47 protein-coding genes, 1 other RNA gene and 1 pseudogene (1 of these 49 running past the window's edge) are annotated in these 47,213 nt (G+C 30.7%); 21 read left to right on the top strand and 28 right to left on the bottom strand.

Going from position 1 to position 47,213, the window contains the following annotated elements:
- Positions 1–5,302, bottom strand: a pseudogene (locus ASC41_RS14725) (SprB repeat-containing protein); the annotation flags it as partial.
- Positions 5,303–5,311: 9 nt separating this feature from the next.
- Positions 5,312–5,794 carry a hypothetical protein gene (locus ASC41_RS14720; RefSeq protein WP_055437405.1) on the bottom strand — a complete coding sequence of 161 codons (483 nt, stop codon included), beginning with the start codon at positions 5,792–5,794 and terminating at the stop codon, positions 5,312–5,314.
- Positions 5,795–6,016: 222 nt separating this feature from the next.
- Between ASC41_RS14720 and ASC41_RS14715 the strand changes: the two genes are divergently transcribed.
- The 4 genes from ASC41_RS14715 (at position 6,017) to ASC41_RS14700 (ending at position 10,173) form a co-directional block, all read left to right on the top strand.
- The gene (locus tag ASC41_RS14715; protein ID WP_055437404.1) at positions 6,017–6,526 is read left to right on the top strand and encodes a SixA phosphatase family protein; all 510 of its coding nucleotides are present in this window, start codon (positions 6,017–6,019) and stop codon (positions 6,524–6,526) included.
- Between the two features lie 40 nt (positions 6,527–6,566).
- Positions 6,567–8,627 carry a polyphosphate kinase 1 gene (ppk1, locus tag ASC41_RS14710; RefSeq protein WP_055437403.1) on the top strand — a complete coding sequence of 687 codons (2,061 nt, stop codon included), beginning with the start codon at positions 6,567–6,569 and terminating at the stop codon, positions 8,625–8,627.
- A complete protein-coding gene (locus tag ASC41_RS14705; protein ID WP_055437402.1) occupies positions 8,627–9,538 on the top strand; it encodes a Ppx/GppA phosphatase family protein in 912 nt (303 codons plus the stop codon). The genes ppk1 and ASC41_RS14705 overlap by 1 nt, the downstream gene beginning before the upstream one ends.
- A gap of 101 nt (positions 9,539–9,639) precedes the next feature.
- Complete coding sequence (locus ASC41_RS14700; protein WP_055437401.1) at positions 9,640–10,173, top strand: porin family protein; 534 nt, start codon at positions 9,640–9,642, stop codon at positions 10,171–10,173.
- A 79-nt stretch (positions 10,174–10,252) separates the two neighbouring features.
- Here the strand turns inward: ASC41_RS14700 and ASC41_RS14695 are convergent, their stop codons facing one another.
- Genes ASC41_RS14695 through dnaX form a run of 3 tightly spaced genes read right to left on the bottom strand, consistent with a single transcriptional unit; the run spans position 10,253 to position 13,178 of the window.
- Positions 10,253–10,834, bottom strand: a complete 582-nt coding sequence (locus ASC41_RS14695; RefSeq protein ID WP_055437400.1) for a MiaE family protein — start codon at positions 10,832–10,834, stop codon at positions 10,253–10,255.
- Between the two features lie 3 nt (positions 10,835–10,837).
- A complete protein-coding gene (locus ASC41_RS14690) occupies positions 10,838–11,413 on the bottom strand; it encodes a DUF4738 domain-containing protein (RefSeq protein WP_055437399.1) in 576 nt (191 codons plus the stop codon).
- A gap of 34 nt (positions 11,414–11,447) precedes the next feature.
- Positions 11,448–13,178 (bottom strand): DNA polymerase III subunit gamma/tau, encoded by a 1,731-nt coding sequence (gene dnaX, locus ASC41_RS14685; RefSeq protein ID WP_055437398.1) that lies wholly within the window; start codon positions 13,176–13,178, stop codon positions 11,448–11,450.
- A gap of 283 nt (positions 13,179–13,461) precedes the next feature.
- On the opposite strand from dnaX, the gene ASC41_RS14680 reads away from it, so the two are divergent.
- The 5 genes from ASC41_RS14680 to rnpB all read left to right on the top strand — a co-directional run bounded on the left by ASC41_RS14680 (position 13,462) and on the right by rnpB (position 16,495).
- The gene (locus tag ASC41_RS14680; protein ID WP_055437397.1) at positions 13,462–13,791 is read left to right on the top strand and encodes an ArsR/SmtB family transcription factor; all 330 of its coding nucleotides are present in this window, start codon (positions 13,462–13,464) and stop codon (positions 13,789–13,791) included.
- Between the two features lie 47 nt (positions 13,792–13,838).
- On the top strand, positions 13,839–14,306 hold the full coding sequence (locus tag ASC41_RS14675; RefSeq protein ID WP_055437396.1) for a DUF6428 family protein: 468 nt from the start codon (positions 13,839–13,841) through the stop codon (positions 14,304–14,306).
- Positions 14,307–14,349: 43 nt separating this feature from the next.
- Positions 14,350–14,961, top strand: coding sequence for an arsenate-mycothiol transferase ArsC (locus ASC41_RS14670; RefSeq protein ID WP_055437395.1), 612 nt, complete (start codon positions 14,350–14,352; stop codon positions 14,959–14,961).
- A 1-nt stretch (position 14,962) separates the two neighbouring features.
- Complete coding sequence (arsB, locus tag ASC41_RS14665) at positions 14,963–16,009, top strand: ACR3 family arsenite efflux transporter (protein WP_055437394.1); 1,047 nt, start codon at positions 14,963–14,965, stop codon at positions 16,007–16,009.
- Positions 16,010–16,193: 184 nt separating this feature from the next.
- An RNA gene (gene rnpB, locus ASC41_RS14730) (RNase P RNA component class A) lies at positions 16,194–16,495 on the top strand.
- Positions 16,496–16,554: 59 nt separating this feature from the next.
- Here rnpB and ASC41_RS14660 read toward each other — a convergent pair.
- From ASC41_RS14660 to ASC41_RS14650, 3 genes are read right to left on the bottom strand one after another with little or no spacing between them, the layout of a single operon-like run.
- On the bottom strand, positions 16,555–17,112 hold the full coding sequence (locus ASC41_RS14660; protein WP_055437393.1) for an RsmD family RNA methyltransferase: 558 nt from the start codon (positions 17,110–17,112) through the stop codon (positions 16,555–16,557).
- On the bottom strand, positions 17,113–17,937 hold the full coding sequence (locus tag ASC41_RS14655) for a DUF3822 family protein (protein WP_055437392.1): 825 nt from the start codon (positions 17,935–17,937) through the stop codon (positions 17,113–17,115).
- Positions 17,918–18,655 (bottom strand): hypothetical protein, encoded by a 738-nt coding sequence (locus tag ASC41_RS14650; protein WP_338034483.1) that lies wholly within the window; start codon positions 18,653–18,655, stop codon positions 17,918–17,920. Before ASC41_RS14650 ends, ASC41_RS14655 begins: the two co-directional genes overlap by 20 nt.
- Before the next feature lie 124 nt (positions 18,656–18,779).
- Here ASC41_RS14650 and ASC41_RS14645 point away from each other — a divergent pair, with 124 nt between their 5' ends.
- The 10 genes from ASC41_RS14645 to ASC41_RS17195 all read left to right on the top strand — a co-directional run bounded on the left by ASC41_RS14645 (position 18,780) and on the right by ASC41_RS17195 (position 26,350).
- A complete protein-coding gene (locus ASC41_RS14645) occupies positions 18,780–20,207 on the top strand; it encodes an ATP-dependent DNA helicase (RefSeq protein WP_055437391.1) in 1,428 nt (475 codons plus the stop codon).
- Positions 20,208–20,339: 132 nt separating this feature from the next.
- Positions 20,340–20,552, top strand: a complete 213-nt coding sequence (locus tag ASC41_RS14640) for a hypothetical protein (protein ID WP_055437390.1) — start codon at positions 20,340–20,342, stop codon at positions 20,550–20,552.
- Positions 20,542–21,108, top strand: a complete 567-nt coding sequence (locus ASC41_RS14635; protein ID WP_055437389.1) for a DUF4126 domain-containing protein — start codon at positions 20,542–20,544, stop codon at positions 21,106–21,108. Before ASC41_RS14640 ends, ASC41_RS14635 begins: the two co-directional genes overlap by 11 nt.
- 62 nt (positions 21,109–21,170) lie before the next feature.
- Positions 21,171–21,899, top strand: coding sequence for a 3-deoxy-manno-octulosonate cytidylyltransferase (kdsB, locus tag ASC41_RS14630; RefSeq protein WP_055437388.1), 729 nt, complete (start codon positions 21,171–21,173; stop codon positions 21,897–21,899).
- 59 nt (positions 21,900–21,958) lie between these two features.
- A complete protein-coding gene (locus tag ASC41_RS14625; RefSeq protein ID WP_055437387.1) occupies positions 21,959–22,663 on the top strand; it encodes an HAD family hydrolase in 705 nt (234 codons plus the stop codon).
- A 2-nt stretch (positions 22,664–22,665) separates the two neighbouring features.
- The gene (locus tag ASC41_RS14620) at positions 22,666–23,283 is read left to right on the top strand and encodes a CatA-like O-acetyltransferase (RefSeq protein ID WP_055437386.1); all 618 of its coding nucleotides are present in this window, start codon (positions 22,666–22,668) and stop codon (positions 23,281–23,283) included.
- Positions 23,284–23,311: 28 nt separating this feature from the next.
- Entirely contained in the window at positions 23,312–24,394 is a 1,083-nt protein-coding gene (locus tag ASC41_RS14615; RefSeq protein WP_055437385.1) for an iron-containing alcohol dehydrogenase family protein, read from the top strand.
- A 1-nt stretch (position 24,395) separates the two neighbouring features.
- The gene (locus tag ASC41_RS14610) at positions 24,396–24,944 is read left to right on the top strand and encodes a 1-acyl-sn-glycerol-3-phosphate acyltransferase (RefSeq protein ID WP_055437384.1); all 549 of its coding nucleotides are present in this window, start codon (positions 24,396–24,398) and stop codon (positions 24,942–24,944) included.
- Positions 24,945–25,364: 420 nt separating this feature from the next.
- Positions 25,365–25,988, top strand: a complete 624-nt coding sequence (locus ASC41_RS17200) for a hypothetical protein (RefSeq protein WP_241489680.1) — start codon at positions 25,365–25,367, stop codon at positions 25,986–25,988.
- 149 nt (positions 25,989–26,137) lie between these two features.
- Complete coding sequence (locus ASC41_RS17195; RefSeq protein WP_241489679.1) at positions 26,138–26,350, top strand: hypothetical protein; 213 nt, start codon at positions 26,138–26,140, stop codon at positions 26,348–26,350.
- A gap of 73 nt (positions 26,351–26,423) precedes the next feature.
- Here ASC41_RS17195 and ASC41_RS14600 read toward each other — a convergent pair whose 3' ends face one another.
- From ASC41_RS14600 to ASC41_RS14525, 15 genes are all read right to left on the bottom strand, one after another.
- Positions 26,424–27,146, bottom strand: a complete 723-nt coding sequence (locus ASC41_RS14600; protein WP_055437383.1) for a YebC/PmpR family DNA-binding transcriptional regulator — start codon at positions 27,144–27,146, stop codon at positions 26,424–26,426.
- Between the two features lie 169 nt (positions 27,147–27,315).
- The gene (locus ASC41_RS14595; protein ID WP_055437382.1) at positions 27,316–28,350 is read right to left on the bottom strand and encodes a hypothetical protein; all 1,035 of its coding nucleotides are present in this window, start codon (positions 28,348–28,350) and stop codon (positions 27,316–27,318) included.
- Positions 28,350–30,404 carry a carboxy terminal-processing peptidase gene (locus ASC41_RS14590; RefSeq protein ID WP_055437381.1) on the bottom strand — a complete coding sequence of 685 codons (2,055 nt, stop codon included), beginning with the start codon at positions 30,402–30,404 and terminating at the stop codon, positions 28,350–28,352. The genes ASC41_RS14595 and ASC41_RS14590 overlap by 1 nt, the downstream gene beginning before the upstream one ends.
- 69 nt (positions 30,405–30,473) lie before the next feature.
- Positions 30,474–30,764 carry a 4a-hydroxytetrahydrobiopterin dehydratase gene (locus ASC41_RS14585; protein WP_055437380.1) on the bottom strand — a complete coding sequence of 97 codons (291 nt, stop codon included), beginning with the start codon at positions 30,762–30,764 and terminating at the stop codon, positions 30,474–30,476.
- 15 nt (positions 30,765–30,779) lie between these two features.
- Positions 30,780–31,175 carry an HflX-like GTP-binding protein gene (locus ASC41_RS14580; protein ID WP_055437379.1) on the bottom strand — a complete coding sequence of 132 codons (396 nt, stop codon included), beginning with the start codon at positions 31,173–31,175 and terminating at the stop codon, positions 30,780–30,782.
- An 87-nt stretch (positions 31,176–31,262) separates the two neighbouring features.
- Complete coding sequence (locus tag ASC41_RS14575; RefSeq protein WP_055437378.1) at positions 31,263–32,096, bottom strand: sugar nucleotide-binding protein; 834 nt, start codon at positions 32,094–32,096, stop codon at positions 31,263–31,265.
- A 16-nt stretch (positions 32,097–32,112) separates the two neighbouring features.
- On the bottom strand, positions 32,113–33,027 hold the full coding sequence (locus tag ASC41_RS14570) for a glutaminase (RefSeq protein ID WP_055437377.1): 915 nt from the start codon (positions 33,025–33,027) through the stop codon (positions 32,113–32,115).
- A gap of 8 nt (positions 33,028–33,035) precedes the next feature.
- Positions 33,036–34,106: a glycine cleavage system aminomethyltransferase GcvT gene (gene gcvT / locus ASC41_RS14565; protein WP_055437376.1), complete on the bottom strand. Its 1,071-nt coding sequence runs from the start codon at positions 34,104–34,106 to the stop codon at positions 33,036–33,038.
- 514 nt (positions 34,107–34,620) lie between these two features.
- Entirely contained in the window at positions 34,621–35,082 is a 462-nt protein-coding gene (locus ASC41_RS14555) for a hypothetical protein (protein ID WP_160318813.1), read from the bottom strand.
- A 4-nt stretch (positions 35,083–35,086) separates the two neighbouring features.
- Complete coding sequence (locus ASC41_RS14550) at positions 35,087–35,314, bottom strand: hypothetical protein (RefSeq protein WP_055437373.1); 228 nt, start codon at positions 35,312–35,314, stop codon at positions 35,087–35,089.
- 112 nt (positions 35,315–35,426) lie between these two features.
- Positions 35,427–35,984 carry a hypothetical protein gene (locus ASC41_RS14545; RefSeq protein WP_055437372.1) on the bottom strand — a complete coding sequence of 186 codons (558 nt, stop codon included), beginning with the start codon at positions 35,982–35,984 and terminating at the stop codon, positions 35,427–35,429.
- A 265-nt stretch (positions 35,985–36,249) separates the two neighbouring features.
- Positions 36,250–37,230: an alpha/beta fold hydrolase gene (locus tag ASC41_RS14540; protein ID WP_055437371.1), complete on the bottom strand. Its 981-nt coding sequence runs from the start codon at positions 37,228–37,230 to the stop codon at positions 36,250–36,252.
- Positions 37,231–37,287: 57 nt separating this feature from the next.
- Complete coding sequence (locus ASC41_RS14535; protein ID WP_055437370.1) at positions 37,288–38,268, bottom strand: alpha/beta fold hydrolase; 981 nt, start codon at positions 38,266–38,268, stop codon at positions 37,288–37,290.
- A 90-nt stretch (positions 38,269–38,358) separates the two neighbouring features.
- Entirely contained in the window at positions 38,359–39,105 is a 747-nt protein-coding gene (locus ASC41_RS14530) for an SDR family NAD(P)-dependent oxidoreductase (protein ID WP_055437369.1), read from the bottom strand.
- A 64-nt stretch (positions 39,106–39,169) separates the two neighbouring features.
- The gene (locus ASC41_RS14525) at positions 39,170–39,733 is read right to left on the bottom strand and encodes a TetR/AcrR family transcriptional regulator (RefSeq protein ID WP_055437368.1); all 564 of its coding nucleotides are present in this window, start codon (positions 39,731–39,733) and stop codon (positions 39,170–39,172) included.
- Between the two features lie 214 nt (positions 39,734–39,947).
- Here ASC41_RS14525 and ASC41_RS14520 point away from each other — a divergent pair, with 214 nt between their 5' ends.
- A complete protein-coding gene (locus tag ASC41_RS14520) occupies positions 39,948–40,598 on the top strand; it encodes an SDR family oxidoreductase (protein ID WP_055437425.1) in 651 nt (216 codons plus the stop codon).
- Between the two features lie 98 nt (positions 40,599–40,696).
- On the opposite strand, the gene ASC41_RS14515 is transcribed toward ASC41_RS14520, so the two are convergent.
- The 5 genes from ASC41_RS14515 to thrA all read right to left on the bottom strand — a co-directional run bounded on the left by ASC41_RS14515 (position 40,697) and on the right by thrA (position 46,468).
- Positions 40,697–41,086: a gamma-glutamylcyclotransferase family protein gene (locus ASC41_RS14515; RefSeq protein WP_206542930.1), complete on the bottom strand. Its 390-nt coding sequence runs from the start codon at positions 41,084–41,086 to the stop codon at positions 40,697–40,699.
- Positions 41,073–41,459 (bottom strand): VOC family protein, encoded by a 387-nt coding sequence (locus tag ASC41_RS14510; protein ID WP_055437367.1) that lies wholly within the window; start codon positions 41,457–41,459, stop codon positions 41,073–41,075. The genes ASC41_RS14515 and ASC41_RS14510 overlap by 14 nt, the downstream gene beginning before the upstream one ends.
- Before the next feature lie 45 nt (positions 41,460–41,504).
- The gene (gene thrC / locus ASC41_RS14505; protein ID WP_055437366.1) at positions 41,505–42,797 is read right to left on the bottom strand and encodes a threonine synthase; all 1,293 of its coding nucleotides are present in this window, start codon (positions 42,795–42,797) and stop codon (positions 41,505–41,507) included.
- Positions 42,798–42,931: 134 nt separating this feature from the next.
- Positions 42,932–43,852 carry a homoserine kinase gene (locus ASC41_RS14500; protein WP_055437365.1) on the bottom strand — a complete coding sequence of 307 codons (921 nt, stop codon included), beginning with the start codon at positions 43,850–43,852 and terminating at the stop codon, positions 42,932–42,934.
- A gap of 171 nt (positions 43,853–44,023) precedes the next feature.
- Positions 44,024–46,468 (bottom strand): bifunctional aspartate kinase/homoserine dehydrogenase I, encoded by a 2,445-nt coding sequence (thrA, locus tag ASC41_RS14495; protein ID WP_055437364.1) that lies wholly within the window; start codon positions 46,466–46,468, stop codon positions 44,024–44,026.
- A 189-nt stretch (positions 46,469–46,657) separates the two neighbouring features.
- On the opposite strand from thrA, the gene ASC41_RS14490 reads away from it, so the two are divergent.
- A protein-coding gene (locus ASC41_RS14490) for a bifunctional ADP-dependent NAD(P)H-hydrate dehydratase/NAD(P)H-hydrate epimerase (protein WP_055437363.1) crosses the window boundary here: on the top strand, positions 46,658–47,213 show its beginning. Its footprint extends 1,007 nt past the window's final position; 556 of the gene's 1,563 nt are visible here — the first part of the coding sequence; its start codon is at positions 46,658–46,660; its stop codon lies off the right edge, out of view.

The raw sequence follows: 47,213 nt of genomic DNA, 5'->3' as shown, positions 1-47,213 counted from the left end.
TAATTTCGCTATTCGCATTTAAACAAGTACCACCATTTGCAATAGTTGATTTTTTAACAACATTGAAACATGAGTTAGTAATGAATATAGATTGGTTAAATGTACATCCATTGGCATCCAATACAATTATTGTATAATTTCCTTCAGTTAAATCAGTAAAAACACCGTTAGTCTGATAGTTCGTTCCTCCATTTATAGAATAGGTAAGAGGTTCAATACCACCAGAGCCTAACACAGTTACTGAACCTAAACTATCACATAATATATTTGTTTGCTCAGTAATAGAAGCAGATACATTAGTATCAGGTTGAATAATAGTTGCAGAATTTGAAGTTGCACATCCATTAGCATCAGTAATAGTTACAGAGTATGTTCCAGCAATAACATTAATTAGGTCTTCAGTAACACTACCATTATTCCAAGAAAAAGTATAAGGTCCAGTGCCACCATTAACAGCTAAGTCTAGAGATCCGGTAGCATCATCTTTACATAAAATATTAGAGACAGCAATTGCAGAGCTTAGTATATTAGGTTCATTAATAGTTATTGTTGTACTTGTAGTACATTGTGTTGTAGTATCTGTTACTATAATAGTATAATTGCCTGCAGGTAAATTATTAACAGATGTTGTTGTATCAGCTATGGTATCCCAAGCGTAAGTAAAGTTTCCAGATCCACCAGTAACAGTAGCGGTTATACTTCCATTACTATTTCCAAAGCAGACAGCAGGAGTAGAGGTGCCTGTTACAGAAAGGTTGTTACATGTACCAGGATTTACAGTCACTGTAGTAGTATCTGTACATCCATTGTGATCTGTAACAGTTATAGTATATGAGCCAGCACTAAGTCCACTAATAGTATCTGTAGTTTCTCCATTTGGTGTCCAAGAATATGTATAAGGAGACACACCTCCAGTTACTACAGCAGTAGCAGTACCATCACCAGTTGTTGGGCCCGATTCATCTGTTGTTGTAGCAGTAACATCAAGAGCATTACTAGGTTCTGTAATAGCTATAGTTTCTTCAACAGCTAGACAAACAGTACCATCAATTGTAACGTTTACTGAGTATACGCCAGCTGTTAAACTAGCAAGTGTACTTGTTGTTACACCAGCATCTACTTGACCAGAAGACCAAGTGAATGTAAATGTAGCACTAGGATTAGCATTAGAATTAGCCGTTACAGTTGCAGTACCAGTAGAATCACCAGTACAAAGTACATCAGTAATATTAGTTATAACAACTTTAGCATCACAAGTATTTACACATTCTATGACAATACTTTGAGTAATTTCACAATTATTGGCGTCTGTAATAGTTACATTATGAATTCCATTTGATAAACCAGTAGCAGTGGCAGTTGTTTGATTTCCAGCAGAAGTACTCCATTGGTATGTGTAATTTGTTGTTCCACCAGATACTATAGCAGTAGCTTCACCATTAGTACATCCTTGTGAAGAAGTAGCATCAATCTTAGTTATGTTTAAGCTAAGTGGACTATTAGGTTCAGAAATTCTAGCACCAATAGATGTTGTGCATCCATTCGCATCGGTTACTGTTACATTATATGCACCAGCGATAACATTAGATAAATCTTCAGTAGTTGTATTGTTAGTATCATTCCATACAAACGTGTAAGGCATTGTTCCTCCAGTTACTGTAATATCAATATTTCCCGTAGCTTCACTATTACATAAAACATTAGTTTGAGATGTTACTGTTGCACTAAGAATAGGTTGGATTACTGTTAGAGTTTGTATGTGCTCTGTTGTTAAATCACATATATCTGTGGCAGTCCATGTTCTTGTTATTGTGTAACTTCCAGTACAAATATCACCATTAGAGATCTCATTAAAAACAACAGGAGCTGGCCCGCAGTTATCCGCAGCAGTTAGAGTTTCAGGGTCTGGAATTGAATCAAAATCTACAGTATCATTTGTAGGTAGAGTTTCTACAAATGTAGGAGGTGTTATATCTTGAACAGTTATTATTTGTGATTCTGTAATAGTATTTCCACAATCATCAGTCAATGACCATGACCTAGTAATTACATATTGATTTGCACAAGCACCATTAACAATAGTATCAATAAAAGTAGCATCTAAACTAGTATCACAATTATCAGCTTCGTTTGTTACATTGCCAGTTATAATTAAATCGTTTGCATCTTGTTCACAATTAATAGTAATATCAGCAGGTGCAGTAAATGTAGGCGCAATGTCATCTGAAACTGTAATAATTTGAATTTGAGGTGTAGTATCATTATCACAATCGTCTGTTAATGTCCATGTTCTAGTAATAACAAAAGTACCTTCACAAGGACCATTAGCTACAGAGTCTGTAAAAGTAGCATTTAGATTAGTATCACAATTATCAGATTCATTTGTAACGTCTCCAGTTTCGATTACTGCAGCATTGTAATTACAAGAAGCATCAGTGAATATTTCAATATCTTCGGGCGCAGTAAATGTTGGTGCAGTAGAGTCTTGAACATTAATTGTAAGTGTTCTTGTTGTTGTATTTCCACAAAGGTCTGTAGCTGTCCAAGTTCTTTCTAATTTATATGTACTAGGACAATCTCCATCTGTTCTTATTTCATTAAATGTAACTGATGCTGATCCACAATTATCTGTAGCAGTTAATGTTTCAGCGTCTTCTAACTCATCACACTCAATTGTAATTTCATCGGAAATTGTAGACGGATTTACATAATTAGCAATACATGAAAATTGAATATTATGTTGCCTTCCTGGATGAGATACATTTGCAGAACGTGCTATTACACCAAGACGAAATGTAAATGTTGATGTATCTGTATTAATTGTAGAAATGTTTGCTTGAGGATAAATGTTAGTTACTCCATTATATTCTGTAGTACCTGCAGTAGCAACTATCCATGTTCCTTCTTGGGTAATAGTTAAGTCTGTAGGATCATCTACAGTATAACTTGTAGTAAAAGGTGTGTAGTTTTGCTCACCATAACCATTTCCTCCATCAATATCATTAAAGTTTGTATAGAATTCTGGCAAAGGAGAAGGTGTAAAGCTTCCACTTGTAACAAAATCCATTTTATATTCTACATAAGCTCTTTCTCCTGGATTTGTAAGGCTAAAAGCAGTTTGTGGTTTAAATGATATCGCTCCTGCCGAATTATCATCAAGAACAGGAACAGTAGCATTTACAGTTTCTACAATGGTAACAATAGCATCAACACCAGCAGAAACATTTGTAAATCTAAAAGCATCTCCTTCTACGTATGTACTTGGATTACCATCACCACTAATTTCAATAAAATTAGAAAAATCTAGAACAGGAACGCTTACACAAGAAGGTTGCTCGTTATCTACACCAGAAGGGAAACCATTTAATGTAGGACTTAAAGTATCTATTATAGTAAAAGTAGCAGTAGTAGATGCTGAATTTCCACAAGCATCTGTGGCAGTAAATGTTACTGGAGCAGAACCTGTTGATCCACAATCATTAGAAAGGCCAGTATAATTATTCGTCCATGTTATATCACAGTCACCTTCTACATCTGCATTTCCGTTTGAATTTAACCAGTTGTTTAAATCATTAATATTTCCATTTCCATCACATTGTACAGTGAAATTAAATGCATTAGTGTCTATATTTAATGAAGGAGTTAAACTAACAACTATAGGTTCAGTAATTTGTGTTCCAATACAATTACCTTCATTTTCATAACCTTGAATAAAACCGACCTTGACTGGGTCGCCAGATATTACACCGTTACCAGTCATTAGAGCATCATCTAAAATAATTACTGGAGAACAATCATTAGAAAGAAAATCTTCACAATTTGTTGAAGCTTGTATATCAAAAGAGAGTGTAGCTTGTATATCTGAAGAGTTAGTTGATAGAGGCAGATCACCAAAATCCCATATAATTGAACCATTTGAGCCTACTAAAGGGTCATAATATGGAATTGTTGTTGTTGTTGCAGGACTAAAGACTTGATATTGAATACTACCTGGAACAAAAATCCCTGTATTTGGAAAAGGAATAGATACATTGAAATCTTCCAAATCTTCAGTACCATTATTGGATATATTAGTGCTGTATTCAATAATTTCTCCAGGATTAACAGAGTAAGGCTCAGTAATGTTAGTGTCTAATTCAATACTATTAATATTTAATTCAGCATCAATTGACGGAACAAAAGCATCAATAGCCATTGTTAAATTAAGAATAATATAGGTGTCTTGAGTAGATCCATACCTAAAGCTTGTTGAAGTTTGAGAATTATCAATAATAGAATTATTTGTATTATCGATATTAAACATACTAATGTCTATACCTGTATTATTTACTAGATTTGGGTTTCTTGCGTTACCTCCTGTTTCTATAGATGAGTTGAAAAAATTTACAGTAGAATTACCCGAGTGAGATAGAGGTGTCCACTCATCCACTAAAGGATTAAAGCTAGTATCAATATTTCCATCATCATTTTTGTCTTCCCAAATTTCAATATAATCGCCAGGAATACTAACATCTCCTTCTCCTGCAACAATACCTAGTTTCATGTTAATCGGTCCATTTTGTGCAGCATTAAAACCACTAACATTTAGTATTTCACTAGTTGTTATAGAACCCTGTAAATATGCATAACCATCAAAAACAGTGATGTCTCTCCATTTCATTAAAGCATTTTCATAAACAACAACCATAGACCATCCTCCATAATAACCAGTTGGGCTATTGCTTCCTGTTGATGTTTCAATGTTTGCAGTAAAATACTCACCTATACCGTTAGCTCTTACTATGCTTGTAACTTCAGCATAAGCTGCATACATATTATTATCACCAGGAAAATAAATATCACTAACATCTGCAACAATATCTTGATAACTTGTTTGGTTTCTATGTCTAAATTTAACAGATCGTTTATCAAGAGTAACATTATTGTTGTTTGTTCTACCCGTCCAATATAGACCTGCATATATAATAGTAGAACATTCTGGGTCTGCTCCATTTTCAGAACTAAAACCGAGTGTAGCGGAAGAAGAATTAGTAAGTGTGAAGTTGTTGCCATCCACATTTACATTTCTCATGTTTCCATTATTACTTGCAAACGCTGAATAGTTATTTGGATGTAATGTTAAATTGGTATTACCTATTAAGGTGAAATCTCCTTTTATGCTATAAATAGTTTGAGAAGGAGTTTCTGCAGATGATCTTTGTGTAAATGGTACTCTAACTTGGCTATAAATATTATTAATACCTATAAAACACAAAAAAAGTAGTATTACAAACTTAAGGTTTGAATTAGTAGATGTCTTCATTATCTTTTATTATGTAGTAAATAGCTTGCTACAAACTTGAATTATATTTTCTGGTAAACAATTTAAATCCTGTAATTCATAGTTGTTATCAATATCGAATTGATACCTGTAATAAATGTAGTTTAAATTATTAAATTGTTTAAGTTTAGAACAATCGATTGTGTCTAAATTAAATTTTGGGGATTGGATATCAATAATTATTATTTTTATAGAATTTGAAAAATCAAAAGATCTATATAATGAATTAATATCTTTACTATTGATAATTATAACTTTAATGTTTTTTTCAGAAGTGTTTGTGCTAATCTCATTAGGGTATAAATAAGCTATACCAACATTAGCATTATTTGTTAATGTGGCAAATTCTTTTAAATTATTTTTTTCAATAAATTCAATATTCTCATAGTCTGAATATTCCAATTTAATTATTTTTTGACTAAAACTTTCTTGCATGAAAGCACAAGCGATAATTAGTAATATTATTTTTTTCATAATAATTTAAATTTTAAAAAATATAATATTGAGACAATAATCTGGAGTGAGGGAAGTCCACATGGTTAATGCGATAGATTAAGTCTAAGTATTATTAATATTTGGGATAAAAATGTAAATAGCTATAGCAAAATAAATCGTATTTTTCATAGCTAACAAAAAAAGATGCTTAATAACATAAATATTCGTTGAAATGGTAAATGTACATAGAAAATCGTTAAAATGCATATAAACACGTTAAAAAGTCATAAAACACTCTTCTTGATAAGGCATGCTAAATCCTGTTGGGATAATGAATTGGCTGATTTTGAACGCCCTATTAAAAATAGAGGAATATTAGATTCTAAATTGGTTTCTAATTATCTAAAAAACAATAGTTTAAGTCCTAAATTAATTTTATGCAGTAGTGCAAAAAGAACAAAATTGACAGCAGAAATTTTTATTAAAAATTTAGCCTTAACAAATGTGAAAATCAATTATTTAAAAGAATTATATGATTTTTCAGGAGAGTCACTTTTACATATTATCGAATCTTGTGATAATTCGTTCGGGAGTGTGATGGTTTTTGGTCACAATTATGCATTGACAAATTTTGTTAATAAATTTGGTGATATTCACGTGGAAAACGTTACTACGTCTGGATTTGTTCAAATTAATTTTAAGACTAACAGTTGGAAAAAATTAGTTAATGGAAAAACAGAAAAAATTGTATTTCCAAAACATTTAAAATAGTGCAAATAATAGAATATATTTGTGTTGAAATTTTACAAAAATGATAAAAAAAACGAGACCTAATTATACTTATATTAATAGAGAATTAAGTTGGCTTCAGTTTAACGCTAGAGTTTTACAAGAAGCTTCAGATGAGGGTGTTCCATTGATTGAGCGGTTGCGTTTTTTAGGTATTTTTTCTAATAATTTAGACGAGTTTTTTAAGGTCCGTTATGCTACTGTAAAACGTATTGATGAAGCAGGAAAAGCCGGTAAAAATCAGCTAGGAGGAATAAAAGCATCAGACCTTCTTGATATTATTACCGAAACAGTAATTAAACAACAATCCCAAAGTTTAAGCATACTAAGTAATATACAATCTAAGCTAAAAGCGGAAGATATCTTTTTTGTAAAAGAAAATCAGATAAGTACTAGTCAGAAAAAATTTATAAAAAATTACTTTATTCAGCATGTAAGTCCTGCCTTAGTTACTATAATACTAAATGATGAGATTAGAATTCCTAATCTTAAAGATAGTGCAGCTTATTTGGCTATAAATATGTCTTTAGGCAATGGTGAGAACCAATATGCATTAATTGAAATCTCTAAAAATATGGATCGTTTTGTGGTACTTCCAAAAGAAGGAAACAAAAACTCCATAATAATGCTAGACGATCTTTTGCGTTATTGCTTAGATGATATTTTTAATATTTTCAACTATAAATCCATTTCTGCCCACATGATAAAGATTACTCGTGATGCAGAGCTTGATCTTGAAAGTGACTTGAGTAAGAGTTTTATGGAAAAAATTAGTGATAGTGTTAAAGATAGACAAGATGGAGAACCAGTCCGTTTTGTTTACGATAAAACTATTGATAAAGAAACCTTAGGTTTTTTAATGGCGAAGATGGGTATTGAAAGTTCAGATAGTATAATACCTGGAGGAAGATACCACAATAGGCGTGATTATATGGGCTTTCCTAGTTTAGGAAGAACAGATTTATTGTACAATAAAATTGAAGCATTACCTGTAAAAGGCTTAAGTTTAGAAACAAGTATTTTTGAAGCTATAGCAAAAAAAGATTATCTACAATATACTCCATATCATACTTTTGCATACACTGTAAAGTTTTTAAGAGAAGCTGCTTTAGATCCTAAAGTAAAGACTATTAAAATTACAATTTATAGGTTAGCACAAATTTCTCATGTTGCAAGTTCGTTAATTAATGCAGCAATTAATGGTAAAAAAGTTACTGTTTCTATGGAAATTCAAGCACGTTTCGACGAGCAAGCAAACATAGATTACGCAGAGCAAATGCAGCGCGAAGGTGTACAGCTTATTTTTGGTGTTCAAGGCTTAAAAGTACACAGTAAAATGTGTGTAATAGAGCGTGAAGAAAAAAACAAATTAGTGCGCTATGGCTTTATTAGTACAGGGAATTTTAACGAATCTACTGCAAAAATATATACAGATTATACTTTATTTACGGCAAACCAGAAAATACTAAAAGACTTAAATAAAGTATTCAATTTCTTTTCTGTTAATTATAAAGTTTATAGATTTAAACATATAATTACATCTCCACATTATACAAAAAATGCCTTCTTTAATTTAATAGATACAGAGATAAGAAATAAAAAAGCAGGAAAGCCGGCTTATATTCGTTTGAAAATGAATAGTATATCGAGTTATAAAATGATTAATAAATTATACGAAGCTAGTAATGCTGGAGTTAAAATAGAAATGATTGTTCGGGGTATCTGTTGTCTTGTGCCTGGAGTAAAAGGAATGAGTGAAAATATAAAAGTAGTAAGTATTATCGATAAATTTTTAGAACATACTAGACTATATGTTTTCTGTAATGATAATGATACAAAAGTGTATATTTCTTCGGCAGATTGGATGACAAGAAATATTGAAAATAGAGTAGAAGTTAGCTGCCCAATTTACGAAAATGATATAAAAGAAGAATTAATTGATACGTTTAATATCTGTTGGAAAGACAACGTAAAATCAAGAATTTTAGATAAAAAACAGACCAATACCTATAGACTAGATAATAAAGAGAAAATAAGAGCTCAGTTCGAAACTTATAGTTATTATAAAAAACAATTAAATTAATGCTAAAAATACTTAAATATGCTGCAATAGATATAGGTTCGAATGCTGTAAGATTACTTATTTCCAGTATTGTAGAAGAGAAAAATAAACCACCTCGTTTTAAAAAAACGTCTTTGGTTCGTGTACCTATTCGTTTAGGTGCAGATGTGTTTATAAATGATGAAATTTCTAAGGAAAATACCAATAGAATGTTAGATGCAATGCTAGCATTTAAATTACTCATGAAAACCCATCGCGTAGATAAATATAAAGCTTGTGCTACCTCTGCAATGCGTGAAGCTAATAATGGAAAAGAAGTATCAGATTTAATTAAAGAATCTACAGGAATAACTGTAGATATTATTGATGGAGAAGAAGAGGCAACAATAATAGCGGCAACAGATTTAAGTAATTTTATAGATAAAAATAAAACCTATTTATATGTAGATGTAGGAGGAGGAAGTACAGAGTTTAGTGTTATTTATAATGGAGAAAAAACAGCTTCAAGATCTTTTAAAATAGGTACAGTTCGTTTGTTAAATGATATTGTTAAAAAAGAAACTTGGTTAGATTTAGAGCAGTGGGTAAAACAAGAAACAAAACAGCACGATAGTATAGAAGTTATTGGTTCTGGAGGAAATATTAATAACATTTTTAAATCTTCTGGTAAAGCTGCAGGTAAACCACTTACTTACTTTTATTTAACAACATATTATAATATGTTGCAAAGCTATTCTTACGAAGAAAGAATAACAGAACTTAATATGAACCAAGATAGAGCAGATGTAATTATACCTGCAACTAGAATTTATTTATCTGCAATGAAATGGAGTGGAGCAAAAGATATTTATGTTCCAAAGATAGGATTAGCAGATGGAATTATAAAAAGCATGTATAAAGAAACTATTTTAAGTCATACAAAGTTAAAATGATACACTTTATCTTTTTATTGGTTAAAATATCTTAAAAAAAATTATATTAGTGCTAGATTTATAATTAACCAAAAACTTATTAAAATATAAAACCAAATTTTATGAAAAAAATAGTACTTATCGCTGCTTTTGCAATGTTTTCAATTTATGGCTTTTCTCAGAACGCATTATATGGAGTTCGTGCAGGTTATAACATCTCAAATTTAAATTTTGAACCAGAAGTGCCAGCAGGTGTCGAGAACATGCATAGAAATGGTTTTGCAATTGGATTCTTTGCAGAATACAGTTTAGGAACAAATTTATCTTTAGCTCCAGAAATTCTATTTTCAGCAGAAGGTGCAAAAGAAGAGTTTTTACGTATTGATTATATTCAAATGCCTATTTTCTTTAAATACAAAATAGGAGAAAGCCTTTCTATAGGTTTAGGACCTCAAGTAAGTTTAAAAGGACATGATTACGAAGACGGTATGCAAAACCTTGCATTCTCTGGTTTAGGAGGTTTAGAATATATGATTTCAGATGAATTCTTTTTAGATTTTAGATATTCTTATGGATTAACAAATGTTTTTGATGACGAGACAAACCTTGAAGCAAAAAATGGCAACATGCAAATAGGATTTGGTGTAAAGTTTTAACCAAACCAACTTTTATAAAACTAAAAAATCCAATACATTATGTATTGGATTTTTTTATGTAGTAACATTAAGTAGTCGGTTAACCATGAATAGTTTCGCTTTTGCTTAAGTCTTTCATTATCTCTGCTTCAAACTCTAAAAGAGCTTGCCATTTTTCGTCTACTTCATTTCTGTCTCCGTATTGTCTTGCAAAGCCTAAAAACATAGTATAGTGGTTTGCTTCACTTACCATTAGTTTTCTATAAAATTCGGCTAGTTCTTTATCTTCCAATTCTTCGCTAAGTAGCCTAAAACGCTCGCAACTGCGTGCTTCAATTAAAGCAGCATATAATAGTCTATGTACCAATTGTGTCGTTCTACTACCACCTTTTTGAAAAAACTGAAGCAATTTAGATACATACAAATCTTTTCTATCTCTACCTAAAACCCAACCATTTTGCAAGATTAAATCGTGTACCATTTTAAAATGGCTAATTTCTTCTTTAACCAGTGCAACCATTTCCTGAACCAAGTCTGTGTATTCAGGGAAACTTACAATTAGCGAAATAGCAGTACTTGTTGCTTTCTGTTCGCAAAAAGCATGATCTGTTAAAATATCTTCAATATTTTTTTCTACAATATTTACCCAACGTGGATCTGTTGGTAGTTTTAATCCTAGCATGTCTTATAAATCTTTTTCTAGTTCAGTTGTAACATCAATAATTCTGTACTTTCCATCTTTTTCAATTATTAAATCGAAAAAGGCACACCAATCGGTTTCTGGTTTACAGAAATTAATATTAATGGTTATATTAGAGTTTAATGTTGATTTTTCTTTGTTAATCCAAACACCATTTAAAATAGCTTCTTTAAAGAATTGGTTAAGCGTGCTATCAAAGTTATAGAATAATTTTTTATCAATTAACTTTTCAAATATAACACCGTTATTACTAACTAAAATAGTTGCTTTATTATCTCTGTAGTAATGTTTATGAATTGTGTTATCAGTTTTAAATTCATTTAAATAACTGCTTTCCATATCGGTAAAGGATTTTATCTTTACTCTAAAGCCATTGCTTAAAATGGTGTCTATTTTAAACTCATTATAATTTTCAGGAAAGTACTTTACGTCTTCAGATATAGAATCAACTAATTTATAGTTTTTTAAAAATTGAGTATTTGAGTTTTCAATTTTATCTCTACCATCACAACTAGAAATTGCAAAGCAAATAATTAGTAATACAAACAGAAGGTTTTTCATTTTGAAAAGTTATCAAAATTAATAAATGTTGTTTTTAAAGATCTAAATCAAACGTCTTACGCAACAATTCGATATTAGGATTTTTCTCTTTTAGCTTTTCGTATTTCTCATCTGGAGTGTATGCAAACTTCTTTTGCATTTCTTCATTTATATCGATATCTAAGCTTATGTCGTAGTTTTTAAGTGTCTTCCTAAGATATTGTAACAAATCAAAAGACTGTCTTTCAACTTCTACTTTATTTGTAGAATTTGGAAAAGTTAAGTGTATGGTAGTTCCTTTTAAAGTAGGCTTATCTATAGATAATATTGCTGCAAGATTCATTTTTCCTTCAGCTTCAATTTTTACAATAAAAGCATTCCAAACTTCTGTTAATTCCTCTTGATTAAAAGGTTCTGTAGGTAAATTTTCTTCGTCAACAACCTTGTCTAGTTGTTTTATTTCGTGCTCTTTTTTAGCACGAATACTCTTTAAAGATAAGCCAGAAGTACGTTTTGTTTGGCTATTTAAAACAATTTTTGGTCTACTAGGAGTAGTGTGTACAATGGTTTTAGGTTGACTATTAGCAACAGCTTGCACCTTATTTTCTATTACTTCTTTAGGATGATTTATTGTTGTTTCTATAGGTTTCTTTACAGGAATAGGAGTAATACCAACGCGTTTAAAATAAGAAGGCGGAATTATGAACCGACTACTATTTTTTTTTTCTCCATCGAAAGTGATAGAGGCAAGTTGCATGATACAAAGTTCGACGAGTAGTCGTTGGTTTTTACTGGATTTGTATTTTAAATCGGTTTCGTTAGCCATTTCAATACCTTTAAGTATAAAGGACTGCGAAGCTTTTTTAGATTGCTCTAAATACTTTTCTTTAGTTTTATCTCCAACCTCTAATAATTCTATAGTAGCAGGATTTTGGCAAACTAATAAGTCTCTAAAGTGTGATGCTAAACCAGAAATATAGTGATGTCCATCGAAGCCTTTAGATAAGGTTTCGTTAAACTGAAGTAATAATTCGGGAATTTTATTCTCTAATATTAAATCTGTACTCGTAAAATAGGTTTCGTAATCAAGTACGTTTAAGTTTTCTGTAACGGCTTGTCTTGTTAAGTCTTTACCAGAGAAACTAACTACACGGTCGAAGATAGATAATGCATCTCGCATGGCTCCATCTGCTTTTTGTGCTATAATATGTAGTGCATCATCCTCAGCAATAATACCTTGCTCTTTTGCAATAAATTTTAAGTAGTTTTTAGCATCTTTAACGGTAATACGTTTGAAATCGAAAATCTGACAACGTGATAATATCGTTGGTATAATTTTATGTTTTTCAGTAGTTGCTAATATAAAAATGCAGTGCTTTGGTGGCTCTTCTAAGGTCTTTAAAAAAGCATTAAAGGCTGCTTGAGAGAGCATGTGTACTTCATCAATAATATAAACTTTATATTTTCCAACTTGTGGCGGAATACGTACTTGGTCTGTTAAACTTCTAATATCATCAACCGAGTTGTTTGATGCTGCATCCAATTCAAAAATATTGAAAGCATAATCTTCGTCTCCAGTTTCTGTACCATCACTATTTATCATTTTAGCAAGAATACGTGCGCAACTAGTTTTACCAACACCACGAGGACCTGTAAATAATAAAGCTTGTGCTAAATGATTATTCTCAATAGCATTAAGTAAAGTATTTGTAATAGCAGACTGCCCAACAACGTCCTTAAACGTTTGTGGTCTGTACTTTCTGGCTGATACTACAAAGTGCTCCAAGTTTTATATTAAATTTAGGTAAGCACAAAATAGTGCTATTTTAATGAATTATTTTAAGAAGTAACAAAGTTAAAAATACAATTCACAATTTTGAATTTTGTAAGCTAAATTTAATAGGAGTTATTAACAATAATACGGTTTAAGTAAAAAGAATTATAGTTATAATTTTAGGTTTTAAATTGTGAAATATTAAAGTTTTAGATTTTTTTAAATAAATAAATTGCAAAACAATATTTAGTTTTAATTATTAATTGTAATATTGCAATGAACTAATATAGCAAAAATGGGATTAGCAAAAACTGAAATGTTTACAGATAAGCAAAATGAGATCGCTCTTTTTGCAAAAGTCTTTGGTCATCCAGCTAGAGTTTCTATTCTACAACATTTGTTTAAAATAGATTCTTGTGTGTGTGGTGATTTGGTTAACGAAATTGGTTTGGCTCAACCAACCATTTCTCAACATTTAAAGGAGTTAAAGCACTTAGGTTTAATTAAAGGTAATGTAGAAGGAACAAGTGTTTGCTATTGCATAAACAAAGAGAATTGGTCTAGTATGAAAGCCATTATGATCGATTTTTTAGATCAAGATGTTTCAAATAAAGAATGTTGTTAAAAAAAATTTAAATTATTAATCGTATAATCGCAATAAACAAATATATTATGAAATTATCAGAAGTTAAATCAACGTTACAAGATTTAAAAACTATAGGTTTTAAATTACCAAATGGAGAATTAGTACCAAACCATTTTCATGTTACTGAAGTTGGAAAAATAACAAAACATTTTATTGATTGTGGTGGTACAGTTAGAAATGAAGAAGTGGTAAACTTTCAACTTTGGAATGCAAATGATTATGATCACAGGTTGCATCCTGAAAAATTGTTAAGTATTATTGAACTTTCTGAAAAAATTTTAGGTATTGAAGATTTAGAAATAGAAGTAGAGTATCAATCTGATACCATTGGAAAATTTGGATTAGATTTCGATGGAGTAAACTTCCTTTTAACAAACACACAAACCGATTGTTTAGCAAAAGATAAATGCGGAATTCCTGCTGAAAAGCCAAAATTACAATTTTCTGATATTCCAACAGGAAACTCTTGTGAACCAGGAAGTGGTTGTTGTTAAAAGTAATAGTAACATTTAGAAAATAATAATAAAATAATCTACCATGTTTTTAAATATTGCAACTACAATAAAAGGCTTAAATCCAGAATCTATTACTATGGAGCGTAAAATAGTTTTACAGCCCTTAATAGATTTTATTCAGTTAAAAATTTCAAATAAACAAGAAATTAGAATCAATTTTATTTGCACTCATAACTCACGAAGAAGCCATTTATCTCAGATATGGACGCAAGTATTAGCTCACTTTTTTAGTATTAAAAATGTAGTTTGTTATTCTGGAGGTACAGAAATCACAGCTCTATTTCCTATGGTGGTTAATACATTAGAGAACTCTGGTTTTAAAATCAAAACAATTTCGAAAGGCAATAATCCTATTTATAGTATTAAATACGATAATAATGAGCATCCAATAATTGGTTTCTCTAAAAAATTGGACGACGATTTTAATCCTAAATCTGAATTTGCAGCAATAATGACTTGTGACTCAGCAAACGAAGCTTGTCCATTTGTTCCGGGTGCAGAAAAACGTATTCCAATAACTTTTGAAGATCCAAAAGCTTTTGATAATACACCACAACAAGCTGAAAAATACAACGAAAGAAGTCTACAAATAGCAACGGAATTATTTTTCGTTTTCTCTCAAATAAAATCGTAAAATGGCAAATAAAAAATTAAGTTTTCTTGACAAAAATCTAACGTTATGGATATTTGTGGCTATGGCTTTAGGTGTTGCAATTGGTTATTTTATACCAACATTCCCAGATGTAATAAATACCATGAGTAATGGGACAACAAATATTCCCATTGCTATAGGTTTAATATTAATGATGTATCCACCTTTAGCAAAGGTTAACTACGCACTATTACCAAAAGTGTTTAAAAACACTAAAATACTTTCTATTTCATTGATATTAAATTGGATAGTTGGTCCTATTTTAATGTTTGTTTTGGCTATTACTTTTTTACGCGATTATCCAGAATACATGGTTGGTTTAATTTTAATTGGCCTAGCACGTTGTATTGCTATGGTTTTGGTATGGAATGATCTTGCTGAAGGTAATAGCGAGTATGGCGCAGGTTTAGTAGCATTAAATAGTGTTTTTCAGGTATTTGCGTATAGTTTTTATGCATGGCTTTTTATAACGGTACTTCCTCCTTATTTTGGTTTTGAAGGTGCAATTGTAGATATTTCTATTGCAACAATTGCAGAAAGCGTTGCCATTTATTTAGGGCTTCCATTTGTAATGGGAATATTAAGTAGACTCATTTTAGTGAAGCTGAAAGGAGAAGAATGGTATACTAACACTTTTATACCCACTATCTCTCCATTAACTTTAATGGCTCTTTTATTTACAATTATAGTTATGTTCTCGCTTAAAGGAGAATTAATAGTCGAAATCCCTATGGATGTTTTAATTATTGCTGTGCCTTTACTTATCTATTTTACGCTTATGTTTATTATTGGTTTTTTTGTTACAAAAGCCACAGGAGCCGAGTATGATAAAACCACTGCCGTAGCTTTTACTGCTGCTGGAAATAATTTTGAATTAGCAATTGCAGTCGCAATTGCCGTTTTCGGCCTTAATTCTGGTCAGGCATTTGCAGGAGTAATTGGACCGTTAGTAGAAGTTCCAGCATTAATATTATTAGTTCGCGTTTCTTTTTGGTTACGTAAAAAATACTACGTTAAGCCAAGCGTATAAGGCGATGTAAAGTATTTATAGTTATTAAGTATAATATTATAGCAGTCTAATTTTTAATTTAGGCTGCTATTTTTTTTATTAAAAAGTAAAGCGCAACTGCTTAATGTTTTAAATAAAATCTAAATCTTTAAAATAAAATACTATTCACTATAATAATATATACTAGTTTATTGTAATTTCGCGACAAGTAAATCGCCTTATCGCGTCTTATTTATAAGATGAGGAAAGTCTGGACACCATAGTGCAATATAGTGGTTAACAGCCACCAGCCGTGAGGTTAGGAAAAGTGCAACAGAAAGTATGTACAGGTAATGCTGTAGTGAAACCAGGTAAACTCTATGTGGTGCAATGTCATGTAAACTAGCGCTTGAGCGTGCACGCGCGAGCTAGAGGGTAGGCAGCTAAAGTATATTGGTAACAATATGCGTAGATAAATGATAAGGGCTCGAAAGAGAACAGAATCCGGCTTATAGATTTACTTAAATAAACAAGCCCTTTGAAATTTCAAAGGGCTTTGTTTTTATAATATATTACTGTTTGTAAATTTATTCTTCCTCATCACTAGTTTTTCCTTTAAAAAAGCTAAACATATTACCGCCATAACTTTTAGAATGGCTATAGTTTATTAAATGCGAAAGATCTGTATGTTTAGAATGCTCTACAATTAATAAACCACCTATTTCTAATAAATCATTTTTGAAAACCAGATCTGGAATTTTAGAAAATTCTTCTACAGGAAAATCATAAGGCGGATCTGCAAATATAATAGTAGCCTTAGTTCTGCTTTTTTCTAAAAACTTAAAGACATCGCTTTTTATGGTTTGTATTTGCATGTCGAAACTTTCGGCAGTTTCGTTTATAAACTTAATACATCCAAAATTTGCATCTACAGCTGTAATGTTTTCTGTACCTCGAGAAGCAAATTCGTAACTAATATTTCCAGAACCAGAGAATAAATCTAAAACTGAAATGTCTTCGAAATAATATTGATTGTTTATAATATTAAACAAAGACTCTTTAGCCATATCTGTAGTTGGGCGAATAGGTAGCTTTTTTGGAGCTGTAATTCTTCGGCCTTTAAATTCTCCTGAAATTATGCGCATTTAAATATGAGTTAAAAGTGTGAAATGTGAGTGATCGTTTTTTATATTGTTGTTAGCAGAGAAATTATCTTTCCTACTACCAAAAGAAATATGTCTAACATATTTATAAAGTATACTATAAAGAGCATCGTCTTTAATAATAGAGCCTAATAATACAGTTTCAATAACTTCTGGATTAAGATTTAATTGTTCTGCTGTAAATAAAACATAATAAATAAAATCTTGAGTGGTATGGTATTCAAAAGTGTTATAAAGTGCCAAGGCTCCTTCTTTTGTAACTATAATTTCAAAATGTGTTGCATTTATATGTATGTACATTTTGTTACCGCTAGCATTCTTCTCTTGAGATAAAATCTCTTCTATTAAAATAGTAGAGTAGTGCTTGTATGTAAAATCTCCAAAGCGTTCGTAAATGTAATTATTTACGTTTACGTATGGTACGTAGACGTTTACAGTTTCGTTTACAGAGATGGTATCGAAAGTAATAAAATCTGTTTTAAGTATTTTAGTATTAAGTTTCAAATAGTCTGCAATGGCATCTTCATTAAATAAAGGTTTAGGAACCAATGTTGCTAATTCATTTACATGAATAACTAATACATTATCAAAATCTTCATTTAACCATTCTTTAGTATTAAATGTATGCTTTATAGCATCAAGTAATTCAAAAGGTGTTACTTTTTTATCGAAAACAATATGTTCAATTTTTGCAATTGTACTTTCTTTTGTGTTTAGGATATAAAAAGAAAGTCCATTCAAACTTATTTGAATGGACAATGCTTTATGCGTTATATGTTTACTATTACTATTTTTTGATTGGATCATAAACTTTCGGCCAGTTTCCATTTACTTTCACTTCTTCCATAGAACCAATTTTAATAGCATCACCATTAATTTCTTCTACAGAAAATGCATTTTCTTCTTTCTTAATTAAATCTTTAGGCTGATCGTGTAAGATGTCTTTTTTCCAAGCTACAGCTTCGAATACAGGTAACTCTTTACCTTCTTCACCAGCAGTTCCAGCTTTTAATGCAAATTTAGTACCTTCTTTTGTAAAAGGAATATTCATCATAGATTTGTAACGAGAAGATTTTTTAAATAAAGAATCTTTTACAGAAACAAAATCTAAAGTATCTACTATGGTTATTTCTTTATTATAAACAATTCCACCGTAAGCTTTAGTTTTTTCTTCATCTAAAACAGTAGAATCTCTACGTTCGATAATGGCAAACTTACCTGTTTCTATAAACTTAATTAACTCACTATAGTCTCCTGTAAATTTTCCGTTTACCTCCTTATATGCTAATTCAGAATCTCTAATATCTACTAATTTTTCAATAACTGCAGCATAGCGTTCTTGCTTAATGTTATGAAACTTAATTTCATCGTAAACAGAATTAAAGGTTAAGTAACCTAAAGCAAAAATACCAATCCAAAGTAAAATGGATATTGGTGCCTTAAATTTTGAGGGAATGTACTTGTCTATTGCCCAAACAATTCCAACAGTTAGAAGAATTACAACTATTACAGCAATTATTATCATAATTTTATTAATTTATTTAGTTAATGGTCTATCGCAAATCTACAATTTTTTTTTGTTCGTAAAAACCAATAAGAGTAAAAATCATTTATATCTTTGAATTATTCTTAAATTCTTAAAAGCCTTAATGACCTCTTCTCAATTTTATTCCCTTATAAAACAGCATTTTCCGTTTACTCCAACAGTAAAGCAAGATATATTATTATTACAACTTTCTGAGTTTATTTTTAAAGATAATAAAAACGACCTTTTTTTACTGAAAGGTTATGCAGGAACAGGAAAAACAACAATTATAGGTACTATAGTTAATAATTTATGGCATGCAAAAATGAGTGCTGTATTAATGGCTCCAACAGGTAGAGCTGCAAAAGTGATTAGTAATTACTCTAAAAAAGAAGCGTTTACTATTCATAAAAAAATCTATTTTCCTAAAAAAGATTCAGGTGGAGGCGTAAAGTTTGTTTTGCAGCCCAATAAGCATAAAAACACCATTTTTATAGTTGATGAAGCATCTATGATTCCAGATACACCATCAGACACTAAATTGTATGCTAATGGCTCTTTGCTAGACGATTTAATGCAATATGTATATCAAGGGCAGAAATGTAAATTACTTTTAATTGGAGATACAGCACAGTTACCGCCTGTAAAACTAGATTTAAGTCCTGCTTTAGATGAGAATTTATTGAGCTTAAATTATGATAAAGAAGTTACTAAAATGGAATTAGACGAAGTTATGCGTCAAGGTCAAGACTCCGGAATTTTAGAAAATGCTACTTTATTAAGAGAAACTATAGCTAGTTCTTTTTTCGAAAATTTTCAGTTTAATATTAAAGGTTTTCCAGATATTGTAAGGCTTGTGGATGGTTACGATATTATGGATGCTATTAACGATGCATATAGCACTCTAGGAAACGAAGAAATGGCAATTATTGTGCGAAGTAATAAACGAGCGAATTTATATAACCAGCAAATACGAAGTAGAATTTTATTTAATGAAAATGAACTCTCTGCTGGTGATTACCTTATGGTAGTTAAGAATAATTATTTTTGGTTAAAACCAACAAGTGAAGCTGGTTTTATTGCCAATGGAGATATTATAGAAGTACTTGAAATATTTAGTATTAAAGAATTGTATGGTTTTCGATTTGCTGAAGTTAAAATACGTATGGTCGATTATCCTAAAATGATTCCGATTGAAACGGTATTATTATTAGATACAATTAATGCCGAAACACCTTCTTTACCTTACGAAGACTCTAACCGTTTGTATCAAGAAGTACAAAAGGATTACGAAGATGAAACAAGTAAATACAAGAAGTACTTAAAAATAAAAGGCAATAATCATTTTAATGCTTTACAAGTGAAATTTTCTTATGCTATAACATGCCACAAATCGCAAGGTGGGCAATGGAATACAGTATTTGTAGAGCAGCCATATTTACCCGAAGGTATAAATAGAGATTATTTACGTTGGTTATATACCGCAGTAACTAGGGCAAAAGAAAAATTGTATTTAATAGGTTTTCCTGATGAATTTTTTGAAGCTGAATAAAAGATTCTAGCATCTTTTATCTAATATTAAAACAATTGTTTTTGGTAGAAAGAAACTTATCTTAAAATTAATTATTAAAGATTATATTGTAGGTAATTTAGAACAAACTATTTAATTATACTTTTTTATTTTATGAAAAAATATCGACGTTGGATTATTGAAGGTATGATATTTGTAATAATCATGATGAGCTTCTCAATTGTATTAGATATCATCAACCATGATTTTACATGGGATAATATGTTTAAACGTACTATAGTCTGGTTAATTGGAGGTGTAGTTTACAGTTTTGTAATGTACTTTGCTTATAAAATATCTCTTAATAAATTAAAAAATGACAACTGAAACAATAATTAGTATTTGCTTAGGTATAGGTTTAGCGGCATCTGTTGGTTTTCGCGTATTTGTACCATTATTTGCATTAAGCTTAACTGCTTATATGGGTGGTTGGGAATTAAACGAATCTTGGCAATGGATTGGAAGTCTATCTGCTTTAATAGTTTTAGGCGTAGCCACGGTTGTAGAAATTTTCACCTATTATATCCCTTATGTCGATAATTTGTTAGATTCTGTAGCGATTCCATTAGCAGCAATTGCAGGAACAGCCGTAATGGTATCTACAGTTGCAGATTTAAGTCCTGTAATTACATGGGCTTTAGCAATAATTGCAGGCGGAGGAACGGCAGCAGCAGTTGCAAGTACATCTGGTGCAACTAGGCTGGCATCTACAGCTACAACAGGTGGTATTGCAAATCCTGTAGTTTCTACTGTAGAAACAGGAACTGCAGTTGTAATGTCTGCAGTTTCTATAGTTTTTCCTGTAGTAGCTATATTTTTAGTAATCCTTATATTATTCATTATTTTTAAGCTTTATAAAAAGTTTAAATCTCGTAACGCTTAAATTCAGTATAAAAATTATATTTTTGACTTGTTAATAATTCTGCTAAAACTTCAGCTTAATAAATGAAAATTATCGCAATGATTCCAGCACGCTACAGTGCTTCACGTTTTCCTGGCAAACTTATGCAAGATTTGGGAGGTAAACCTGTAATTACTAGAACCTACGAAGCTACAGTTGCTACACAATTGTTTGATGATGTAGTTGTAGTAACAGATAGTGATATCATCTTTAAAGAGATTGAAAGTATTAATGGAAAAGTAGTAATGAGCATTAAAGAACACGAATGTGGAAGTGATAGAATTGCAGAAGCCATCGAGTTTATGGATGTGGATGTTGTTGTAAATGTTCAAGGAGATGAGCCTTTTACAGAGGTAGATTCGCTAAGAAAATTGATTAAAGTATTTAAAGAAGATAAGGACAAAGAAGTGGATTTAGCATCGTTAATGGTACATATTACTGACGATGATGAAATAAAAAATCCAAATACCGTAAAGGTAATTGTAGATCAAAAAGATTTTGCTCTTTATTTTTCGCGTAGCCCAATACCATATCCTAGAGATAAAGAAGTGGCTACAAAGTACTACAAACACAAAGGTGTTTATGCCTTTAGAAAAGAAGCTTTATTAGACTTCTACCGTTTACCAATGTTAATGTTGGAAGCATCAGAAAAAATAGAATGTATTCGCTATTTAGAGTACGGAAAACGTATAAAAATGGTAGAAACAAATGTTCAAGGCGTAGAAATTGATACACCTGAAGATTTAGAACGCGCTAAGAAATTGTGGAAATAACGAAAGTTAATTTCCGCTTTAAAAATAGAATTTATAATAATTAAAAGAGTTTAATACTATTGAATAAAGACTACCAAAATATAAAAGTAATTGGTTTTGATGCAGATGATACGCTATGGGTTAACGAAACTTATTTTCGTGATGCTGAAAGCGAGTTTGCAAAGCTTTTAAATAGATTTGAAACCGAGAATAAAATAGACCAAGAGCTCTTTAAAATGGAAATGAAAAACCTTCCAGTTTATGGTTATGGTGTTAAAGGTTTTGTTTTATCTATGGTAGAAATGGCATTAGAATTATCTAATAACACAGTCTCTAATACTACTATTTCAAAAATATTAGACATTGGTAAGGATATGATTAATAAACCTGTAGAGCTACTTGATGGAGTAGAAGAAGTGCTTGCAGAATTATCAAAAAACTATAAGTTAATTGTAGCTACTAAAGGCGATTTGTTAGACCAAGAACGTAAGCTTCAAAAATCTGGATTGCTAGGTTATTTTCATCATATTGAAGTATTAAGTGATAAAAAAGAAGATAATTACAGTAAATTATTAAAGCGATTAGATATTGAGCCAGAAGCCTTTTTAATGGTTGGAAACTCTTTAAAGTCTGATATATTACCATTAATTAATATAAAAGCGCACGCTATACACGTTCCTTTTCATACCACTTGGGCTCATGAACAAGTTAAAGAAATGGACACAAATGGAAAAGACTACAAAACTTTAAATAGTTTATTAGAACTTCCTAAATTATTGAATTAAAATTGAAAGAATTAGATATAAATACATGGAATAGAAAGGAACATTTTGAGCATTTTTCAAAACTGAAAGATCCTTATTTTGGTATAACCATTCCGTTTAATGTAACAAAAACTTATGCGTTTTCTAAAGATAACAAAGTGAGTTTTTTCGGTACTTATTTACATGCTTGCATGCAAGCCATTAATGGTGTCGAAAATTTAAAATATAGAATTGTAGACGATAAGGTGGTAATTTTTAATAGCATAAATGCTTCTGCAACTATAATGAGAGAGAATAAAACATTTGGTTTTTCGTATATAGATTATAATGAGAATTTAGACTTATTTTTGTCTAATTTTCAAGACGAAAAACAACGTATTAATACTTCAAGCAATCTATTTCCACCTAAAAATGGATTAGATTGTATCCATTGTTCCGCTTTGCCTTGGTCGGATTTTTCTGGCCACAAAGAGCCCGTTTCAGGTTTGCAAGAATCTGTTCCCAAATTAGCATTTGGAAAAGTGAAAGAAGTCAATAATGAAAAAATAATGAATGTAGCAATAAATGTTAATCATGCACTTGTAGATGGTTATCATTTAAGTTTATTTTCAGAATTATTTCAGAAAAAACTAAATAAGTAATAACTTTACAAACTAAGACTAAAAGTCAATGAGTTATAAGAATTTTCCAATGGTGTCTAGAGTAATATTTGGACGAGGTAGTTTTAATCAATTAGAAGAAATTCTCTCTCCTAAACGACTAAATACCAAAGCACCATTTATATTTTTTGTGGATGATGTTTTTAAAGGTAACGCTTGGTTAACCTCAAGAATTCCGTTGTCTTACGACGATAAATTAATATATGTCTCTGCAGAAAAAGAACCTGAAACGTCTCAAATAGACAAACTAGTAGAAGACATTATTCTAAATTATAAAGAGCTGCCATCCGGTATTATTGGTATTGGAGGAGGTAGTGTTTTAGATATTGCTAAAGCAGTAGCTATTATGCTTACTAATGAAGGAGAGTCTAAAGATTATCAAGGATGGGATTTAGTTAAAAATCCTGCGATTTATCATGTTGGTATTCCTACAATTTCAGGAACAGGAGCAGAGGTATCTAGAACTACTATTTTAACAGGACCTGAACGTAAACTAGGTATTAATAGTGATTATACACCATTCGATCAAGTAATGTTGGATCCAGAATTAACAAAAGATGTACCTAAAGACCAATGGTTTTACACAGGAATGGATTGTTTTGTGCATTGTGTTGAATCACTTAATGGTACCTTTTTAAATGCTTTTAGTAAAACTTATGGAGAGAAAGCATTTACACTTTGTAAACAAATTTTTCTTGAAGATAATTTAAGCGATGAGGAATCTCAAGACAAATTAATGATGGCGAGTTGGCACGGAGGTATGAGTATTGCTTATTCTCAAGTTGGTGTTGCTCACGCATTAAGTTACGGTTTAGGTTATTTACTTGGCGTAAAGCATGGTGTTGGTAACTGTATTGTATTCGATCATTTAGAGGAGTACTATCCAGATGGTGTTGCTATGTTTAAAGCTATGAAAATTAAGCATAATATTACTTTACCTCAAGGTATTTGCAAAGATCTATCGGACAAAGAATTTGATATCATGATTAATGTTGCATTAAGCTTAGAACCACTTTGGGAAAATGCAATTGGTAAAGAATGGAAAAAGACAATAACACGAGATAAGTTAAAAGCACTCTATAAAAAAATGTAGTATGCTAGGCTTCTATAAATTTATATACTATAAAGTATTGGGTTGGAAAATTGAAGGTAATACTTCAATGTCTAAGGATACTATAAAAAAAGCTGTCATTATTGCTGCACCACATACCAGTTGGCATGATTTTTATATTGGTGTTTTCCTTAGAAGAGTACTTGATATAAAAACCAATTTTGTTGGTAAAAAAGAATTATTTGTTTGGCCTTTGGGTTATTATTTTAGAGCTGTTGGTGGTGTACCATTAAACAGGAGTACTAACGAGAATAAAGTTGAAGCTATTGCTAAAGAGTTTGATAAATTTGAAGAATTTAGAATCACTTTTGCACCAGAAGGAACAAGGAAGAAAGTAGAAAAGTGGCGAACAGGTTTTTACTACATTGCTAAAGCTGCTAACGTGCCAATAATAATGTTTACATTAGATTTTAAGAACAAAAAAAACACTATTTCGGAACCTTTTTATCCGACAGATGATATTGATGCAGATTTTAAATTCATGCATTCTTTTTATGATGGTATCATTGGTAAAAAACCAGAATATTCTTAACGATTAAGCTTTAAAAAAAATGTTTAAATTTTTCAGATAAAGCATATCTCATTTTAAATAATATACTATTTTTGGTATAATAATTGGAATACATTCCGTGTAGTATGCGGATGAAACATAAAGTAAACTTTGCCAAGTCCCTAAAAAGAAACATTTACCTACTACAAGATTATAAGAGCTACTTAACCTATGTGAAGTAGCTTTTTTTTGTTTTAATTTCTGTCTGATTTTCTGTCTGATTTTCTGACTGAATTTTTTAAAGTAAAAAATAGCTAACTGTAATAGATACAGTTTTTTATTCAAATTTTACATTTAACACTTTTCAATAAAACTTCAGTTTATGTGTTAATTTATATAAAGAGTAAAACCAACAATATCTTTGTTACGTATGTAGACTATAATAATTAAAACCAATTTAGTATGACAATTTTAAAAAATTCGATTAAATTATGTAGTCTTTTCGCTTTAGGAGCATTAATTTTTACATCATGCAGTAATGATGATGATACTGGAAGTACAGGAAATCCATCTCTAACTTCATCAACAAGACTATACACCTCTAACAATACAGATGGTAATATTACATATTATGATCTAACAGACATGAGTAATATTACAACGACATCATTAATAACTACAAGTATTGCAGCAGATGGTGTTTATTATGATGGTAATACAGATACAGCTATTCAAGCTTCTCGTTCTGGTTTAGCACTTGAAGGCTTTACAAATGCAACAACTCAAGTTACTGAATCTAATGTAAATATTGATGTTACTGGTACTGCAGATATGACGAGTCCAAGAGAGGTTGCTGTAAATGGTGATTTTTATGTAGTTGCAGATAACTCTGATGTTGATGGAGATACTACAACACCAGATGGTAGATTATTTATCTACAAAAGATCGGGAATTGTATTTAATGGAGCAGATTTATATGCAGTTGTGGATGCAACTAGTGAATTAGCCGTATTTAATGGTTTTCTATCTAACAGTGCAGACGATACTGTTTTACCATCTAAAAGAGCAGTAGTAGAAGGTATCTAAGAACACATGGTATTACTTACGATGCTAGTACTAACACAGCTGTATTAACAGATATTGCAGATGCAACTGTAAGTACAGATGGTGGATTTCATGTAGTTGCAGATTTTACAACCAAGTTAAATGCTACACCAAACGGAGGAACAATAGCTTTGTCTAATCAAGTAAGAGTTGCAGGTTCTAATACTGTATTAGGAAATCCTGTAGATGTTGCTTATGATGGTGATACGGAAACTGTTTTTATTGCTGAAGCTGCAAATGGTAGAATTCTTGCTTTTAATAATATTGGAACAGGAGTAGATTTAACTCCAGCAGTTAACAACCCATTAGCATCAGCTTCTGCTGTGCATTTATCTAAGGACTAATAAAATTCTTATAATATATAATGTTAAAAAAAATGATCCTCTCGGATGGCATTTTTTTATTTAATCAATTTTATTACTCTTCAGTATTTTCTTGCATAGTATGATATACGTTTTGTACATCATCATTATCATCTAACTTTTCTAAAAGCTTTTCAACGTCTGCTTCTTGTTCAGGCGTTAATTTCTTTAAAACTTGAGGAATACGTTCAAATCCAGAAGAAAGAATTTCAATATCTCTAGATTCTAATTCTGCTTGTATGGCTCCAAAGTTTTCAAATGGTGCGTAAATTAAGATACCATCGTCGTCGGCAAATACTTCTTCTGCTCCAAAATCTATAAATTCTAGTTCTAGCTCTTCAGGATCTAAACCTTCGGCAGGAATTCTAAAATTACAAGTATGATCGAACATAAAAATTACAGAACCAGAAGTTCCTAAACTACCATCACATTTATTAAAATAGCTACGTACATCTGCAACTGTTCTAGTATTATTATCTGTAGCAGTTTCTACAAGTACTGCAATACCATGCGGTGCGTAACCTTCAAAAATAACTTCTTTAAAATCACCTTGACCTTTTTCACTTGCTTTTTTAATAGCACGCTCAACATTGTCTTTAGGCATGTTTAAAGCCTTTGCATTTTGTATAACAGCACGTAAACGTGAGTTACTGTCTGGATCTGGTCCTCCTTCTTTTACTGCTATTACAATGTCTTTTCCAACACGAGTAAATGCTTTACTCATAGCAGACCATCGTTTCATTTTTCTTGCTTTACGGAACTCAAAAGCTCTTCCCATAGTAATTTGTATTTTTATTGCTTCCTTATCTTAAATTTAGAGATAAGGAAATCTATATTTTTAATTTCCGTGTAGACGAAAATTTGTTCGTTATTTATTAATGTGTTACAAATTTAAAAAAAATGTTTGGCTACAAAAATGTTTCAAGCTAAACTATTCTAATACGTGTTTAATCTTTTGGCACATGCCTAGATAAAAACTTAGATTTCGATTCTTCCATTTTTAAAAACACCTTCTGTCTGTCATTATTTAAAGCACCATTTATCTTGTTATAATTAGTTCCAGCTTTATTAATGTCTTTAATTTTTTTATTGTAAGCATCAATTTGCTCTTTGGTACGTTTTTTTTCTGGAGTTTTATCGATAGTTGTTTTTATGGTTTCAAAATCTTCTTTTAAAATTAAATAATCTGAGATTGTAGGAATTTTATTTTCAGATTCATCTACAAAGAAATTAAATACATTTTTATAAGCTAAAATTAAACTTTTATCGGTTTTGTATGGTTCAGTTGTTTTAAGTATTTCTAATCCGTCTTTTGCAGCTTGATTTAATGCATTTGTATTTTGTTGGATACCACTAACATCACTTTTTTCTATTGCTTCCCATAAATACACTTCGTTTATATAGACTTTAAAGAAAATGAGATAAAGCGCATTTGTATGGTCGAACACCTTATTAGATATTGCCATTTTTTTACCTAAATCGTTATCACTTTCAACAATGTTAATATTATGCTTATCGGCAAAAGCGTAGAAGTTTTTTTCGTAATCAACTTGAGATTCCATCATTTTCTCGTCTGCTAATTCTTGAGCTAAAATATAAGCTTCCATTAAGTCGTAAGATTGTTCTGCAACAGCTTTCATGTCTATAATATCGGCATATTCCTTTTTTAGTAAACTCTCGTTTAAACGCATGTGATTTAGTACATTGTTTTTATATTCGTCACCATCAAAACCTTTTGCTTTTTCAATTTTAGCAATAGCACGTTCTACTGTTTTTATTAATACTTCTCTCTTTTTCGAAATACTTTTATCGCTTTTACTATGTGCAACCGCTTTAGTATATTTCCATGTGTTTTTAGTAACGGTTTCTTGTTCTTTTCCAATAAACTCTAGGTATTCTAAAGCAGTATCAAAGCTTTGAGCACTGGCGACAAGTGAGAATAGAAAAAATGAAGCGAAAAGTAATTTAGTTAGGATTTTCATTAGTTATTAATTTGGGTTATTAAATCTTTTAATATGTTTTGCGCTTCGTTTATATAAATATCCTGAGCGAGTGTTTGTAAAACAGCTTTATTCTGTTCTTTGTCTTCTGTATTGTATTCTAAAAGCTCGTTTGTAGATATTGTATTTTTAATGTTAAATAGAGGTGGTGTATCTTCATCCTCATTAAAAATAAAATCTAAAGTTGCTTTTCTACGTTTTTTTTCTTCGGAAATACTCTCCAAAGTAAGTTTGTGTTTTATTCCTTTTTTATAAACGAATTTATATAGTGCTTTATTAATATCTAAAACTCTTTTGAAGCTTTTATCGTTAGTAATACGAGCATTACTTTTAGTATTTATAATATCTATTCCTAATTTAGGAAGTGGAATATGTTTTAAACTAACGCTAGTTGATGTGTTTTGTAATGCATGTGGTTTGTTCTTCTCGGCTGTTTCAAAATTATCATATAACGATGGTAATTTAATATCAGGAATAATACCAACTGCTTGATGGCTTTTTCCAGTAACACGAAAGAATGTTTCTATAGTTAGTTTAGCAAAACCTAAGGTTTCATCTTCGTTTATGGGCATAATACTTTGTGCACTAGATTTACCGTAAGTTGTAGAACCTACAACTATTGCACGGTTATAATCTTGCATTGCTGCAGCAAAAAACTCCGATGCGGATGCACTATAATCATTAACCAAAATAACAATAGGTTTACTATAAAAACTACCACGTTTACGGTCTTTAATAGTATAGTTTTCTCCTGCTTTAGATTTTATAATTGCTACAGGACCACGGTCTATAAACATACCCGAAAGTTCTATCGCTTCTTGCATAGAACCACCGCCATTAAAACGTAAATCGAGAATAAGACCTTCAATATTTTCTTTTTGTAGTTTGTATAATTCTTTAGCAATATCTGCAGTTAGTCCACGACCATTAGGAGATTCGTAGTTGGTATAAAAACTAGGTATTTTAATGTAACCATAATTATTAGTGTCCGAAATAAGATATGCTCTAATGGCATTGTTTTCAACCTTAATATTACTTTTAGTAAGCTTTATGTCTTGAAGCGTTCCATTTTCCTTTTTTATAGAAAAGGTTAATGTTTTATGTTTTTCTTTATTAAGATATAATGCGATATCTTCATTAGAAACACAGTGTATAGTAAACACGGCTTTTCCATTAGAAATGGATTTTATAACATCATCTTCTTCAAATTTACCGTTTTCGAAAGCGGCACTTCCTGGAATTACATGTGCAATGGCAATTTCTCCATTGTCATTTTTTGTTGTAATAATACCAAAAGACATCTGGTTTTTAGAGAGGTTATTTTGGTAAGTTACTTTTTCAGTAGAACTAAAAAAGGTAGAATTAGGATCGTTAACTTTTACATAAGCGTTTAAAAATGCTGATTTCACAAAACGATTAATTCCGCCTTCTTTATTTTGGAATTCGTTTAAAAGGCAAATTTCATTTTCAATAACTATTAGTTTCGCTTCTTTTTCTAAAATTGTAAAATTCTTTTTAATGGCAGCAACAGTATTGTTCTCATCGAGTAATTTTGTAATTATACGATAGCTAATTCGTTTGCGAATACCTTTTTCTAAAGCAGTTTCATCTTTATAATAAGTGTAAAATTTTTGAGGTGTCTGTTGTAATGTTATTGTACCAGAATAATCTAGAGGTTTTTCTTTTAAAGCTTCAAGTTTAGCGATATTAAGTTTAATTCTCTGCTCTAAAACCGAAACATATTTACTTATAAAGTTGCAATTTGCATCTATAATATAGTCATCGAGTTGTAACTCATCTGTACTAAACAGAGTAATATCACTTTGAAGAAAATAGTCTTTATCAGCATCCATCTCCTTAAAAAATAATTTAAAAATAGATTTAGAAGTGCTGTCGTTTAGTGTTTTAGGATTAAAATGATTGGTATTAATCGTTGTTTTAAGCGCAGAAACTTGTTTGCAAAACAAAGTGTTTTCTTGACTGTAGCCAAAAATTGAAACACAAAAAATAAAGGGAACTAAGAATAATCTAATCATTAAGGGCAGTAAATTAGAGTTGTAAAATACAAAAAAAAGTATTTATAATCCTAGTTACTACAGCATTTACTAATCTTCTTCTTCAACAATACCTTCAATGGCTTGCGCAAGTTTTATATCTTTAATAGTAACACCACCAGCATCGTGAGTAGATAATGTAATATTTAGGATGTTGTAGGTGTTAGACCAATCTGGATGGTGGTTTAAAGCTTCGCACTCAAAAGCAATTCGGCTCATGGCACTAAAGCAATCTTTAAAATTATTGAATTCGTATTCTGTATGGATTGCATTTTCGGCATAATCCCATTCTGGTAATTTTTCTAAATGCTTTTCTATATCTTTTTCTGTGAGTTTTAACATGGCGTTTGTTTTAAGTTATTTATCTAAATTATTAAGTGTTACAACTTTTGTTTTAATAAGCGTTTCTATATTTTGTATTTGAGAATTATTCAAGCTATTAATAAACACTACAATATCGGCATTTATATCTTTTGCTAGTTTTTTTAATTCTTCGACTTTACCAGTGCTAATGTAGGTTCGGGAGCTAAGAGGTAAATCGAACATTTTAGAGCCTCCAGGTTTTTTACTTCTTGAAACACCTCTTCTTTGTACAAGTTCTCCAACTATTAGTCCACCTTGATTTATTATTTTATCTCTAATAGGAATAAGATGATCTTCTAGATTTAATTTTGATGAAACCAATCCTGAAATAATTACTCGTTTTCCGTTTATTTGTTGCATTCTAACCATTCCATTTATTAGAAGTTTCATTTTTATAAAAATAAGAATTGTAAGATTGATTCAACAGATTACCTCACTTTTTTTATTGAAAAAGCTCGTAATGACATATAGAGAGAACTAAACCTCTAATTCTTTTAAAACATCTTCACTTTCTAATTGTAAATGCTTTGGTAATTTATTCTCTTTAGCTAAAACAGCTAGATAACGTTCTTCGTTGGTAGTATAAACGTTTTTTAAAATGGGTTTACTAATACCTAAGGTTTCAATAATTTCTTTTATAAAATCATTATGAAGCACTAAATCGCTACTTCCTAAATGAAAAACACCAGATTTATTACGATTAATAATATAATGAATTTGCTGCGTTAATTTGGTATCTGTAGTCACATTCATTACCAAATTAGGAAAGACCTCTATTGGTAAACCTTCTTTTACAAAGGCTTTAATTTCTTTAATTCTTGGCGATTGCGCTCCAAAAACCATTGGTAATCTTATAATTGCTATTTGCTTTTTAGGCATGCGCAATAACATGTTTTCAATTTTAATTTTAAAATGACCATACATGCTATGGCTTAATGTTTTATCCAATTCGTAGCTAGGAAATTTGCTGTAGGCATCAAAAACATTAGCAGAAGATAAATATAATAGTTTTGCATTATTAACAATTACATACTCGCAGGTATGTGCATGCGCAATTATTTGAGCCGAAAAATTACCACGAAGCGCAGATATAATTACGGTAGGTTTTACTATTTCAAGAATCTCAAAAATATCGTCTTCTTCAACATTGTATTGAAAATAATGCTGATTCTTATCAAAGCTATAATTATCTGTTCTATATGTTCCGTAGGTTCTAAAATAGGAGCAGAGCTCTCTATAAATAGCTTCGCCAATAAAGCCGCTGGCACCTAAAACTAAGATTCTATGTTTTTTGTCTATTTCCTGTTTCATTAAAGAATTTTAAATTCTAAAAAATAGAACGGTTTGTTTTAGTAGTAAATTGCTCTAAAGCTTGCATTCCTATTAAAGAATTTCCCTTTGGATTTAATCCAGGAGCCCAGGTAACAATAACAAAATCGTTAGGTAGTAAAGCTACAATACCGCCACCAACGCCACTTTTTCCTGGCAAACCTACTTCGAAAGCAAATTCTCCAGCCTCATCATAAAAGCCACAGGTTAGCATAATAGCATTAATTCTTTTTACTTGGCCTAAAGTTAAGTGTTGCATTTTATTAACACATTCTCCTCTGTTAGAAAAAAGATAAAAAGCGTTAGCCAGTTGCTCGCAATTCATTTCTAATGCACATTGATGGAAATAGAAATCTAAAACAACATCGACATCGTTATTTAGATTGTTAAAAGATTTTAAAAGGTTTGCTGCCGCATAGTTTTTAAAACCTGTGCGTTGCTCGGACGCAGCGACTTTTAAATTATAATTTATGGTTTGATCTCCAGAAATGCCTCTTACATAATTTAAAAAATCTTCTTTAGGATTTTCAAGGTGTGTTACCAAAATATCTGCAATAACAATAGCTCCTGCATTTATTAGTGGATTTCTAGGAATTCCGTTTTCTAATTCTAATAAAGATAAGTGGTTAAATGGGTTGCCAGAAGGTTCTACATCTACACGTTGCCAAATGTTATTACCTTCAAAAGCAATAGCTTTAGATAAAGCTAAGACTTTAGAAACACTCTGTATAGAGAATGGTTTATCCCAATCTCCAACTTGGCAATTTTTGCCATTTACTTGCTTTAAATATATACCAAAACTAGTATTGCTTTGCTTTGCTAGTTCTGGTATATAAGAAGCTACAACACCTCTGTGTGTTGTATATTTTAAATCGTTATGGATTTCTTCAATAATATTTTGGAAATCTATCATACGTTTTTTTATCCTTTGTAGAAAGGTAATTTTACTACAGTTGCAGGTACTGCATTTTTACGAATTTGGATATTAATTTTACTATTAACATCTGTAAAAACAGTTGGTACATAACCTAAACCAATACCTTTTCCTAACATTGGCGACATAGTACCAGAAGTTACAACACCTATTTTTTTACCTTGTCCATCTACAATATCGTAACCTTGTCTAGGAATACCACGTTCGTCAAGCTCAAAAGCAATTAATTTACGTTCTACACCAAGACGTTTTTGGTCTTTTAAAGCTTCAGAATTTGTAAAGTTTTTAGTAAATTTTGTAATCCATCCTAAACCAGCTTCTAATGGAGACGTTTCGTCGGTAATATCGTTTCCGTAAAGGCAATATCCCATTTCAAGACGTAAAGTATCACGAGCAGCAAGACCAATTGGTTTAGCACCAGCTTCGGTAACCTTATCCCAAATTTGTTTTACTTCGTCGTTTTTACAATAGATTTCAAATCCGCCACTTCCTGTATAACCAGTTGCAGAGATAATTACATTTTCTACACCTGCAAAATCTCCAACTTCAAAGTTGTAGAATTTTATTTCGGCTAAATCGTGGCTAGTTAATGCTTGCATTTTTTCAACAGCATTAGGACCTTGTATTGCTAAAAGAGAATAGTCTTCGCTTAAATCTCGCATGGTAGCATCTACATTATTTTTAGATGAGATCCAGTTCCAATCCTTTTCAATATTACTAGCATTTACTACTAATAAATATGTTTCTTCTTTTAATTTATAGATAATTAAATCGTCTACAATACCACCATCATCATTTGGTAAACAAGAGTATTGTGCTTTTCCAACGGTTAATTTAGAAGCATCATTACTAGATACTTTTTGTATTAATTTTAAAGCATTAGGTCCTTCGATTAAAAATTCTCCCATATGCGACACATCAAAAACACCACAGTCTTTTCTTACTGCTTCGTGCTCTATATTTACGCCATCGTATTGTACTGGCATGTTATAGCCTGCAAATGGTACCATTTTCGCACTTAGTGCTTCGTGTGTTTTAGTTAATGCTGTATTTTTCATTGAAAAAAAGGTTTATTCTTTTCGTATAAACGAAAATCTATAGTGTTTTGTTAATGTTCATTTCTCCAACAAAAGTATTGAAAATTATTGAGTTGATTTGAATGACAATCATTTTAATAATTTGTTAATTTTTTAGGTTCAATTTTAATGATTAGTTTTCAGCTTCATAAAAATCTACAAATAAAATTGCAACAAGTCTTTACAACACTTATCCTCGTTTTATTTCTGTTTTCAGGGTGTAAAAATAAAAGTGATTTAGATTTTTTAGGTTCAGTATATAATGATAATCAATTTGTGCTAATTGAAGGAATGATAACCTTTAAATTTAAAACGGAAGACACTTTAAACCTTGTTATTTCAAGGCAAAATCATCAAAATAAATATTGCTCGTTACACTTGTATTTAGAATATAAAAAGAAGGTATAGATAAACTCGATTTTAATACTAAAGTTGGAATTATTGTAAACAAGCTAAAACTAGCCATTAATTATATATGGTGTTAGGCATAGTAAATTTAACATCCTGTACATTCTGGGTCAATCAAACATTTAATATTGTATTGCAAAAATAATTGCTTTTCTATTTCCCTCACAGAAATAAAAGAGTCCTTATTTATTCTATTAAATAAATTACTCATTCTAATACTTAATTTCAAAAACTGTTCCTTCCAGGTTTCCTCTTGGAAAATACTATCTAATAATCTGTTTACTTCTGAATTGTTATTACATAGAATTAATAATTTTTCACAAAGTTCCTCGTTATCTTCATTCATAGTCCATTCTAATAATGCTTTATAAAATGGCATTTTCACTTCTCTATTCTTTAAATGACCATTTCTTAAGCTTTCAAATTCAATAGGAACTTTTAAACTTGAAAGTTTTTGAGTATCGAATTTCATTAATTCGTATTGCTTTTTAGCAAACTTTAAATAGTCTACTTTTTCTAATCCTTTTTTATTGTAAGGATAGATTGACAAAGGTTTAAAATTCGTTAACATACCCTTTATCTTCTGAAGGGAAATTTACTAATAAAGGAATAATTTGATTTAATTCATTCGTTTTAAAATTTGAGTTATTACTTTGAAGTTCAGCAGGACACCCAATTGGTGTTTCAAATTTCACAGAATATTTTCCTTTTCCATAATTGGTTTGAGCATTTAGCTTTATTGTTAAGCCAACTAGAATTATTATAAGGATTTGTTTTTTCATTATTATGCCTAACAGCAGTTATATAAAATCGAAGTTAGCGGTTTTTTTTAACAAAGTCAAGTTGTAATAAAGTTAAATAGATTATATTCTTAATTTCGACGTAAATATCTTGCTAACTATTAAGTTTATAAGTTGTTGTAGTACGTTTTTTTGTCCAGTTTTTAAATTCCATTTTAACGTCTATTTCTTGAATTCCGTGTATTTTTTCTTTAAAACAAAAATCTAAGGTGTACTCAATCTTATATTTTTCTAATAATTCATCTTTTTCATTTTTAGCATGCGCCAAGTGTCTCATATACTTTTTAAACTTAGTTAGTTTGTAAAAGGCTATTATTAAAGATGTAATTCCAAGATAGATTATTGTAATTTTTATTTCCCAAACGAATACGCTATGAATAGTCCAACTAGCAAAAGAATATCCGCCGACTATTAATAATAATCCAATGGTTATAAGAAAGTAGAAAGACAAATGAATTGATTTTTTATTTCTGAGCAGCATTTCCAATTCAAGATTTGTTCTTTCTAATTTTTCTAGAAATTTTTCATCAAGTGTAATGTCGGAACAAGTGTTTTTAAAATCAGGTTTCCTATTGGTCAACTTACAAGTCAATCCTTTTTCAAAAGATGTAATTTCATTTTCGCATAAATCACAATGTTTAGAAAAACTCATTTTTCTTTTTTAGTTTCAGCAGTTATATAAATTCGAATTTAGTTATTTTTTCTCTTAAACTGAAGATGTAACAAAACTAAAAAGTCTAACACATTTATTCTTAATTTATAGGTGAATAAACTTTAAATCTAAAGTTGTTACGGTCTATAAAACACGTTTTAATTTGAAGAAGTATAATAACAAACCAATTCCTACCTAAGCAGGAATTTCTAATTTACACTAAAACGGTGTTTGGTTTGTTATTCTATTAAATAGATAAAAAGTATTATTCTATTTTATGCTTTGCTAAAAACTCTAAAATAAGTTTTGCAATTTCACTTGTCTTTTCTTCGGCAGCAAAATGTCCGGCATCAAGTAGATGCAATTCAGCATTTGGTAAATCTTTTAAATAAGCTTCGGCGCCTTTATAGTTAAATTTTAAATCTTTTTTTCCCCAAACAATTAATGTTTTTGGCTGATTTTCTTTCAGCATTTTCTGCCATTTTGGGTAACTAAGTAAATTAGTATTATAATCTTTAAAAAGTTGTACTTGTATTTCTCTATCTTTTTTAGAAGTTAAAAACGCTAAATCATGAGTCCAAGCATCGGGACTTTGCATGTTTCTGTTAGTACTATCCAAATCGAATAAATATTGCTTATTAATTATCGCATCTTCACTTGTAATACTGTATAAAAAATCATGCTTTTCTTTTGTGGTATCTGTTTGCGCAGTTCTAAAAAAAGCTTGTCGATTTGGTGTTAGTCCATCTAAATAAGCATTTGCATTTTGTACAATTAAAGCTTCAATTCTTTTTGGGTTTTTCATCATCATACGATAACCAACAGGAGCTCCAAAATCTTGCATGTACATTACATAGTTTTTTACTTGTAGCTTATTTATAAGTTTTTCGGTATAATCTGCTAACAAATTAAAACTATAATCTGTTGTATTTGGGTCTAAATGTGTGCTATAACCAGAGCCTAAATTATCTGGCGCAATAACGTGGTAATGTGTTGCCAACATAGGAATTAAATTTCTATACGAATGTGAAGATGATGGATAGCCATGCAATAATACAATGGTTGGGTTACTTTTATTACCAGCTTCTCTGTAAAACAGTTTTACACTATCAATTTCTGCATAATTATAAGTTGTTGCAGGTGGTAAAAAGAATTCTTTTTTATTGTCTTGGGTATTAGTATCTTTAGTGTTATTACACGCCAATAGTGAGAGTGCTAAAAAAGAAATTATTATTAATTGTTTCATGAATACCGTTTTTATTTTCGTGTAGAAAGTTTTATGCTTTGTACGTTTTAGACGTTTTTATTTGCTAAGCTTTCGCATAAAGCTTCTAATTTTTTTAATAATAGCATCTCCATCTTCTTCTAAAGCAAAATGACCAGTATCGTAAATATTATAATCTATATTTTTTACATCCTTTTTAAAGGCTAAAGCACCACTTTCAGGAAAATAAGCATCGTTTTTACCCCAAACAATTAATAATGGTGGCTGATTGTCTCTTAAATACTGTTGCCATTTTGGATATAATTTCACGTTGTTTTGATAATCGTAAAACAAATCTAAATTTACAGCGTGTGCATTTGGCCTAGATAATCTTAAGTAATCTAAGTTATAAGTATCAGGATCTACCGTTTCTGGATTTCTTACACCATGTGTGTATTGCCATTTTAAACCTTCTAAAGAGAAAGCTGGTAATAAAGCACTTTCGGTCTGTTTGGTTCTATTCTTCCAAAACGCTCGAGTACTAGCCCAAGCATCTCCTAAACCTTCTTCGTAAGCATTTCCGTTTTGGTTAATTATAGCTGTAATTCTTTCAGGATGTGCAGTAGCTAATCTAAAACCAATTGGTGCTCCATAATCTTGAATCATGATAGCATAAGAGTTAATATTTTTTTCCTCTAAAAATGAATTTACCGTTGTAGCTATATTATCAAACGTGTACTTGTAAGTATTGGCATCGGGAAAATCGCTATTTCCAAAACCAGGATAATCTGGTGCAATTAAATGAAACTCATTTTCTAATTGACTTATTACTTTTCTATATTGGTAAGACGATGCCGGAAAACCGTGGAGTAAAACAATAGTTGGATTTTTAGGATCACCAGCTTCTCTATAAGCTATGTTTACGCCGTTTACAGCTAGTGTTTTATATTTTAAAGTTGTGTTACTGTTTTCGTTTAATTGTGCAATATTTGCAGGTGCAGTATTTGTTTGCACGCTGTTTTCTTGCTTACAAGAGATAAAAAGTAAAACGACACTTAATGCTATTACTAAATTTTTCATATTTCAATTTTATTATAATATTGTTAGACAATATGTTTTAAAAAGAAAGCCTTAATGACTATGTAAAAGGACTAAGGCTTTCGTTTTTATTTAATTTCTACCAGCCATTACACCACCATCGGTATCCCAAATAGCTCCTGTAACCCAAGCAGCTTTGTCTGACAATAAGAAGACAATACTATTTGCAATATCTTGAGATTCACCAAAACGACCTATTGGATGAAAACCATTAAAACCAACTAATGCTTCTTTTGCAGCTTGTTCTCCACCAAAAACACCATGATAAACAGGAGTATTTACTAGGGCAGGAGAGACCGCATTTACACGAATATTATCTTCTGCTAATTCCATAGCTAAATGTTGAGTTAACGAATGTAAACCAGCTTTTTGCATAGAATATGCCGAAGAAGGTGTTGCTTTAACCGCTTGCTTTGCCCACATAGAACCTACGTTTACAATCGATCCACCTTTAGTAGCTTTCATTTTTTTAGCAACACTTTGTGTGATAAAAAAGAAACCTCTATTTAAGTCCTGATAAGAGTTGTAATCTTCCATTGTATGATCTAAAAAAGGCTTAGGGCCAAATATTCCAGAAGCATTTACTAGATAATCTAAGTTATCTAAACTATCAATTTTAGCAATTAAAGCATCTACATCACTAGTGCTAGATATGTTTGCAGTGTGTTTTACCAGATTTGGTGCATCTGCAATTTTATCTGTATTTCTACCCACAACATGTACTGTTGCGCCACCTTCTAATAATGCATTTGTAGTTGCATTACCAATGCCACTTGTTCCTCCAATTACTAAGGCTACTTTGTTTTTAAATTCTTTCATTTTTCTTTTTTATTTAGTTATTAATTAAAGACAGACAAGTCTGTCTTGTGTTTTGTAAATTTTTTTATTGAATTATTATTTCACATAAATTTCTAGATTCCATAATTGGCCAATCTTCTTGGTGTAAATGGCTTTCTCCTACGGCGCTTTCATAAAGCAAGTAAATTTGTCTTGCCAGAGAATTAACTTGTTCTGTTTTAACATTTTCTAAGTTATTTGTAATAAGCTTAGTTATAATTGCAATGAAACCATTTTTTTGAGATTGAATTTCATTTCTAATAATCTCGTTGTCTTTTGGTATTTCTGAAACTGTTTTAATACACCAACACCCATTAAAATCTTTATCTTGATAAAACATTTGAAGGAAATCGAAGATTGCTAATATTTGTTCTTTTCCTTTAGGTCTAGATGTTGTAAAGTTTTCAAAATCTTCTATAAAATTGATGTTTTTAAATTTAAGATAAGCAACACATATTTCTTCTTTAGATTTAAAATGATTGTATAACGTTGCTTTTGCAATACCTGCTTCGGCAATAATTTGGTTTATACCTGTAGAATTATAACCATTTTTATAAAATAAAAATGATGCAGTTTCTGTAATTCTATTTTTTACATCAGCGTGTTTCATATTGCAAATATATAATAAATATTCAAAAACAGACAAGTCTGTCTATTTGTTTTTTAAATTACAAAAATTTTGTAATTTATGGCAAGCAAACATTCCTATTATAATAGATTTCTAATTTCTATTTAATTCTTAATTTTACTATAATTCTATATTAAACTAAAGTTAAACATGGCTTTAGACTAGGAATGAGGGTATTGTAATGTTATATTTAGATATGGAAAATATTTTAGTAGCAGGTGCAAATGGCACTACAGGAAAAAAAATAGTTAATCTTTTAAAAGAATCTCAATATTTTAACCCAATTGCAATGGTTAGAAAAGAAGAGCAGAAAGCTTTTTTTGAGGCAAAAAAAATTGATACTGTTTTAGGTGATTTAGAAGGAGATGTTTCTCAAGTATTTAATATTACAAATAAAATAGATAAAGTATTATTTGCCGCTGGTTCTGGTGGTAAAAAAGTGGTAGAAGTAGATCAAGAAGGAGCGAAGCACTTAATTGATGCTTCAAATAAAAATAACGTTAAAAAGTTTGTTATGTTAAGTTCTATGGGAGCAGACCAACCGGAAAAGGCTGAGCAACTTCAAGAGTATTTAAAAGCAAAGCATAATGCTGATGAATATTTAAAATCTAGCGGATTAACTTATTCAATTGTAAGACCAGGTGCTTTAACTAATAATGAGTTAACAAATGAAATTGAACTTGAAGAAAAATTGAATAAAAGTGGAGAGATTAGTAGAAACGATGTTGCACAAACGTTAGTAAGAACTCTTAATGATGAGATTGCAAATAATGCCACATTCGAAATTATAAAAGGAAACACTTTAATTGGTGATGCCCTAAATAAAGTATCTACTGTTAAAGCTTAATTAGCGATTAATAATAGGATTTTAAACCATTGTAGCTGCCAATTTTGGTGGCTACTTTTTTTATATAGTTAATTGTATTTAATTTTGGGAGTCGTTTTTTATTTAATATTTTCAGTGGTAGTAACGACAACTTTAGCAACATAAATCCAAGCTTTTCTACCTTTAGAAAAAGTCTCTAAAACTCTCTTATAATCACTTACTTCATACTTATCTGTTTCTATAAGTTCCTTTTCGGTGATTTCAAAAATGGTGCCTTTAATACAGTCATTTACATTGTTCGTTTTTATAGCAATGGGATGGAATTCTTTTCCGCTAGCTTTTAAAACTTTGGCATCAGCAATTTTTAGCTTATCGAGTTTATACTGTTTTAAACTTGCTTTTTCTCCATTAAGTAAACGCCCATAATTTTCAAGTTGTAGAGTATCTAACTGTAATGTTCCGTATGAGAATAAATTATGTGTTATCATGTTTCTTTTAATATCCAGCATTATTTATTTCTATCCAATAATCATCTGGATCTTGAAAATATATTTGTTGCATGCCATCGTTTCTAACGTAGTCTTTATTAGGTGTGTCTTTCCAATCTGAGTATGCTATATTAAGACTGTTAAGATGTTTAATAATTAAATCTAAATTAGGAGTTGCCAAGGCAAAATGAACAGCCTTATTGGTAACAACTTCAAGTTCAGGTCTAGGAATTAGATGTATTTGTTTTTTATCTGTTAAAGAGAGCCATCGTGTTTTAGAATTCGACGCAGTATTTTTAATCTCTTCAAGCGATAATACTTTTTTATAAAAACGCATAGATTGTTCTACATCTTTTACAGAAATCGCAATATGATTTAATGAAAAAGTAAACATGATATTCTATTTTATAGATGAGATTGCTTCACTATTCATTGATCTTTATTTCAATAAAAATGATTTTAAACCATCGTAACTACTAATTTTAGTTGCTTCTTTGGTTTTACCCATAACCGATTGTATTTGCTCTGGTAGTGGTTGTTTTTCTTTAATAACAGCTTCAACTACATCTAAAAACTTTGTTGGATGTGCTGTTTCTAAAAACACACAATGTGCTTTTGGATTATTTTCTAAATAAGCTTTACTACCTAAATAACCAACTGCTCCATGAGGATCTGCAACGTAGTTATATTTATCGTAAATTTCTTTTAAAGCCACTTTAGTTTCTGCATCGCTAAAACTAAAAGAAGATAGGTTGTTTTTTAAGGCGTTAAAGTCATTTTTATAGATTTCACGAATACGTATAAAATTACTTGGGTTACCAACATCCATTGCGTTACTAATAGTTTGCACAGATGGTTTTGGATTATATTCTTCGGTTTGCAAGTAGTTTGTTACAACGTTATTCTCGTTGTTAGACGCTATAAAATGTTTAATTGGTAAACCTAGTTGTTGTGCCATCATTCCTGCACAAACGTTTCCAAAGTTTCCGCTTGGCACAGAGAATACAATCTCTTTGTGCGTTTTATGCAATTGCTTGTAAGCAAACATAAAGTAGAAAAGTTGTGGTAACCAACGTGCAACGTTTATAGAGTTTGCAGATGTTAACTGTATTTTACTTGTTAGTTCTTCGTCTAAAAAAGCACGTTTAACCATGTCTTGGCAATCATCGAAAACACCATCTACTTCAAGTGCTTTTATGTTTTGACCAAGTGTTGTTAATTGCATTTCTTGAATATCGCTCACTTTTCCGCTAGGATAAAGAATTACAACATTAACACCTTTAACACCCAAAAAACCATTTGCAACAGCGCCTCCTGTATCTCCAGAAGTGGCTACTAAAACAGTAACTTCGTTTGTATTGTCTTTATTAAAATAACCTAAACAACGTGCCATAAAGCGTGCACCAACATCTTTAAAAGCCATTGTTGGTCCATGAAACAACTCTAAAGTAGAAATGTTATCGTTAAGCTTAACCACAGGAAAATCGAAAGACAATGTCTCTTCAACAATTGTTTTTAAAATGGCTTCAGGAATCTCCGGACTCACAAATTGTTTAATAGCTTCGAACGCAATTTCAGGATACGTTAAATCGTCTATATTATCGAAAAACGATTGTGGTAATGGTGTAATAGTTTCAGGGAAATACAATCCTTTATCTGGAGCTAATCCTTTAATTACAGCATCTTTAAATGTTGTATTTGGTGCTTTTTTGTTTAGAGAGTAGTAGTTCATTATTTTATATTTTGAATTGTTTCTGTCATTGCGAGGATGCAGGACGTAGCAATTTTTTACTTTATGTTTTGAATTTTGATATTATTCATGAGATTAGCATGACGCTAAAAAGCGTCTCGTAATGACGATTGCATTTATAATACCTTCATTCCTTGTGTATTAATTTTAGAAACGTATACATTAAACTCAATCTCAGTTTTAGAGTACGCGTTTTTCATAGCTTCAGCAACCGCTTCAGCAGTATCTTTTCCTTTTGATAATGCGAAAATAGAAGGACCAGAACCCGAAATTCCTGCACCTAAAGCACCTGCTTTTATAACTTCGGTTTTAACCGAATTAAAATGAGGTATTAGCTGACTTCTATACGGCTCTACAACAACATCTTTTAAAGATTCACTTAGTAAATTATAATCTTCGGTATGTAATGCATGTACTAAACTACCAACGTTAGACCATTGTGTTATGGCATTTTGCAATGGAATGTCTTTTGGTAAAATAGCACGAGATTCTGATGTCTTTACCTCAATTTGAGGATGAATAATGGTAACAAATAAATCTTTTGGTGTTGGTAATTGTAAAACTTTTAAAGGTGATGTGCTTTTTACTAAAGTAAATCCGCCAAATAGGGCAGGAGCAATGTTATCTGCATGTTCGCAACCACTTGCAACAGCTTCACCTTTCATGGCAAAGTTAGTGACTTCAGTTTGGTTGTATGGTTTTCCTAATAATTCGTTTATAGCAAAAACACTTCCTGCAGCACTTGCAGAACTACTTCCAATACCACTACCAGGTTTTATGTTTTTGTAAATTTCAATTTCGAAACCACAATCTGGTTTTGCATGGTTATACAATGCCAATGCCGAAACACTAGCGACGTTTTTTTCTGTTTCAAAAGGCAAATCTGCACCAACAATTTTGGTAATTTTTATGCCTTTCTCTTTCGTTTTTCTAATCACCATTTCATCACCAATGGTATCTATGCAAAAGCCTAAAACATCAAATCCGCATGAGACGTTTGCTACTGTAGCTGGTGAGAATATTTTAATTTCGTTCATTGAAAAAATCTTTTTTAATTTCCGCGAAGGCAGTAATCTCTTCTATTATTTTATATGTAATATTTCATTTCAAAAGATTACCACGTCCTTCGTCCTCGCAATGACAGTCTATACTATGTTTTAGAGTTAGAATAAACATTGTTTACTGAGACTGTAAACTGATTACTAATTTTATTTACTTCCTGCTTTTATTATATCGGCAAATAAACCAGAAGCAGTAACATCTGCACCAGCACCAGCACCTTTTACAATTAATGGTTGTTCTGGGTAACGCTCTGTATAAAACATAACAATATTGTCTTTTCCTTCTAAATTATAAAATGGATGACCTTCTGGAATTTCTTTTAAGCCAACTTTAGCTTTTCCATTTTTAAACTCTGCAACGTATTTTAATTGACAGTTTTTCGCTTTAGCCGAAGCATATAATTTTTGAAAATGCGCTTCTTCAGTTTTAAGCGTTTTATAAAAATCGTCTACAGTATCGCTTTCTAAGTTTGCTTTAGTTAAGAATGAATCATTTTCAATAGATTCAATTTCCATTGCTCCACCATTTTCACGGGCTAGTATTAATATTTTTCTAGCAACATCAATTCCGCTTAAATCTATTCTTGGATCTGGTTCTGTATAGCCTTCAAATTGTGCTCGCTTTACTGTATCATGAAAATTAGTTTTATCACTAAAGTTATTGAATACAAAATTTAAACTTCCAGAAAGTACAGCTTGAATACTAGTTACTTTATCTCCAGAACTTACTAAATTGTTTAGCGTGTTAATTATTGGTAATCCTGCACCAACATTAGTTTCGTAAAAGAAAGGTGTATTGTATTTAAGTGCTAAATCTTGTAAAAGTTTGTAATTACTGTAAGTACTTGAACATGCAATTTTATTACAAGCTACAACGGCAATACTACTTCTTAAATAATGCTCGTACATTTTAGAAACGGCATCGTTAGCAGTAATATCTACAAAAATACTGTTACGTAAATTGAGTGCTTTTGCTTTTTCTAAAAAGCCATCTAAAGTTGATTTATCTGCATGATGAAATTTCGACGCCCAATCATTTAAATCAATACCTTCAGCATTAAAAATCATTTTCTTAGAGTTAGCCATACCAACAATACGAACGTCTAGTTTTAAATTCTTTTTTAGGTAATTACTCTGTTGGTGAATTTGGTCGATTAGTTTTTCGCCTACATTACCAATTCCAGTTATAAAAACATTTAACTGTTTTATGTTATTTCCAAAGAAACGTTCGTGGATAGTATTCAGCGCTTTCTCCACATCTTTTTCTGCAATTACGGCAGATATATTTCTTTCTGATGCACCTTGCGCAATCGCTCTAATGTTAATATTATTTTTTCCTAAAGCACTAAACATTTTACCGCTAATACCTTGATGACTTTTCATATTATCACCAACTAGCGCAATAATAGATAGATTTTGTTCTACGGTAATAGGATCAATTCTATGTTTAGATATTTCATGTTCGAAAGCTAAATTAATAGCTGTTTCTGCTTGAATGGCATCATCTTTAGAAATTCCGAAACATATAGAATGCTCTGAAGACGCTTGCGTAATTAAAATAATATTAATTTTCTCTTGAGATAATGTTTCGAATAAACGCTTTGAAAAACCAGGTATACCAACCATTCCATTGCCTTGCAATGTTAAAAGTGCAATATCGTTAATATTGGTAATACCAGTTGCAGTTGAAGACTTTGTATTGCCTTCGTTAGAAATAATTGTTCCAAACTCATTAGGTTTAAGCGTATTCTTAATATGAATAGGGATATTTAAACTTAAAACAGGTTGAACAGTTGGAGGATAAAGTACTTTAGCACCGAAATGCGATAATTCCATCGCTTCATGATAACTAATACGTTCTATAGGATAGGCTTGCTTAACAAGTTTAGGGTTTGTTGTGTACATACCGCTAACATCTGTCCATATTTCTAGTCTTTCTGTTTTTAAAGCAGCAGCTACAATTGCAGCAGTATAATCTGAACCTCCGCGCCCTAAAGTAGTTGTTTTACCTAAGTATGATTTAGAAATAAAACCAGGAAGTAGCGTTATATCCTGTGTTGCTTCATTAAAATACTCTTGAATATTATTATTCGTCGTTTCAAAAATAACTTCAGCCTTTGTATAGTTAGAATTAGTAACTATAAGCTGTTGTGTGTTCTTTCTAACAGCATTTACTCCTCTAGATTTTAGAGTTTCGGCTATTATAAAAGACGATAAAAGTTCTCCAAAGCTTACCAAACGATCGGACGTTTGTGGAGACAATTCGTTTATAAGAAAAATACCGTCTAAAAGGTTTTTAAGCTTTTTTAATTTACCATCCAATTCCTTAATGATCGCAGCATTATTTTGAGGAATTAATTCTTCTAAAACTTTAATATGTTTAGCTTTAATAGACTTGTATTCCGTTTTATAATTCTTGTTGTTATCTTTAGCTAAGTTACCCGCTTTAAGTAGTTTATCTGTAATACCACCAACGGCAGAAACCACACAAATAACCTTGTCTTTTTTAGAGTAGTCTTCTAAAATAGTAATAACTTTATTGATGTTTTTTGAAGAACCTACAGATGTTCCACCAAATTTTAATACTTGCATGAGAGTTGAATTATTTTAATAAATGATAGGGAAAAGTATTACTTTTACGTGAATAAGAAAACTAATTGTTGATTTTTATACAATTATGATTTTTATTCAATTTAATTTTTAATTTAAGAGCTATAATCGTTTAAGACTGAATTATCTTGAACGATTTTTAAAGGCATTATAACACTACTGAAATTTAATATGAAGATATTCTCTAAAGAACAAATTTACGAAGGCGACAAACTAACACAAGATAAGCAGAAAATCTCTTCGACAGATTTAATGGAGCGCGCAGGAATGCAAATTTTTAACTGGATACATACAAGAATGCAAGGTGCGCAAGTACCAATTCATGTGTTTTGTGGTATTGGTAATAATGGAGGTGATGGTTTAGTAGTCGCTAGACATTTAATTACACATGGTTATAATGTTAATACTTACATTGTAAATTGTAGCGATAAGCGTTCTAAAGATTTTTTAATTAATTATGATCGTGTTAAAAACGTTACTAAAAGTTGGCCAACATTATTAAGTTGTGAAGAAGATTTTAACGCCATTAATATTAACGAAAAAGACATTATTGTTGATGCCGTTTTTGGAATAGGTTTAAATCGTGCTGTAGATGCTTGGGTAAAAGGTTTATTTAACTTTTTTAGAGCAACAAAAGCATTTACGCTATCTATAGATTTACCTTCTGGATTGGCTACAGACAAGAGTGTTGAAGATCCTGAAGCAGTTGTTAATGCAGGTTATACTT

The sequence above is a fragment of the Lacinutrix algicola genome (assembly GCF_001418085.1).
GTDB classification, from domain to species: domain Bacteria; phylum Bacteroidota; class Bacteroidia; order Flavobacteriales; family Flavobacteriaceae; genus Lacinutrix; species Lacinutrix algicola.
This window is presented reverse-complemented; position numbering and strand designations above follow the sequence as displayed.

What these genes read in the sequence shown, in the direction of transcription:
- ASC41_RS14545 (WP_055437372.1), bottom strand. Translation starts at nt 35,984, where the DNA reads ATGAGTTTTTCTAAACATTGTGATTTATGCGAAAATGAAATTACATCT.
- ASC41_RS14640 (WP_055437390.1), top strand. Translation starts at nt 20,340, where the DNA reads ATGAAAAAATATCGACGTTGGATTATTGAAGGTATGATATTTGTAATA.
- ASC41_RS14580 (WP_055437379.1), bottom strand. Translation starts at nt 31,175, where the DNA reads ATGAAACTTCTAATAAATGGAATGGTTAGAATGCAACAAATAAACGGA.
- ASC41_RS14680 (WP_055437397.1), top strand. Translation starts at nt 13,462, where the DNA reads ATGGGATTAGCAAAAACTGAAATGTTTACAGATAAGCAAAATGAGATC.
- ASC41_RS14675 (WP_055437396.1), top strand. Translation starts at nt 13,839, where the DNA reads ATGAAATTATCAGAAGTTAAATCAACGTTACAAGATTTAAAAACTATA.
- ASC41_RS14660 (WP_055437393.1), bottom strand. Translation starts at nt 17,112, where the DNA reads ATGCGCATAATTTCAGGAGAATTTAAAGGCCGAAGAATTACAGCTCCA.
- ASC41_RS14655 (WP_055437392.1), bottom strand. Translation starts at nt 17,937, where the DNA reads ATGATCCAATCAAAAAATAGTAATAGTAAACATATAACGCATAAAGCA.
- ASC41_RS14525 (WP_055437368.1), bottom strand. Translation starts at nt 39,733, where the DNA reads ATGAAACACGCTGATGTAAAAAATAGAATTACAGAAACTGCATCATTT.
- ASC41_RS14595 (WP_055437382.1), bottom strand. Translation starts at nt 28,350, where the DNA reads ATGAAAATCCTAACTAAATTACTTTTCGCTTCATTTTTTCTATTCTCA.
- kdsB (WP_055437388.1), top strand. Translation starts at nt 21,171, where the DNA reads ATGAAAATTATCGCAATGATTCCAGCACGCTACAGTGCTTCACGTTTT.
- ASC41_RS14515 (WP_206542930.1), bottom strand. Translation starts at nt 41,086, where the DNA reads ATGCTGGATATTAAAAGAAACATGATAACACATAATTTATTCTCATAC.
- ASC41_RS14540 (WP_055437371.1), bottom strand. Translation starts at nt 37,230, where the DNA reads ATGAAACAATTAATAATAATTTCTTTTTTAGCACTCTCACTATTGGCG.
- ASC41_RS14590 (WP_055437381.1), bottom strand. Translation starts at nt 30,404, where the DNA reads ATGATTAGATTATTCTTAGTTCCCTTTATTTTTTGTGTTTCAATTTTT.
- ASC41_RS14700 (WP_055437401.1), top strand. Translation starts at nt 9,640, where the DNA reads ATGAAAAAAATAGTACTTATCGCTGCTTTTGCAATGTTTTCAATTTAT.
- ASC41_RS14510 (WP_055437367.1), bottom strand. Translation starts at nt 41,459, where the DNA reads ATGTTTACTTTTTCATTAAATCATATTGCGATTTCTGTAAAAGATGTA.
- ASC41_RS14500 (WP_055437365.1), bottom strand. Translation starts at nt 43,852, where the DNA reads ATGAACGAAATTAAAATATTCTCACCAGCTACAGTAGCAAACGTCTCA.
- ASC41_RS14535 (WP_055437370.1), bottom strand. Translation starts at nt 38,268, where the DNA reads ATGAAAAATTTAGTAATAGCATTAAGTGTCGTTTTACTTTTTATCTCT.
- ASC41_RS14705 (WP_055437402.1), top strand. Translation starts at nt 8,627, where the DNA reads ATGCTAAAAATACTTAAATATGCTGCAATAGATATAGGTTCGAATGCT.
- ASC41_RS14530 (WP_055437369.1), bottom strand. Translation starts at nt 39,105, where the DNA reads ATGAAAGAATTTAAAAACAAAGTAGCCTTAGTAATTGGAGGAACAAGT.
- ASC41_RS14610 (WP_055437384.1), top strand. Translation starts at nt 24,396, where the DNA reads ATGCTAGGCTTCTATAAATTTATATACTATAAAGTATTGGGTTGGAAA.
- ASC41_RS14690 (WP_055437399.1), bottom strand. Translation starts at nt 11,413, where the DNA reads ATGAAAAACCTTCTGTTTGTATTACTAATTATTTGCTTTGCAATTTCT.
- arsB (WP_055437394.1), top strand. Translation starts at nt 14,963, where the DNA reads ATGGCAAATAAAAAATTAAGTTTTCTTGACAAAAATCTAACGTTATGG.
- gcvT (WP_055437376.1), bottom strand. Translation starts at nt 34,106, where the DNA reads ATGAAAAATACAGCATTAACTAAAACACACGAAGCACTAAGTGCGAAA.
- ASC41_RS14645 (WP_055437391.1), top strand. Translation starts at nt 18,780, where the DNA reads ATGACCTCTTCTCAATTTTATTCCCTTATAAAACAGCATTTTCCGTTT.
- ASC41_RS14720 (WP_055437405.1), bottom strand. Translation starts at nt 5,794, where the DNA reads ATGAAAAAAATAATATTACTAATTATCGCTTGTGCTTTCATGCAAGAA.
- ASC41_RS14520 (WP_055437425.1), top strand. Translation starts at nt 39,948, where the DNA reads ATGGAAAATATTTTAGTAGCAGGTGCAAATGGCACTACAGGAAAAAAA.
- ASC41_RS14575 (WP_055437378.1), bottom strand. Translation starts at nt 32,096, where the DNA reads ATGAAACAGGAAATAGACAAAAAACATAGAATCTTAGTTTTAGGTGCC.
- ASC41_RS17200 (WP_241489680.1), top strand. Translation starts at nt 25,365, where the DNA reads ATGACAATTTTAAAAAATTCGATTAAATTATGTAGTCTTTTCGCTTTA.
- ASC41_RS14670 (WP_055437395.1), top strand. Translation starts at nt 14,350, where the DNA reads ATGTTTTTAAATATTGCAACTACAATAAAAGGCTTAAATCCAGAATCT.
- ASC41_RS14695 (WP_055437400.1), bottom strand. Translation starts at nt 10,834, where the DNA reads ATGCTAGGATTAAAACTACCAACAGATCCACGTTGGGTAAATATTGTA.
- ASC41_RS14615 (WP_055437385.1), top strand. Translation starts at nt 23,312, where the DNA reads ATGAGTTATAAGAATTTTCCAATGGTGTCTAGAGTAATATTTGGACGA.
- ASC41_RS14715 (WP_055437404.1), top strand. Translation starts at nt 6,017, where the DNA reads ATGCATATAAACACGTTAAAAAGTCATAAAACACTCTTCTTGATAAGG.
- ASC41_RS14650 (WP_338034483.1), bottom strand. Translation starts at nt 18,655, where the DNA reads ATGATAATAATTGCTGTAATAGTTGTAATTCTTCTAACTGTTGGAATT.
- thrC (WP_055437366.1), bottom strand. Translation starts at nt 42,797, where the DNA reads ATGAACTACTACTCTCTAAACAAAAAAGCACCAAATACAACATTTAAA.
- ASC41_RS14550 (WP_055437373.1), bottom strand. Translation starts at nt 35,314, where the DNA reads ATGAAAAAACAAATCCTTATAATAATTCTAGTTGGCTTAACAATAAAG.
- thrA (WP_055437364.1), bottom strand. Translation starts at nt 46,468, where the DNA reads ATGCAAGTATTAAAATTTGGTGGAACATCTGTAGGTTCTTCAAAAAAC.
- ASC41_RS14570 (WP_055437377.1), bottom strand. Translation starts at nt 33,027, where the DNA reads ATGATAGATTTCCAAAATATTATTGAAGAAATCCATAACGATTTAAAA.
- ASC41_RS14600 (WP_055437383.1), bottom strand. Translation starts at nt 27,146, where the DNA reads ATGGGAAGAGCTTTTGAGTTCCGTAAAGCAAGAAAAATGAAACGATGG.
- ASC41_RS14585 (WP_055437380.1), bottom strand. Translation starts at nt 30,764, where the DNA reads ATGTTAAAACTCACAGAAAAAGATATAGAAAAGCATTTAGAAAAATTA.
- ppk1 (WP_055437403.1), top strand. Translation starts at nt 6,567, where the DNA reads ATGATAAAAAAAACGAGACCTAATTATACTTATATTAATAGAGAATTA.
- ASC41_RS14635 (WP_055437389.1), top strand. Translation starts at nt 20,542, where the DNA reads ATGACAACTGAAACAATAATTAGTATTTGCTTAGGTATAGGTTTAGCG.